52 protein-coding genes and 1 pseudogene (2 of these 53 running past the window's edge) are annotated in these 56,174 nt (G+C 69.3%); 29 read left to right on the plus strand and 24 right to left on the minus strand.

Features of this window, described 5'->3' with window-relative positions; translation table 11 throughout:
* From AB0L53_RS28925 to AB0L53_RS28935, 3 genes are all read right to left on the minus strand, one after another.
* Positions 1-39: the 5' portion of a S1 family peptidase gene (locus tag AB0L53_RS28925; RefSeq protein ID WP_364000114.1), read on the minus strand. The gene continues 1,119 nt to the left of window position 1, outside the view; the window shows 39 of its 1,158 coding nt (coding positions 1-39); it begins with the start codon at positions 37-39; the stop codon falls past the left edge of the window.
* A gap of 234 nt (positions 40-273) precedes the next feature.
* Positions 274-510, minus strand: a complete 237-nt coding sequence (locus AB0L53_RS28930) for a hypothetical protein (RefSeq protein ID WP_364000117.1) — start codon at positions 508-510, stop codon at positions 274-276.
* Positions 511-548: 38 nt separating this feature from the next.
* Positions 549-1,568 (minus strand): LacI family DNA-binding transcriptional regulator, encoded by a 1,020-nt coding sequence (locus tag AB0L53_RS28935; RefSeq protein WP_364000120.1) that lies wholly within the window; start codon positions 1,566-1,568, stop codon positions 549-551.
* Positions 1,569-1,702: 134 nt separating this feature from the next.
* Between AB0L53_RS28935 and AB0L53_RS28940 the strand changes: the two genes are divergently transcribed.
* Genes AB0L53_RS28940 through AB0L53_RS28960 form a run of 5 tightly spaced genes read left to right on the plus strand, consistent with a single transcriptional unit; the run spans position 1,703 to position 8,366 of the window.
* On the plus strand, positions 1,703-3,034 hold the full coding sequence (locus AB0L53_RS28940) for an ABC transporter substrate-binding protein (RefSeq protein ID WP_364000122.1): 1,332 nt from the start codon (positions 1,703-1,705) through the stop codon (positions 3,032-3,034).
* Positions 3,034-3,945 carry a sugar ABC transporter permease gene (locus tag AB0L53_RS28945; protein ID WP_364000124.1) on the plus strand — a complete coding sequence of 304 codons (912 nt, stop codon included), beginning with the start codon at positions 3,034-3,036 and terminating at the stop codon, positions 3,943-3,945. Before AB0L53_RS28940 ends, AB0L53_RS28945 begins: the two co-directional genes overlap by 1 nt.
* Positions 3,942-4,751, plus strand: a complete 810-nt coding sequence (locus AB0L53_RS28950; protein WP_364000127.1) for a carbohydrate ABC transporter permease — start codon at positions 3,942-3,944, stop codon at positions 4,749-4,751. Before AB0L53_RS28945 ends, AB0L53_RS28950 begins: the two co-directional genes overlap by 4 nt.
* 3 nt (positions 4,752-4,754) lie before the next feature.
* Entirely contained in the window at positions 4,755-6,881 is a 2,127-nt protein-coding gene (locus tag AB0L53_RS28955) for a family 43 glycosylhydrolase (RefSeq protein ID WP_364000130.1), read from the plus strand.
* Between the two features lie 3 nt (positions 6,882-6,884).
* On the plus strand, positions 6,885-8,366 hold the full coding sequence (locus AB0L53_RS28960) for an alpha-N-arabinofuranosidase (RefSeq protein ID WP_364000133.1): 1,482 nt from the start codon (positions 6,885-6,887) through the stop codon (positions 8,364-8,366).
* A 24-nt stretch (positions 8,367-8,390) separates the two neighbouring features.
* Here the strand turns inward: AB0L53_RS28960 and vanY-N are convergent, their stop codons facing one another.
* A complete protein-coding gene (gene vanY-N, locus AB0L53_RS28965) occupies positions 8,391-8,963 on the minus strand; it encodes a D,D-peptidase/D,D-carboxypeptidase VanY-N (RefSeq protein WP_364000136.1) in 573 nt (190 codons plus the stop codon).
* Positions 8,964-9,199: 236 nt separating this feature from the next.
* Here vanY-N and AB0L53_RS28970 point away from each other — a divergent pair, with 236 nt between their 5' ends.
* Genes AB0L53_RS28970 through AB0L53_RS28980 form a run of 3 tightly spaced genes read left to right on the plus strand, consistent with a single transcriptional unit; the run spans position 9,200 to position 11,845 of the window.
* Positions 9,200-9,874 carry a response regulator transcription factor gene (locus AB0L53_RS28970; protein WP_364000139.1) on the plus strand — a complete coding sequence of 225 codons (675 nt, stop codon included), beginning with the start codon at positions 9,200-9,202 and terminating at the stop codon, positions 9,872-9,874.
* 7 nt (positions 9,875-9,881) lie between these two features.
* Positions 9,882-11,357: a HAMP domain-containing sensor histidine kinase gene (locus tag AB0L53_RS28975; protein WP_364000142.1), complete on the plus strand. Its 1,476-nt coding sequence runs from the start codon at positions 9,882-9,884 to the stop codon at positions 11,355-11,357.
* A complete protein-coding gene (locus tag AB0L53_RS28980) occupies positions 11,354-11,845 on the plus strand; it encodes a hypothetical protein (protein ID WP_364000145.1) in 492 nt (163 codons plus the stop codon). Before AB0L53_RS28975 ends, AB0L53_RS28980 begins: the two co-directional genes overlap by 4 nt.
* Positions 11,846-11,875: 30 nt before the next feature.
* Here AB0L53_RS28980 and AB0L53_RS28985 read toward each other — a convergent pair.
* From AB0L53_RS28985 to AB0L53_RS28995, 3 genes and pseudogenes are all read right to left on the minus strand, one after another.
* Positions 11,876-12,343 (minus strand): annotated as a pseudogene (locus AB0L53_RS28985) (phosphotransferase); the annotation flags it as partial.
* Between the two features lie 48 nt (positions 12,344-12,391).
* The gene (locus AB0L53_RS28990; RefSeq protein WP_364000148.1) at positions 12,392-13,183 is read right to left on the minus strand and encodes a phosphotransferase; all 792 of its coding nucleotides are present in this window, start codon (positions 13,181-13,183) and stop codon (positions 12,392-12,394) included.
* 32 nt (positions 13,184-13,215) lie between these two features.
* The gene (locus tag AB0L53_RS28995; RefSeq protein ID WP_364000151.1) at positions 13,216-14,235 is read right to left on the minus strand and encodes a winged helix-turn-helix domain-containing protein; all 1,020 of its coding nucleotides are present in this window, start codon (positions 14,233-14,235) and stop codon (positions 13,216-13,218) included.
* A 59-nt stretch (positions 14,236-14,294) separates the two neighbouring features.
* On the opposite strand from AB0L53_RS28995, the gene AB0L53_RS29000 reads away from it, so the two are divergent.
* Positions 14,295-15,506, plus strand: coding sequence for an MFS transporter (locus AB0L53_RS29000; protein WP_364000154.1), 1,212 nt, complete (start codon positions 14,295-14,297; stop codon positions 15,504-15,506).
* Positions 15,507-15,516: 10 nt separating this feature from the next.
* Here the strand turns inward: AB0L53_RS29000 and AB0L53_RS29005 are convergent, their stop codons facing one another.
* Together AB0L53_RS29005 and AB0L53_RS29010 are read right to left on the minus strand one after the other, a co-directional pair.
* Positions 15,517-16,038 (minus strand): NUDIX domain-containing protein, encoded by a 522-nt coding sequence (locus AB0L53_RS29005; RefSeq protein ID WP_364000157.1) that lies wholly within the window; start codon positions 16,036-16,038, stop codon positions 15,517-15,519.
* Between the two features lie 71 nt (positions 16,039-16,109).
* Complete coding sequence (locus tag AB0L53_RS29010) at positions 16,110-16,565, minus strand: MarR family winged helix-turn-helix transcriptional regulator (protein WP_364000160.1); 456 nt, start codon at positions 16,563-16,565, stop codon at positions 16,110-16,112.
* Between the two features lie 100 nt (positions 16,566-16,665).
* On the opposite strand from AB0L53_RS29010, the gene AB0L53_RS29015 reads away from it, so the two are divergent.
* Both AB0L53_RS29015 and AB0L53_RS29020 read left to right on the plus strand, forming a co-directional pair.
* A complete protein-coding gene (locus AB0L53_RS29015; protein WP_364000163.1) occupies positions 16,666-17,520 on the plus strand; it encodes an NAD(P)H-binding protein in 855 nt (284 codons plus the stop codon).
* Positions 17,521-17,635: 115 nt separating this feature from the next.
* The gene (locus tag AB0L53_RS29020) at positions 17,636-19,234 is read left to right on the plus strand and encodes an AAA family ATPase (protein ID WP_364000166.1); all 1,599 of its coding nucleotides are present in this window, start codon (positions 17,636-17,638) and stop codon (positions 19,232-19,234) included.
* A 43-nt stretch (positions 19,235-19,277) separates the two neighbouring features.
* Here AB0L53_RS29020 and AB0L53_RS29025 read toward each other — a convergent pair whose 3' ends face one another.
* From AB0L53_RS29025 to AB0L53_RS29045, 5 genes are read right to left on the minus strand one after another with little or no spacing between them, the layout of a single operon-like run.
* Positions 19,278-19,991, minus strand: a complete 714-nt coding sequence (locus AB0L53_RS29025) for an alpha/beta hydrolase (RefSeq protein WP_364000169.1) — start codon at positions 19,989-19,991, stop codon at positions 19,278-19,280.
* 18 nt (positions 19,992-20,009) lie between these two features.
* Positions 20,010-21,488, minus strand: coding sequence for a glycoside hydrolase family 43 protein (locus AB0L53_RS29030; protein WP_364000172.1), 1,479 nt, complete (start codon positions 21,486-21,488; stop codon positions 20,010-20,012).
* Positions 21,489-21,528: 40 nt separating this feature from the next.
* A complete protein-coding gene (locus AB0L53_RS29035; RefSeq protein WP_364000175.1) occupies positions 21,529-23,088 on the minus strand; it encodes a DUF3502 domain-containing protein in 1,560 nt (519 codons plus the stop codon).
* 23 nt (positions 23,089-23,111) lie between these two features.
* Positions 23,112-23,975, minus strand: coding sequence for a carbohydrate ABC transporter permease (locus AB0L53_RS29040; RefSeq protein ID WP_364000178.1), 864 nt, complete (start codon positions 23,973-23,975; stop codon positions 23,112-23,114).
* Positions 23,972-24,964, minus strand: a complete 993-nt coding sequence (locus AB0L53_RS29045; protein ID WP_364000181.1) for an ABC transporter permease subunit — start codon at positions 24,962-24,964, stop codon at positions 23,972-23,974. Before AB0L53_RS29045 ends, AB0L53_RS29040 begins: the two co-directional genes overlap by 4 nt.
* Before the next feature lie 214 nt (positions 24,965-25,178).
* Between AB0L53_RS29045 and AB0L53_RS29050 the strand changes: the two genes are divergently transcribed.
* On the plus strand, positions 25,179-26,165 hold the full coding sequence (locus tag AB0L53_RS29050; RefSeq protein ID WP_364000184.1) for a hydroxyacid dehydrogenase: 987 nt from the start codon (positions 25,179-25,181) through the stop codon (positions 26,163-26,165).
* On the plus strand, positions 26,165-27,208 hold the full coding sequence (locus tag AB0L53_RS29055; RefSeq protein ID WP_364000187.1) for a LacI family DNA-binding transcriptional regulator: 1,044 nt from the start codon (positions 26,165-26,167) through the stop codon (positions 27,206-27,208). Before AB0L53_RS29050 ends, AB0L53_RS29055 begins: the two co-directional genes overlap by 1 nt.
* Before the next feature lie 17 nt (positions 27,209-27,225).
* On the opposite strand, the gene AB0L53_RS29060 is transcribed toward AB0L53_RS29055, so the two are convergent.
* Complete coding sequence (locus tag AB0L53_RS29060) at positions 27,226-27,795, minus strand: helix-turn-helix domain-containing protein (protein ID WP_358552507.1); 570 nt, start codon at positions 27,793-27,795, stop codon at positions 27,226-27,228.
* Positions 27,796-27,930: 135 nt separating this feature from the next.
* On the opposite strand from AB0L53_RS29060, the gene AB0L53_RS29065 reads away from it, so the two are divergent.
* Entirely contained in the window at positions 27,931-30,213 is a 2,283-nt protein-coding gene (locus AB0L53_RS29065; RefSeq protein WP_364000190.1) for a M20/M25/M40 family metallo-hydrolase, read from the plus strand.
* On the opposite strand, the gene AB0L53_RS29070 is transcribed toward AB0L53_RS29065, so the two are convergent.
* Positions 30,201-30,608, minus strand: coding sequence for a VOC family protein (locus tag AB0L53_RS29070; protein ID WP_364000193.1), 408 nt, complete (start codon positions 30,606-30,608; stop codon positions 30,201-30,203). The genes AB0L53_RS29065 and AB0L53_RS29070 overlap by 13 nt on opposite strands.
* 94 nt (positions 30,609-30,702) lie before the next feature.
* On the opposite strand from AB0L53_RS29070, the gene AB0L53_RS29075 reads away from it, so the two are divergent.
* Complete coding sequence (locus tag AB0L53_RS29075; protein WP_364000196.1) at positions 30,703-31,683, plus strand: YafY family protein; 981 nt, start codon at positions 30,703-30,705, stop codon at positions 31,681-31,683.
* Between the two features lie 38 nt (positions 31,684-31,721).
* Here AB0L53_RS29075 and AB0L53_RS29080 read toward each other — a convergent pair whose 3' ends face one another.
* The gene (locus AB0L53_RS29080) at positions 31,722-32,351 is read right to left on the minus strand and encodes a methyltransferase domain-containing protein (RefSeq protein WP_364000199.1); all 630 of its coding nucleotides are present in this window, start codon (positions 32,349-32,351) and stop codon (positions 31,722-31,724) included.
* Positions 32,348-33,091: a TIGR04282 family arsenosugar biosynthesis glycosyltransferase gene (locus AB0L53_RS29085; protein WP_364000201.1), complete on the minus strand. Its 744-nt coding sequence runs from the start codon at positions 33,089-33,091 to the stop codon at positions 32,348-32,350. Before AB0L53_RS29085 ends, AB0L53_RS29080 begins: the two co-directional genes overlap by 4 nt.
* Positions 33,092-33,232: 141 nt before the next feature.
* Between AB0L53_RS29085 and AB0L53_RS29090 the strand changes: the two genes are divergently transcribed.
* Complete coding sequence (locus AB0L53_RS29090; protein WP_364000204.1) at positions 33,233-34,612, plus strand: glycosyltransferase 87 family protein; 1,380 nt, start codon at positions 33,233-33,235, stop codon at positions 34,610-34,612.
* On the opposite strand, the gene AB0L53_RS29095 is transcribed toward AB0L53_RS29090, so the two are convergent.
* The gene (locus AB0L53_RS29095) at positions 34,516-35,175 is read right to left on the minus strand and encodes a glycosyltransferase family 2 protein (RefSeq protein ID WP_364000207.1); all 660 of its coding nucleotides are present in this window, start codon (positions 35,173-35,175) and stop codon (positions 34,516-34,518) included. The two genes, AB0L53_RS29090 and AB0L53_RS29095, sit on opposite strands and share 97 nt — an antisense overlap.
* A complete protein-coding gene (locus AB0L53_RS29100) occupies positions 35,172-36,158 on the minus strand; it encodes an NAD-dependent epimerase/dehydratase family protein (protein ID WP_364000464.1) in 987 nt (328 codons plus the stop codon). Before AB0L53_RS29100 ends, AB0L53_RS29095 begins: the two co-directional genes overlap by 4 nt.
* A gap of 626 nt (positions 36,159-36,784) precedes the next feature.
* On the opposite strand from AB0L53_RS29100, the gene AB0L53_RS29105 reads away from it, so the two are divergent.
* From AB0L53_RS29105 to AB0L53_RS29120, 4 genes are all read left to right on the plus strand, one after another.
* Positions 36,785-37,693, plus strand: a complete 909-nt coding sequence (locus tag AB0L53_RS29105) for an AraC family transcriptional regulator (protein ID WP_364000210.1) — start codon at positions 36,785-36,787, stop codon at positions 37,691-37,693.
* Between the two features lie 243 nt (positions 37,694-37,936).
* Positions 37,937-41,086 carry a BTAD domain-containing putative transcriptional regulator gene (locus AB0L53_RS29110; RefSeq protein ID WP_364000213.1) on the plus strand — a complete coding sequence of 1,050 codons (3,150 nt, stop codon included), beginning with the start codon at positions 37,937-37,939 and terminating at the stop codon, positions 41,084-41,086.
* Positions 41,087-41,227: 141 nt separating this feature from the next.
* Complete coding sequence (locus AB0L53_RS29115) at positions 41,228-41,917, plus strand: type 1 glutamine amidotransferase domain-containing protein (protein ID WP_364000216.1); 690 nt, start codon at positions 41,228-41,230, stop codon at positions 41,915-41,917.
* Positions 41,918-41,950: 33 nt separating this feature from the next.
* The gene (locus AB0L53_RS29120) at positions 41,951-42,385 is read left to right on the plus strand and encodes a VOC family protein (RefSeq protein ID WP_364000219.1); all 435 of its coding nucleotides are present in this window, start codon (positions 41,951-41,953) and stop codon (positions 42,383-42,385) included.
* Between the two features lie 36 nt (positions 42,386-42,421).
* Here AB0L53_RS29120 and AB0L53_RS29125 read toward each other — a convergent pair whose 3' ends face one another.
* Positions 42,422-43,390, minus strand: a complete 969-nt coding sequence (locus AB0L53_RS29125; RefSeq protein WP_364000222.1) for a LacI family DNA-binding transcriptional regulator — start codon at positions 43,388-43,390, stop codon at positions 42,422-42,424.
* A gap of 165 nt (positions 43,391-43,555) precedes the next feature.
* Here AB0L53_RS29125 and AB0L53_RS29130 point away from each other — a divergent pair, with 165 nt between their 5' ends.
* The 6 genes from AB0L53_RS29130 (at position 43,556) to AB0L53_RS29155 (ending at position 50,784) form a co-directional block, all read left to right on the plus strand.
* On the plus strand, positions 43,556-44,347 hold the full coding sequence (locus AB0L53_RS29130; protein ID WP_357640695.1) for an ABC transporter permease: 792 nt from the start codon (positions 43,556-43,558) through the stop codon (positions 44,345-44,347).
* A complete protein-coding gene (locus AB0L53_RS29135) occupies positions 44,344-45,135 on the plus strand; it encodes an ABC transporter permease (protein ID WP_364000225.1) in 792 nt (263 codons plus the stop codon). Before AB0L53_RS29130 ends, AB0L53_RS29135 begins: the two co-directional genes overlap by 4 nt.
* On the plus strand, positions 45,132-46,109 hold the full coding sequence (locus tag AB0L53_RS29140; protein WP_364000228.1) for an ABC transporter ATP-binding protein: 978 nt from the start codon (positions 45,132-45,134) through the stop codon (positions 46,107-46,109). The genes AB0L53_RS29135 and AB0L53_RS29140 overlap by 4 nt, the downstream gene beginning before the upstream one ends.
* Positions 46,110-46,122: 13 nt before the next feature.
* Positions 46,123-47,172 carry a polyamine ABC transporter substrate-binding protein gene (locus AB0L53_RS29145; RefSeq protein ID WP_364000231.1) on the plus strand — a complete coding sequence of 350 codons (1,050 nt, stop codon included), beginning with the start codon at positions 46,123-46,125 and terminating at the stop codon, positions 47,170-47,172.
* Positions 47,169-48,242 carry a hypothetical protein gene (locus AB0L53_RS29150; RefSeq protein ID WP_364000234.1) on the plus strand — a complete coding sequence of 358 codons (1,074 nt, stop codon included), beginning with the start codon at positions 47,169-47,171 and terminating at the stop codon, positions 48,240-48,242. The genes AB0L53_RS29145 and AB0L53_RS29150 overlap by 4 nt, the downstream gene beginning before the upstream one ends.
* A gap of 628 nt (positions 48,243-48,870) precedes the next feature.
* On the plus strand, positions 48,871-50,784 hold the full coding sequence (locus tag AB0L53_RS29155; RefSeq protein WP_364000237.1) for a PIG-L family deacetylase: 1,914 nt from the start codon (positions 48,871-48,873) through the stop codon (positions 50,782-50,784).
* A 104-nt stretch (positions 50,785-50,888) separates the two neighbouring features.
* Here the strand turns inward: AB0L53_RS29155 and AB0L53_RS29160 are convergent, their stop codons facing one another.
* Entirely contained in the window at positions 50,889-52,439 is a 1,551-nt protein-coding gene (locus AB0L53_RS29160) for a carbohydrate-binding protein (RefSeq protein ID WP_364000240.1), read from the minus strand.
* Between the two features lie 317 nt (positions 52,440-52,756).
* On the opposite strand from AB0L53_RS29160, the gene AB0L53_RS29165 reads away from it, so the two are divergent.
* Both AB0L53_RS29165 and AB0L53_RS29170 read left to right on the plus strand, forming a co-directional pair.
* Complete coding sequence (locus tag AB0L53_RS29165; protein ID WP_364000243.1) at positions 52,757-53,230, plus strand: hypothetical protein; 474 nt, start codon at positions 52,757-52,759, stop codon at positions 53,228-53,230.
* Positions 53,231-53,499: 269 nt separating this feature from the next.
* Positions 53,500-54,183: a hypothetical protein gene (locus AB0L53_RS29170; protein ID WP_364000246.1), complete on the plus strand. Its 684-nt coding sequence runs from the start codon at positions 53,500-53,502 to the stop codon at positions 54,181-54,183.
* Positions 54,184-54,248: 65 nt separating this feature from the next.
* Here AB0L53_RS29170 and AB0L53_RS29175 read toward each other — a convergent pair whose 3' ends face one another.
* Positions 54,249-54,935 (minus strand): SDR family oxidoreductase, encoded by a 687-nt coding sequence (locus AB0L53_RS29175; RefSeq protein WP_364000249.1) that lies wholly within the window; start codon positions 54,933-54,935, stop codon positions 54,249-54,251.
* Positions 54,936-55,034: 99 nt separating this feature from the next.
* On the opposite strand from AB0L53_RS29175, the gene AB0L53_RS29180 reads away from it, so the two are divergent.
* Positions 55,035-55,604 carry a TetR/AcrR family transcriptional regulator gene (locus AB0L53_RS29180; RefSeq protein WP_364000252.1) on the plus strand — a complete coding sequence of 190 codons (570 nt, stop codon included), beginning with the start codon at positions 55,035-55,037 and terminating at the stop codon, positions 55,602-55,604.
* Positions 55,605-55,636: 32 nt separating this feature from the next.
* On the opposite strand, the gene AB0L53_RS29185 is transcribed toward AB0L53_RS29180, so the two are convergent.
* Positions 55,637-56,174, minus strand: partial view of an FAD-dependent oxidoreductase gene (locus AB0L53_RS29185; RefSeq protein ID WP_364000255.1) — the 3' end only. It continues 779 nt past the right edge of the window; 538 of the gene's 1,317 nt are visible here — the last part of the coding sequence; its start codon lies off the right edge, out of view; the stop codon is at positions 55,637-55,639.

The following is a 56,174-nucleotide window of genomic DNA, read 5'->3' on the forward strand; positions in this document are numbered from 1 at the left end:
CTTCGTCAGGTAGTCGACGGAACCGGGAACGTCCGCCACCCGTAACTTCGCGGGGGCGGACAGCCGGATAACGGGAGCGGCCAGCGCCGTATCAGGAACGGCGACCAGGCCGGCAACGACGACCAGGCTGAATGCCGTGGCCAGTCTCCAGCTCGCTCTTCTTCGCACGCGGGTCGTGCCTTTCTCTGTTCTGGACGCTCAGATCTTTCACGTTGACTTTGACAGGCGGCTGTGGATTCGAAGTGGATGGATTCTTCACGGGTGCTGTATCCGTCACCCCGCCCAGCCACCACTGAGGAAGAGGGCGGTGTGGAGCAGTACGAGCAGCCAGACCAGCACGCAGACGGCCACCACCGCCCCGACGATCTCCATCCTGAACCCCACCCTGAAGTCGCCGGTCCCCAGGGCCGCGCGCCAGAACGTCTCCCATGCCTCCCACGGCCCGGCCAGCATGGCGGCCTCTGGCCAGCGGCCTTTCCTGGCGGCCGGCCAGGCGGGTATGGCGATCAACCCGAAAGTTCGATTTGCGGCTCGATATTCCGTCGAGGCTACTTCCCCGGCAAATCCGTACTCTCCCGAAATGCCAGTCGATGCGGCACGCACACCTCGTGTGCCTTCTCCGTCCCGCCGCCCAGTCGCTCGGCCAGCAGGTCCACCGCCGCCTGCGCGATCAGCGCCTTGTCGGGCGCCACGGTCGACAGTGTGGGCGTGGCGAACCGGCCGTCCTGGATGTCGTCGAACCCCATCACCATCACGCCGCCCGGCACCTCGTACCCCCGCTTGAGCAGCGTTCGCAGGGCGCCCAGCGCGAGCGTGTCGTTGAAGCAGAAGACCGCGTCCGGCGCGCCGGAGTCGAGCAGGCGGCTCATGGCCTCGGCGCCGTCGGCGCGCCCCCAGCGTGCGACCGGCGCGACCAGTGACGGGTCGGCCGCGACGCCGGCCTCGGCGAGCGCCTGCTGGTAGCCCTTCAGCCGCAGGCGGCCCGTCGCGGCGACGGCCGTGCGCTGCACGCCGATGGCGGCGATCCTGCGCGCGCCGCGCTCGGCCAGGTGCAGGGTGGCCGCCCGCGCGGCGGCCACGTTGTCGATGCCGACGTGATCGTACGGCGAGCGGCCCATCCCGATGCGCTCCCCGAGCAGCACCATCGGCGTACGCTCGTCGCGCCCGGCCAGGTCCTTGCCCGTGAGCGCGAGCGGGCTGAACAGCAGCCCGTCGATGAGGTGGTCGCGGATCCCGGAGATCACCACGCGTTCCTTGGCCCGGTCGCCCTGGGTCTGGTCGATGAGCACGGTCCAGCCGCGCCGGTCGGCCGCCTCGATGACGTTCGTGGCCAGTTCGGCGAAGTAGGGGTTGTCCAGGTCGGGCACCGCCAGCGCGACCACGCCGGAGCGGCCCTGGCGCAGGCTGCGCGCCGACAGGTTCGGCCGGTAGGAGAGCTCGGCTATCGCCGCCTCCACCCGGGCCCGTGTCTCGCCGCTGACATGGGGATAGTCGTTGACCACGTTGGACACGGTCTTGATCGACACCCCGGCCAGTTCGGCGACGTCCTTCAGCCTCGGCCGCACCATGCCCCCTTCGCCCCCTTCGCCGTCGCGAACCCTACCTGGTTTACAACGATGTAACGAACTGGCGCCAGGTAATTTACAACGTTGGAACCAACGTTGTAGAACGTCCGTAACCTCACGGGCAGGAGTGATCTGGCATGTCCCTCGACAACCTCTCCAGGCGGCACGCATTGGGACTGGGCCTCGGTGCGCTGGTCATCGGCGCCACGGGCTGCGGCGGAGGCGGCGGCGGCCCCAAGCAGGCGCAGGCGCCGGCGACCACGGCGGCACCCACCGAATACACCGGTGCCTCAGTCTCGCTGAAGTTCTGGAACGGCTTCACCGGCGGCGACGGCCCGGTCATGAAGAAGCTGGTGGACCAGTTCAACGCCGAGCACCAGAACATCAAGGTGTCGATGAACGTCTACAAGTGGGAGGACTACTACGCGAAGGTCCCCGCGGCCGTCTCCGCAGGTCAAGGCCCTGACATCGGCATCATGCACGTCGACAGCGTCGCCACCAACGCGGCACGGCAGGTGGTCCTGCCCCTCGACGACGTGGCCAACGCGCTCAGCCTCACCGAGGCGGACTTCTCCCCGCCGGTCTGGAAGGCCGGCGTCTACAAGGGCGCGCGCTACTCGATCCCGCTCGACGTGCATCCGCTCGGCTTCTTCTACAACAAGGCGGTCATGAAGCAGGCCGGGCTCGACCCGGAGCAGCCGCCCAAGACCGGCGAGGAGTACATGACGGCGCTGGAGGCGCTGAAGAAGGCGGGCATCCAGGGGCACTGGGCCACGCCGTTCCCGTTCACCGGAAGCATGCAGTTCGGGTCGCTGCTCTACCAGAACGGCGGCCAGCACTTCGCCGACGACGCCGGCGTCTCGCGCTTCGCCGAGGACCCCGGCGTGCAGGCCCTGACCTGGCTCGTCGACCTCGTCAACAAGGGCTACAGCCCCAAGAACGTCGGCCAGGACGCCGACTTCATCGCCCTGCAGAACGGCAAGGCCGCCTTCAACTGGAACGGCATCTGGTCCATCAACACGCTCAAGGAGATCAAGAACCTGGAGTGGGGCGTCGCGCCACTCCCGCAGATCGGGACGAAGCCGGCGGCGTGGGCGGGCTCGCACCAGTTCGTGGTGTTCAAGCAGCGTACGCCCGACCAGAACAAGCTGACCGCGGCCAAGGTGTTCATCAACTGGATCAGCGGTCACTCGCTGGAGTGGGCCAAGGGCGGCCAGGTGCCGGCCCGCAAGTCGATCCGCGACGGCGCGGAGTTCGCGGCGCTGAAGGAGCAGGCCACGATCGGCACCCAGATCGACTACCTGTACTTCCCGCCGTCGGTGGCGGGCATCGGGGACGCCTTCGCGGCCGTCGACCAGGCGATCAACGCGGCGATCCTGCTCAAGAAGAGCCCCAAGGACGCGCTCACGGAGGCCGCCGCCAAGGCCGACAAGATCCTTGAGGCCAACCGGAAGAAGTACGGCGCCTGATGGTCGCGATCTCGGCGGAAGAGACGCTGGAGCAGGAAGTGCGCGTTCCCCGATCGGGCAAGGCGACGCCGTACCTGTTCCTGGCGCCGTACCTGATCCTGTTCTCGGTGTTCGTGCTGGCCCCGGCCCTGTTCGGGATCTGGGTGAGCCTGCACGACTGGGACTACATGCTCGAAGGCAAGCCGTTCGTCGGCCTGGACAACTACACGGCGCTGTTCGATGCCCAGTCGCCCGTCTACGGCGACTTCTGGATGTCGATGCGGGCGACCGGGATCTTCACCGTGTTCAGCGTGCCGTTCCTGGTGGTGCTGCCGCTCGGGGTGGCGTTGCTGCTCAACCGGCCCTTCCGGGGCAGGACGTTCTTCCGGGGGCTGTTCTTCGCGCCGTTCGTGCTGGGCGTGGCGGTGGTGTGCCTGATGTGGCGGCTGCTGCTCGACCCGAACCTCGGCCTGGTCGCCTGGATACTCGGCACGCCGATCCCCTGGACCACCGCGACGCCGTGGGCCTGGATCGCGCTGGTCGGGGTGACGGTCTGGTGGACGCTCGGGTTCAACGCGGTGATCTACCTGGCCGGGATGCAGGACATCCCGCGTGAGCTTTACGACGCGGCGAAGGTGGACGGCGCGGGGCGGTGGGGCGAGTTCGTCCACGTCACGCTGCCGGGGCTGCGGCCCGTCGCGCTGTTCGTGGTGACGACGACGATCCTGGCCTCGGCGAACATGTTCGGGCAGTCGTACCTGCTGACCCAGGGGGCGCCGGGCGGGGAGACGCGGACCGCGATCATGTACATGCTCCAGCAGGGGCTCAGGGAGTACAAGATGGGCAGCGCCTCGGCCATGAGCTACCTGCTCACGCTGTTGCTGATCTTGATCAGCGTGGTCAACTTCCGGCTGTTCAGGACCCGGTCATGAAGCGGTACACGGGCCTGCTGGCCCTCGCCGTAGTGTTCGTGGGGCCGCTGGTGTGGGCCTTGGGCGTGTCGTTCAAGACGCAGACCGAAGCCACCCGGGTGCCGCCCACGCTGCTGCCCGCCGAGCCGACGACGTCCGCGTACGGGACGGTCTTCCAGGGCACCACGGACACGCCGGTGCTGCGCTGGTTCGCCAACAGTGTCATCGCCGCCACCGGGCACATGCTGCTGGTGCTCGCGGTGTCGTCGCTGGCCGCGTACGCGCTGGCCAGGCTGGAGTTCCGCGGCAAGAAGCTGATGTTCGGGATGATCGTCGGCACGCTGCTGGTGCCGGGGTTCGTCTTCCTCATCCCGCAGTTCCTGATCGTCGACCAACTCGGCTGGCTGGACAGCCTGACGGCGCTCATCGTGCCGGGGTCGGCGGGCGCGTTCGGGGTGTTCTTCCTGCGGCAGTTCTTCGTCGGGCTGCCGCGTGAGCTGGACGAGGCCGCGCTGATGGAGGGCGCCAACCACTGGCACATCTTCTGGCGGATCACACTGCCGCTGTCGCGGCCCGCGCTGGCCACGCTGGCCGTGCTGAGCTTCCTGTCCAACTGGAACGACTTCATCTGGCCGATCTACGTGATCTTCAGCCCGGAGTACTTCACGCTGCCGCCGGGCCTGTCGATCCTGCAGGGCGCGTACACGATCCACTATCCGGTGATCATGGCGGGCGCGGTACTGGCCAGCATCCCCGTCCTGATCCTCTTCAGTCTGACCCAGCGGTACGTCATCGAAGGCATCTCTCGTAGTGGCCTGAAGGGCTGACACATGCACCACTTGGCTGTCATCGCCACACTGATCCTCTCCCTCTTCACCAATCCGGTGTCCGGCTCCTTCTCCGACACGTTCGCCGACCCGTCGGTGATCCGCGGGCAGGACGGCTACTGGTACTCCTACGGCACCTCGGACCCGCTGCGCGAGGGCGAGAAGGTCCTGCACAGGCTGCCGATCTCCCGCTCCAGCGACCTGGTCAACTGGACCTACGTGGGCGACGCGTTCGGGCCGGACAACCTGCCGTCGTACGCGGCGCCGGGCAGCCTGTTCTGGGCCCCGGACATCCGTTACCTCGACGGCCGGTACGTCATGTACTTCACCGTCACCGACACCGCTACCACGCCCGCCAACTGGGACTACTCGATCGGCGCCGCCACGGCACCCACGCCGACCGGGCCGTGGACGCACATCGACGCCCCGGTCGTCGCCCCGCGGCCCTCGGGCAACTCATACTGGAACACGATCGACCCCTCGCAGTTCACCGACGTGGACGGGCGCAAGTACCTGTACTTCGGCGGGTTCTTCGGCGGCCTGTGGGTGACCGAGCTGTCCGCCGACGGGCTGCGCGCCACCGGGCAGCCACAACAGGTCGCGATCGACAACAAGTTCGAGGGCGCGTACGTGGTGCGCCACGACGGCTACTACTACCTGCTCGGCTCCTCGGCGAACTGCTGCGCCGGGCCGACCACCGGCTACTCGGTGCTGGCCGGGCGCTCGACCAGCCCGCGCGGGCCGTTCGTCGATCGCGAGGGCGTGCCGCTGCTGGCCTCGCGCGCCGGTGGCACCCCGGTCCTGGACCAGAACGGCAACCGCTTCATCGGCACCGGCCATCACGCCCAGCTCACCGACCTTTCCGGTCAGGACTGGATGCTCTACCACGCCATCGATCGAAGCGACCCGTTCCTGGACGAGCCGTACGGGATCAACGAGCGGCCCATGCTGCTGGACCGGCTGGACTGGATCGACGGCTGGCCGGCCGTGCGCGCGGGGGCCGGGCCTTCCGAGCAGTCGCGGGAGACGCCGGTGACCCGCGGGGTCGTGGACGATCGGTTCGCGGGCGATCTGTCGGGCTGGCGGAACACGGCCGGCTGGACCGTACAGGATGGGTATGTCCGTGGCCAGGGCACGCTCATCAGCCGCAAGTCGCTCGGCGGGGACATGCGCGTCGAGACCGACCTCAAGACGGACAAGTCCGCTGGGATTCGCATAGGTGGCACGACCGCGGTCGTCTCGCGCGACGGGTTGACGCTCACCTCGGGCGGCGCGTCCCGTACGGTGGCGCTGCCCGGAGGGGCCGCGACCTGGCACAACCTAGCCGTCACCGTCAAGGGACGGACGATCACCGCCGAGGTGACCGAGGACCGGCTCCGTGACCCGCAGGCGAGCGTCACCGTCACCGGCCGCGCGAACGGCCCGATCGGGCTGGTCGCCGACGGGGGCGCCGACTTCGACAACGTCTCCGCCACCCCGCTGTTCAAAGCCGTCACCAAGGCGGCGCCGACGCCGCGTTCGGGCAGGCTGCTGGACGCCGACGAGTTCAACGGGCCGCTCGACTCCCGCTGGACCTGGGTGCGGCAAGATACCGCGGCCAAGACCGAGGAGGGCGTGCTGCGCTGGCCCGTCCAGGGCACCGACCTGGTCGGGGCCGGCAACAAGGCGTCGGCGCTGCTGCGCGAGGCTCCCAAGGGCGACTACGTCGTGGAGACCAAGGTCACGCTCGACCTGGGCGAGGACGCCGTACGCAACTACCAGCAGGCCGGGCTGATCGCCTACGCCTCCGACGACGACTTCGCCCGCCTGTCCCAGGTCGCCATCTGGAACACCCGCCAGGTCGAGTACGGTCGCGAGCTGACCTTCGCCGGCCGCCTGTCCTACGGCGGCAACATCGTCGGCCCGCCCGCCAAGACCACCTGGCTGCGGCTGGCGCACCACGTGGACCCGGCCAACGGGGAGCACGAGTTCCGCGCCGGATCCAGCCGCGACGGCAAGACCTGGACCTGGGGCGGCGTGTGGACCTTCCCCAAGGACACGGACGTGCGCGTCGGCCTGGTCGCCCACGGAGGGGCCCAGCCGGCCGTCAACGCCGACTTCGACTACGTACGCGTCTACCGAGGAGCCTGACCTGTGCCGCAAGCACACCTGACCCTTGACCCCTCTTTCCGCATCGCCCCCGTCGACCGGCGCCTGTTCGGCTCGTTCGTCGAGCACATGGGCCGGTGCGTCTACACCGGCATCTACGAACCGGGCCACCCGGCCGCGGACGACAACGGCTTCCGCACCGACGTGCTGGAGCTGACCCGCGAGATGGGTGTGAGCGTGGTCCGCTACCCGGGAGGCAATTTCGTCTCCGGCTACCGCTGGGAGGACGGCGTCGGCCCCGACCGGCCCTCCCGGCTGGACCTGGCCTGGCGGCAGATCGAGACGAACGCGTTCGGGCTCAACGAGTTCATGACCTGGACCCGGGCCGCCGGGGTGGAGCCGATGATGGCCGTCAACCTCGGCACCCGGGGCATCCAGGAGGCCTGTGACCTGCTGGAATACGCCAACCACCCCTCGGGTACGCAGTGGTCGGACCTGCGGGTCAAACACGGAGTGACCGACCCGTACGGGATCAAGCTCTGGTGTCTCGGCAACGAGATGGACGGACCCTGGCAGATCGGCCACAAGACCGCGCACGAGTACGGACGGCTCGCGAACGAGACCGCCAAGGCCATGCGGCTCGTCGACCCCGGCATCGAGCTGGTACTGTCCGGCAGCTCCAACAGCGGGATGCCGACGTTCGGCGCGTGGGAGGCCACCGTGCTCGAACACGCCTACGACGCGGTCGACTACCTGTCGCTGCACAACTACTACGAGGAGAACGGCGACCTGCCCGGCTTCCTCTGCAGCGCCGTGGACATGGACCGCTACATCTCGGCCATCGTGGCCACGGCCGACCACATCGGGGCGAAGCTCCGGCGCAAGAAGAAGATCAACCTGTCCTTCGACGAGTGGAACGTCTGGAACCAGAGCCGGTTCACCGGGCGCGAGCGCTCGCCGTTCCAGGAGGCGCCGGAGCTGATCGAGGACACCTTCACCGCCGCTGACGCCGTGGTGGTGGGGGACTTCCTGATCACGCTGCTGCGGCACGCCGACCGAGTGAGCATCGCCTGCCAGGCGCAGCTGGCCAACATCATCGCGCCGATCAGGACCGAGCCCGGCGGCCCGGCCTGGCGTCAGACGATCTTCCACCCCTTCGCGCTGACGGCCCGGCACGCGCGCGGCACCGTGCTGCGGGTGGAGCCGTCCGGGCCACTCCTGGAGACCGAACGGTACGGCGAGGCGCCCGCGCTGTCGGCGGTGGCCACCGTCGACGGGCCCCAGGTGGCGCTGTTCGCCGTCAACCGGTCGCCCGACCAGGACCTCGACCTCTCCGTCCGGCTCCCGGCGGCGGTCAGGCCGGTGTCGGCCTCGGTGATCGCCGCCGGGGACGACCCGCACCGGGTGGAGGCCCTTCCGCGGCCGCTGGCCGTACAGGCTGACGGTGACCGGCTGACGGCGCGGTTGCCCGCCGCCTCGTGGACGATGATCCTTGCGGAGTACGAAAGTCTGCGCGATCAGCGATAACTACTCTGCCCTGTAGCGCATGGGCTACGTCTGACCCCCGTTCTCGATGACGTAGCCCACGCCGGGGTGAGGTCGTCGGCGTGGGGGCGTGCCGCACCTGTCCGGGCGGTGCTCGAAGTGCCACCACTCGTTGTCGTACATGCGGTAGAGGTCGTAGCGGGCGCCGTGTTCCTGGAGCCAGCGCGCGCCTTCGTGCGGGCGCACGTCCAGCGCGATGCCCTTGACGTGGCTGGACTCCGCCGGTGGTAACACGAGCATGCGGGCCGAGGCCGGGGAGCCGGAGCGGCGCACCTCCTCGTCGAACATCCGCTGCTGGACGACGGGATCGCGGTATCCCGAGGTGAGGCCGATGAGCTGGCCGTGACGCCACAGCGCCTCGGTACGCGCCGCGGTGAACGCCGCCATGGCGCCGTCGGTGAGCCCGGTGAGGTCCTCGGCGGGGAATCGCATCCACAGCGCCCAGCGGCAGGCCAGTTCGCGGGCGCGGCCGGGACGGCGGACGAACGCCGCGGGCAGCAGGAGCACGGCGAGCACCAGTGTGACCGCGGCGTACAGCCGATCTCGGGGCCGAGGTGGGATCGTGCGTGGCTCGTTCATGGCGACTAGGCTTGACGCCGAATGTGCGTGCGTTGTCAGCCGTATGTCACCGTTTCTCGACGGCGGCCACCGTCGGCGCGACCAGGCGGGACCGTAGGCGCGATCGTAGGCGCGATCGTAGGCGCGATCGTGACACAACCATGACACGGCGCGGACGGGGCGGGGACACGACCGGCCGACAGTGGATGGGGTTGACCGACAGGCAAGATACGGAGCGTGCTGTGATACTCGGCGGCGTGTCGCGAGTGTTGTTGATCGAGGATGACCCGGCCGTACGAGAGGGCCTTGAGCTGGCCCTGACCCGGCATGGGCATCGGGTGCGCGCGGTGGAGTCCGGCGAGGAGGGGCTGGAGCGGCTGCGTGCGGATCTTCCCGACGTCGTCGTGCTCGATCTGATGTTGCCTGGCATGGACGGGTTCGAGGTCTGCCGCCGCATTCGGGCCGCCCGTGAGGTGCCGATCATCATGCTGACCGCGCGCGGCGACGACATGGACGTGGTGGCCGGGTTGGAGGCGGGCGCCGACGACTACGTGGTCAAGCCGGTGCAACCCAGGGTGCTCGAGGCACGCATTCGCGCGATACTCCGGCGCATCGGCCGGGACCAGGCGGAGCTGGAGCGGCACGGGGACCTGACCATCGATCGGGCCGGGCTGGTGGTCGTCAACCGCGGCGTGCCGGTCAGCCTCGCCCCGACCGAGCTGCGCCTGCTGCTCGAGCTCTCCGGCACGCCGGGCCGGGTGCACAGCCGCCAGCAGTTACTGGAGTCGGTGTGGGAGCAGGGGTATTTCGGCGACTCGCGGCTCGTGGACGCGTGCGTGCAGCGGTTGCGCGCCAAGATCGAGGACGACTCGGCGGCGCCCGTCTACGTGCAGACGGTGCGTGGGTTCGGGTACCGGTTCGGGCCGGTATAGGCCGCCCGTGACATTTCAGCCGAACCTGGGGCTGCGTACCCGGCTGTTGTTCGCGTTCGCCCTGCTGTGTGTGGTCACCACGGCGGCGGTGGCCGGTGGGCTCTACATCCAGGCCCGCAACGACATCCTGCAGCGCGCCCAGGATGCCACGGTGCAGACGATGAGAAGCCGCCTGGCGGCGCTCTACCCGTTGCGGAGTCCGGTGCCGGGCCCGGACGAGCTCGACGACATCGCCGCCGCCGTGCCCGACCAGGACAGCGTGGAGTACGCGGTCGCCATGTACCGCGAGACGCACTCGCCGGTCGCCCCGCCGGGGGGCTTGAGGCCGGGCAGAAGGGTGCTGGCCTTGGATCTCGGGGTGATTTCCCCACAGTTGCGGCAGGCGGTGGCCGACGGCCAGATCGCGTGGCAACGCGTGGTGCGGCAGGACACGCCCTGGCTGATCATCGGCGCGCCATTGCTGATCACCGAGCCGGACCGGACCACGCGGGTGTCCGGCATCGAGGTGTACGCCGCGCGCAGCCTGCTTGCCGAACAACGCAGCATCGACGAGCTCACCGCGTCCGCCTGGCTCATCGGCGGGGCGGCTCTGGCGTTCGCGGTCGTCCTGGCGTTGCTGGCCACCCGTGGCGTGCTGCGCCCGGTGCGCGAGCTCGGCCGGGCGGCACGCCTGCTGGGCGAAGGCGACCTGCGGACCAGGATCGCGGTCCGAGGCTCCGATGAGCTGGCCGACGTGGCACGCACGTTCAACAACACCGCCGCGGAGCTGGAACGGCACGTCAAGCAGCTGCGCGAGATGGAGGCCGACGCCCGCCGGTTCGTGGCCGACGTGTCCCACGAGCTGCGCACCCCGCTGGCCGCGCTCACCGCGGTCGCCGACGTCCTCGACGAGGAGGCGGCCGGACTGCCCGAGCCCGCCGGCCGGGCCGCCAGGCTGGTCAGCCAGGAGACGCTCAACCTCACCGGGCTGGTGAACGACCTCATCGAGATCAGCAGGTTCGACTCCGGCGTCGCGGCCCTCGCGCTGAACGAGATCGACGTGGCCGAGCTGGTGCGCGCGACCCTGCGTACCCGCGGCTGGACGGAACATGTGCACACCGAGCTTCCACCCGAGGTGACGGCACGGCTGGACCCACGCCGAGTGGACGTCATCCTCGCGAACCTGGTCGGCAACGCCCTACGGCACGGCGAGCCACCGGTGTCGGTACGGCTTTCCGCCGAACCGCACTGGCTCGCTCTCGAGGTCCGCGACCACGGACCGGGGCTGAAGGAAGCGGTGCTGCCGCACGTGTTCGACCGGTTCTACAAGGCCAGCGCCGCCAGGGCCAGGTCCGAGGGCAGCGGTCTCGGCCTCGCCATCGCGCGGGAGAACGCGCGCCTGCACCAAGGCGACCTCACTGTCACCAACGCCCCGGACGGCGGCGCCATCTTCACGCTGCGCCTGCCACGCCGGGCGCACGATCAGAACGGAGGCCCCGAGTGAGGACCGGGCTCGCCCGCCGCATGCTCGCCGCGGGCCTCGTATCGCTCGTCGCCGTGGCCGGCTGCGGCGTGCGACCCTCCGACGTCATCCCTGCCGGCGACCCGCCGCGCGGGCCCGTCGCACGAACCCCGACGACCACCCTCTACCTGGTGAAGAACGGCCGGCTCAGCGCGGTGACGCGGCCCGGTCCGCCACTGTCCCAAGCGGACACGCTCGCGCTGCTGGCAGCCGGACCCACCGCGAGCGAACAGGCGCAAGGACTCACCACCGACGTGCCGCCCGAAGCCGCCCCGTTCTCGGTGACCGCCGCGCCAGGCCGTCAGCCCGGCCGCTGGGCGGTGAACCCGTCCACTCCGGCCGACAAACTGTCCACATTGGCCGTGGAGCAGATCGTGTGCACGGCCGCCGCCACGACACCGGAAAGCCCTGTCCAGGTCACCGTCGTCGGTGCTGGGCAGGACGTCGGCCGCCGGAACTGCCCGGGGTAACGGTACGCCCGCGTGGTATCGATCAGATCGTCAGTCCATGATCACAGCGGCACGCAGGGCGGCGCGGATGCTGGTGGCCGGGTCGTCGAGGTGGTAGATCCGCTCCGACGGTTCGATGCCGTCCAGGAACTCCTGGTAGCGGACGGCGTAGTGAAGATGGGACAGCGGTTCGGCGATCGCGAGTGCGCGCGCCGCGTCGCAACCGGGCACGTGGGCGGTCCAGGCCGCGATCCAGGCCTCGGCGGCGGCGGGTCGGCCGGCGGGAGGAAGCCAGTCACGAGCCCGTATTCCGTCCAGCACCGGGTTGCCGAGGTGCGCGTCGGCGAAGTCCACCACGGTCGGCGGGCCGCCGTCGCTGCGCCAGTTTCCCGGGTGGAAGTCGCCGTGCACGATCGTGTCGGGCAGGCCGCACTCGGCCAGCATGGGCCACCGTTCGACCAGCTCGTACGCCTCCGCCAGCTCCTCGGCGGTCAGCTCGCGGCCCACGTCACCGGCGAGCCACGTGAGCCTGGCGACGGCACTCGTGACCGTCGGGCTTGTGCGGCCTCACATCCGGGATCTCAGCACGTCGACCTCGCAGCCTGGCAAGAACGGGTCGAAGCCGTGCTCGACCAGCCAGCGGATTGCCAGCAGGCTGCGCAACGACCACCACGCGCGGATCATGTCGAGGTCGACGTCGGTGCCGTAGCCGGCGACGACGTCATCAAGACGCTCCTCGTGTCCGAACGTCAAGATGGCCAGGTCATGCAGGGCGTCGCCCTGGGCCGCCTCGGACCAGTCGATCACGCCGGTGATCTCGTCACCGTCGACGAACACGTGGGTCACCTGCAGGTCGCCGTGCGTGAACACCGGCGTCCACGGCCGGAGCGCGTCCTCGGCGATCCGGCGGTTGCGCGTGACCAGGTCGGCGGGAAGGACGCCATTCGTGACGAGCCGCTCGCATTCGCCGTCGAGGCGCGCCGCGATCTCGTCGATGCTCCGGCCGGGCCATGGTGGCAACGGCGCGTCGTGCAGCATCCGTACGGCGGCACCCGCCGCGGCCCACGCCGCCGACGACGCGGCCGACGGCTCACCGAGGCGGCCGAGCGCCGTCCCTGGGAGGGCGGCGAGCGCGATTACGGGCGGCTTGCGCCACAGGACCTCCGGAGTCGGGATCGGCGCCATGGCCATCGCCTCGACCTCGACGTCGGTGCGCGTCTGATCGGCGTCGATCTTCAGGAACACGTCGCCGACGCGCAGGGTCGCGCGCTCGTTATGGGCGACGACAACCTGGACCTCCTCCATGTCGTCCTCCTCCATGTCGTCCTCCTCAACGTCGACCTCCTCAACGTCGGCCATTGTCGCGGGATGACCACCGACGTCGCCACGAGTTAATCGCGGGCGACTGCTTGATCGCGGGCCGCCAGGGCCGCGCCCAGCGGCGTGTGCTCGTAGCGGACGGCCCGGCCGGCGCGGGTGCGGGTGACCAGACCGGCATCGCGCAGCACCGCCAGATGGCTGCCGACGGTGCCCAGGCTCAGGCCGAGCTGGGCGACCAGCTGCGTCGTCGTCGCGGGCACGTCCAGCGCGCGCAGCACGTCCGCGCGGCGCGGGCCGACCAGCCGGCTCAGGGCCTCACCGCCCGGAGCACGCTCCGCAGGACCGAGCAGGTCCGCGATGCCCCGGGCGGGATAGACCAGGGCGTAGGGCCATGGCGGCTCGACATAGCTGATCAGCGTGCCGAACACCGTCGGCATCAGCAGCAGGCCCTTGCCGGCCAGCCGGTGCCGGTCGCACTCGGTACGCGAGCCCGTACGCACCTCGATGGTCCCGGCCTGCCCCTCGGAGCGCCAGCTCACCCGCGGGTCGAGATCGGACAGCGCCGCCGCCCAGCCGTACATCGCCAGGTGCCCAGCGCGGCGGACCAGGTCGCGCTCCAGCACCGTCCGCAGCCGCGGCCAGTCCGGCTCGACCAGCGCCTGCCAGCTCGCCTCGAGCGCGTCGGCGAGCCGGGTGACCACGTCCGGCGCGTCGAGGACGCGCTGCACATAGCGTGGCGGCGTCCGCAGTCCCACCAGGTTGCGAGCCAGTTCCAGGCGTGCGCGGCGCAGCGGCGTGGCGCGTACGGCGGCCAGCTCAGCGGCGAAGTCGCCGCCGGAGCCCGACGGCGGCGGATGGATGAAGTCGGCGTTGTAGCCACCGCGGCGGAACAGCGCCGTCAGCGCCCCGACTGCGGGCACCTGCCGGCGCAGCTCCGCGTACCGGGGCGCGATGCGCTCGGCCCACGGCCGGAGCGGGCCGGCGGCCTGCACGCCGGCCGCGACGCGCAACGCCTGCATCGCCTCGCCCAGCGGCGAGATCGCGTAGCGGGTACGCGCCACGTCGACGGGCCCCACCTCGATGGCCAGCATGTTTAGCCTCCACGCGAAAGCATAGCCAGCATGGCCGGGCCGCCGTGATGCTGTCGGCCATGACCACCCCGTCTGTCGCGCCCCGCCCGGCCACCTACCGCGAGGTGTTCGCCGTGGGCCAGTTCCGCGTGCTGTTCGGCAGTTACACGCTCTTCCTGATCGGCGAGACGGTGCGGATGCTCGCACTGTCCGTGACCGTCTACGCGGCGACCGGGTCGCCGCTGATGTCGGCGCTGGCGTACGCGGCGGGCTTCCTGCCCTATGCCCTGGGCGGCACGCTGCTGCTGGCCTTCGCCGACCGCTGGCCGCCGCGCACCGTCATGATCGGCTACGAGTTGCTGCGCGCCGCGGTCAGTGCCGTGCTCGCCGCCGGTCTACTGCCGGTGCCGGCCATGCTGGCGCTGGTGTTCATCACGGGTTTACCCAGCGCCGTCGCCGCCGCTTCGCGCACCGCCCTTCTGCCCGACCTGCTGGACGGCGACCGCTACGTGCTCGGCCGTGCCGTGTTCTCCATGGCGGCCGGCGGCACGCAGGTGCTCGGCTTCGCCGCCGGCGGCATGCTGATCGCCGCTGTCGGCGCGCCAGGCGCGCTCTGGATCACCGCCGCGACCTGCCTGGCCTCGGCAGGGCTGCTGCGACTGCGTCTGGCCGACCACCCACGCCGCCGCACCGGCGGTTCGGCCGGCATCAGCGAGACCTGGCAGGTGAACCGGGCGCTGCTGAGCCGATCTGCGGTCCGGGAATTGCTGCTGGCTCAATGGCTGGCACCGGCGCTGATGGTCGGCGCCGAGGGCGTGCTGGTCCCGTACGCCGCGCAGGCTGGCGCGCCTGACGCGGCCGGTCTGCTGTTCGCGGCGGTCGCCGCCGGGATGTTCGCCGGCAACCTGATCGTCGGCCGCCTGGTGCGCCCCGCGGGCCGGGAGCGGCTGGCAGGCCCCCTCGCGCTCGCGCTCGGATTGCCGCTGCTGGGGTTCGCGCTGCGCCCCGCACCGGGATACGCCGCCATCCTGATGACAGTGTCCGGTTTCGGCGTCGCCTACCAGCTCGGGCTGGCCCGCAGGTTTCTCGACGCGGTGCCCGAGACGCACCGCGGTCAGGCTTTCGGCCTGCTGCTGACCGGCACGATGACGCTGCAGGGCCTGGCCGCCGCGGCCGGCGGCGCGCTGGGCGAAGTCGCGGCCCCGGGGCTGGTCGTCACACTGGCCGGCGCGGCCTCGGCCATCGCCGCCCTGATGTCCTGGCGAACGCTGTCGCCCACACGGCGCCCCTGACCGCCGCCGATCACCCGGCTCCCACCTCGCCCGCACCGCTGCCGAATCCGGACTGCAGATATCGGCGCAGGGCTTCCCGCCCTCCCGGGACGAAGCACCATTGATCAACGACCTCACGCAGGTCGCTCACTGTCAGCCAGTCCCACCACTCGATCTCACCCGAGTCCGGGACCAGGACCTCCGGCACGACGGCCTCATGCACCCCAAACCAGATGGGGCCGATCCCTTCTCGACAAAGGAACTTGAACAGGAAGCGCACCGGCACACGAACGCCCAGCTCTTCAGCCAACTCGCGGACCGCCGCCTCCTCATACGACTCGCCCACGTCCACGGCACCGCCGACCAACACGTCGTAGTGGCCCGGGAATCGGGACAACGTCCGGGCCCGTCGCAGCGCCAAGATCCGCCCCTCACGATCACGGCAGATCGTCACCGCGATGCGGTGCGGCCAGTTCTCGCGTTCTGCCTCCTCACGCTCGACGACTCCCAGCACGCGGTCATGCTCATCGACATGCTCAACCAGTTCGCTCACAGAGGCACGATCTCAGCCCCCACTGACAACACGGCCTCACGAGCGACGAAGGAGGGTGATATGTCGCAGCGTCAGGTGGTGGTCGAGTCGCGATCATCGATGGGGGCGTCCAGCAGGGCGGCCGCCGCGCTGTGGATCTTCGTCAGTGCGTTGAGCAGATGTTCGCGCTCGGCCTCGGTGAGGCCGGCGATGACCTGCTCTTCGAGCAGCCGGCGTTCTCTCTCGATGGGAGCTTGCAGGGCACGCCCGGCGTCGGTGAGCCACAGCCGGACCAGCCGGTTGTCGCGGTCGTCGCGGCGCCGGGTGAGCAGGCCGGCCGTGGTCATCCGGGTGGCCGCCTTGACCACGTTGGGTGTGGTGACGTTCAGCGCGGCGGCGACCTCGCCCGGGGTACGGCCGTCCTGCCGCCACAGCACCGCAAGCAGGTGATCTTGCCCCAGGTGCAGTCCGTGGCGCCGCACGGCCGTCTCGGCCGCTGCCCGCAGCGCCTTCGACATCTTGCTGTGCAGGTCCAGGAACTCGGGCACGTCGAGGCCTCCGGTGATGTCGCGGCGCGATTGACAGCCTGATCATGTACCGGTTAACGTTCTGTCGAGTCATTAACCGGTACACGATCTAGGAGCCCTCATGATACTGGTCACCGGCGCGACCGGGAACATCGGCCGCGAGCTCGTCCGCCAACTGGACGAACTCGGCGTGCCGTTCCGCATCCTGGTCCGCGACCCGGCCCGCGCCGCCACGCTGCCCGAGCGGACCGAACGGGTCGTGGCCGACCTGAGCGACCCTGCGACGCTGCCGCCCGCCTTCGCCGGAGTCGACCGGCTGTTCCTGCTCACCCCCGGCATCGGCCTCGACCACACCAGGCACGCCGTCGCCGCCGCCCAGGCCGTGGGAGTGCGCCATATCGTGCATCTGTCCTCGTTCAACGTGCTCGGCGACCCGATGCCCGCGATGGGCCGCTGGCACCACGAACGCGAGCAGGCCATCCGGGCCTCCGGCATCCCGGCCACCTTCCTGCGGCCCGGCGGCTTCATGACCAATGCTTTCGACTGGCTGCCCACCATCCACCAGGCGGGCTACGTCCTCGATCCGGTCGGCCCCGGCCGATACGCGCCGATCGACCCCGCCGACATCGCCGCCGTAGCCGCCCTGGCCCTGACCGGCGACGGCCACCAAGGCCAGGAATATGTCATCACCGGCGAGGAACTGTTCACCATCACCGAACAGGTCAAGATCCTGGCCGCGGCGGCCGGCCGGGACATCGCGATCCAGCCGGTGACCACCGCGGAGGAAGCCGTAGCCTCCCGATTCCCCAACGGGGCGCCTCCGGCGCTGGCCGAGGCCATCATCGAGGGGTTCCACCTCATGCGCGCCGACACCGCCGGATTCCGCACCGACACCGTGGAACGCCTGCTCGGGCGCAAGCCCCGTACCTTCGCCGACTGGTGCGCACGCAATGCCGACACCTTCCGGACCACCTGATCAGTAGTCCGGAGAGACACCATCGCCGTGACGGCGCCTCCCCAACTCGGCGCCGGCGCATCGCATGGGTCCGACTGGCCGGACGTGAGCGACAAGGTGATGGCAGAATGTGACCATGCGGCCACCCCGAGCGAGATACTTCAACACCACCGGTCCCTGCGACCCGCAGCACCACCACATGCTGCCCCCCGCGGAGCGGCTCCCGCAGGCGCGCGATCTCGTCGAGATGGACCGTTACTTCGTGCTGCACGCACCCCGGCAGACCGGCAAGACGACCGCGCTGCGCACCCTGGCGGCCGAACTGACCGCCGAAGGCGACATCGCCGCCCTGATGCTCTCCTGCGAGCGCGCCAAGGCGGCCGACGACGACATAGCCTGGGCGGAGACGATCCTGCTGAAGTCCCTCCGTGAAGCCGCCGCGCGCTCGGGATGGCCAGAGCAGTTGCTGCCGCCGGATCACTTGCCGCAGGACCCGGCGGGCACCCGGTTCGGTTCGGCGCTGAGCGAGTGGTGCCGCCGCTGCCCCCGCCGGGTGGTGCTGTTCCTCGACGAGATCGACGCCTTGCAGGGCAACAGTCTGGTCAGCATCCTCAGCCAACTGCGCGACGGTCATAACGCGCGGCCGGAGGGTCATCCGTTCCCCGCGTCCGTCGTGCTGTGCGGGTTGCGCGACGTGCGTGACTACAAGGTCGCCTCAGGCGGCGAACCCGGCCGGTCCAACCCGGCCAGCCCGTTCAACATCGTCGCCGAGTCGCTGCGCCTGGGCGACTTCACCGCCGACGAGATCGCCGAGTTGTACGGCCAGCACACAGAGGCGACCGGCCAGGAGTTCACCAAGGACGCGGTGGACCGGGTCTTCGAGCTGACCCAGGGCCAACCGTGGCTGGTCAACGCCCTCGCCAACGAAGTCATCTTCAAGATGAAGGTGACCGGCACCATCACCGCCGCACAGGTGGAAGACGCCAAGGAGCGGCTGATCCGAGCGCGCGCCACCCATCTGAACGCCCTCGTGGCGCGGCTGCACGAACCCCGGGTGGAACGGGTGATCGAACCGATCGTGGCGGGAACGTGGCCAAGCACGGACGCTTCTTTCGACGATGACGTCTCCTACGTCCATGACCTGGGAATTATCCGAGGGACCAGGGAACTGGAGATCGCCAACCCGATTTATCGAGAAGTTCTGCTACGGGTCCTGGGCGATCGCACGGAGCGGTTCATGAAGGCCAATCCGCACAGCTTCGTGCTGCCGGACGGCCGCTTCGACCTGCCACTGCTGCTGGAGGAGTTCGTCGTGTTCTGGCGCGAGCACGGCGAAGTCCTCATCCAGCAGGAGGGCTACCACGAAGCCGCCTGCCAGATCATCCTCATGGCCTTCCTGCACCGGCTGGTCAACGGCGGAGGCCAGCTCGACCGGGAGTACGCCGCGGGCACCAAGCGCCTGGACGTACTGGTCCGCTGGCCCTACACCGGCCCCGAAGGCGAACGGCTGGTGCAACGGGAGGCCATGGAGCTGAAGGTCTGGCGCGCGAACGGAGACGACCCTAAGCCCGACGGCCTCGCCCAACTAGACCGATACCTGGACCGGCTCACCCTCAACACCGGCGTGCTGGTGATCTTCGACCGGCGCCCCGAAGCCCCACCCTGGAAAGAACGAGGCGCTTTCGAGCAGGCGACCACAGCGTCCGGCCGCCAGATCACCCTTCTGCGTGTGTGACGGCCGCCCGAACGACTCACCCGCCGACCGGATATCGATCCTGTCAGCGGCCCCACTCGGACAGCACGACCTCGACGAACCTCTCCGGCTGCTCCAGGTGCAGGAAATGCCCTGCCTCCGGCCACACCATGGTCGCTGAGCGGGAGTGTACGGGCAGGCTCGCCTCCCACCGCGCGGCCTCCGGCACGTTGTGGACGGCGAGCACCGGGCAGTCGCGCCTGGCCAGGTAGCGCTCCGACTCCCGGCGCACCCCGAACGCGCCGGGCGCCGTGTACATCCCGGCGTAGCACTCGGCCAGCACATGGCCGGGTGTGGCGGCCAGTTGCTCGGCGATCGGCCCGGGCAGCGGCCCGAGCTGCCGCGACGCCGCGTCCGCGCCCTCGGCGCGCAACGCCGCCAACCGCTGCGGGATGAGCCGCTCCTCCGCCTCGTCCGCGCCATAGGCGGGAGCGACGACCACGAGCGCGCTGACCAACTCCGGATGCTCGACCGCCAGAGCGGTGACCACCTGGGCGCCCATGGAGTGCCCGATGGCCACCACTGGCCCATCCAGCAGCGGCACGAGGTCGCGGGCCAGGTCGACGGGCCGGTATCCGCGGGCGGGAGCCGGGGACCTGCCGTGGCCACGCAGGTCGGGGGCGATCACCCGGCGCTCGCCGAAGTCCAGAGCGCGCCACGTCCGGTGGTCTCCGCCCCAGCCGTGCACCAGAAGCAGCGCAGGCCCGTCGTGACCCCGGGTCTCAACGTACAGCTTCATACCGAAGTACCCTGGGTCTCAACGTACGGCTTCATACCGAATCCGCTCGAAGCGCGCCGTGCAGCCCTCGCCCGCCAGGTCCTGCACCCAGAACCCGGCGAACGCGCCGGTGAAGCCGAAAGCGCGCATCTGGCCGTCGATGCGCTCGTCGGCATGCTCGTCCGACAGGATCGTCGCGTCCAGCTCAGGACCATGGTTGAAGCGGACGACCGGCCCGTCGAACTCCACGCGCAGCCTGACCTCGCCGGCCGCGGGGCCGAGCAGGTGTTCGGTGCGGGCGCCCCGGTCGCTGCTGGTCAGTACGAGCCCCTCGGTGGTCACCGCGAGATAGAACCAGTTACGCGAGTTGTAGTACGCGGTGATGCCGGCGGACTGATGGACGGTGCCGGGCTCGAACCGCATGACCGCCTCCAGCGAGCACTTCTGAGCGGTGACTCGGTGGGCGACCAGGCTCGGGCTGCGCAATCCGTACGGCGACTGACCGCCGTGCACGGTGAGGCCGTCGTGGTCGGCGGTCAGCCAGTCCGGCGAGGGGGGCCGCCGCAGTGTGCTCCAGTCCTGCTCCAGCCCGTTCCAGCCGTCAGCTGCCGGCCACGGGTGGGCGGGCAGCGCGGGCGCGGCCACCTCCACGGCGGGCACGCCGCCCGCCACGCGCGGCCAGCCGTCCACCCACTCCACCCGTTGCAGCGCGCTCTCGCGGCCGAGCACGCAGGTGCGGTTGTGGTAGGGCCGGGCCACGAGGTGGGCGACGTACCACTCCCCCGCCGGCGTCTCGACGAGGCAGCCGTGGCCCGCCTTCTGCAGCTCCAGGCTCGGGTCGTGGCGCGAGGTGAGCATCGGCCCGGCCGGATCCTCCTCGTACGGCCCCGCCATCGAACGGGAACGCAGCACCGTGACCCCGTGCTCGTACCCCGTGCCGCCCTCGGCCACCATCAGGTAGTACCAGCCGTCGATCTTGTACAGGTGCGGCCCTTCGGTGATGTTGCGGTTGGGCAGGATCAGCTCGGGTTTGCCGCCTTCGAGGGGCTGCAACTCGATCCCGGCGAACCCCCGTCCGGGGCGGGAGTCGAAGACCATGTTGAGCAGCCAGCTCTGCCCGTCCTCGTGGTAGAGGGAGGCGTCGAAGCCGCGGCCGGGCAGCCGGACCGGGTCGGACCACGGCCCCTCGATCGAGGACGCGGTGACCAGGTAGTTGGCGATGTCCTTGTAGCCGAGGGCGTAGTTGTCCATCACGCCGTAGACCAGGTGGAACAGCCCGTCGTGGTAGGTCAGGTCGGGCGCCCAGACGCCGCCGGAGTCCGGCACGCCGGACAGGTCGAGCCGCCCGCGCTCGGTCAGGATGCCGCCGAGCGGGCGCCAGTTCACCAGGTCGCGGGAGTGGTGGACGCGTACGCCGGGATACCACTCGAAGGTCGAGGTGGCCAGGTAGTAATCCTCCCCCACCCGCACGATCGACGGGTCGGGGTGGAAGCCGGGTAGGACGGGATTGCGGATCAAGCTCATTCCTCCGAGAAAAGCATGAGTGCTACCTCGCTGTTCACTGACCCTTGAGATACGCGTCGGCCTGCTTGGCCATCTCCGCCTGGAGCTTGGCCAGGCCCGCCCGGTCCAGCGCCTTCTTCAGCTTGTCCAGGCCCTGGTCGACGTCCACCGCGCCGATGAACAGCGGGTTGGCGAACTGCGTCATGGCGGCGGTGACCTGCGCGTTCTCCCGCTTCACCGGCTCAGGGTCAGGGACGAAGCTGGCGTACGGGTCGATGGTGAAGTTGTTGATGTCCTGCGCCCAATCGAACCACTTCGCCTCGGATTCAGTCATCTCCTTGATCCGGCGCTCCAGCTTGGCCCGCCAGGCAAGGGCGAAGCCGGGGAAGGTGTAGGTGGACACCTTCTCGTACTTGTCGTCGCCGACGGGCTTCCAGTCCTTGCCGGGGATGCCGTAGTTGAGCAGGTCGTGGTTCTCCTTGATCGACGCCCAGTCTTGCAGTTGCATGGCCTTCTCGTTGCTCTGGCCCTTGGCGTTGAGCACGACGAAGTTGTCGCTCTGGAAGGTCTGGTACGGCTTGGCGCTCTCACCGCCCTTGAGCGGCATCACGTTCGCGATCATCGCGCCGGGGACGTTCTTAGTCAGCTCGGGCAGGGCCGCGGAGGACAGGCCGTCGGTCATGGCCCAGGCGGTGGCGACGCGGCCGGCCTTGAACTGGGAGTCCAACGCCTTTGAGTCGAGGGTGAGCGCGTTCTTGTTGAACAGACCGTCCTGGTAGTACTTCCGGACCAGGCGCAGCGCGTCCATCATGCCCGGCGCCTCCCAGAACGGGATCGGGTGGGACGAGCCGGTCTGCTTGCCGTCGGCGGCCAGCACGAAGTTGAGCGACTCGCCGGTGAAGGAGGCGAGGCTCATGTTGGGGTTCTCCCACATGTACGGGTTGAGCCAGCCGACCGGGTTCCACGCCACCAGCAGCTTGGGCAGCCGGGAGTTCAGCCCGATCGGGGTGATGTCCTTGTTCTTCTGCTTGACGTCGTACCAGAACTTCTCCAGCCCCGCGAAATCCGTGATGTCGCTCATGCCGTACTTGTCGGCCAGGTCCTGGCGGATGCTGAAGTGGTGGAAACGAGCGACCGAGTTGATCTGGGGCAGGCCGTAGAGTTTGCCGCTCCACCGGTTCAACTCGATGATCTTGGGGTCGATCGTGGCGGTCAGGTTGGGGTACTTGCCGCCGGCCAGCAGACTGCTCAGTTCGACGATCGAGCCGCTCGCCGCCAGCTGGGTCATGTTGAGCCAGCGCGCCTGCAGCGCGGTGTCGAACTTCTCCCCCGCGGTGAACTTCAGCAGCGCCTGCTGTCCGTAGCTGGTCCACGGGATGAACTGCGGTTTGATGGTGAAGCCCAGGTCGGCCTGGAGCTTCTTGTTGACCTCGGCCAGTACGGCGTCCCAGCCGGCCGGCACGTCGCCGGGCAGCAGGAGGCTCAACGCGAGCGCGCCAGCGGCCTGATTGTCGGCGGCCTTCGGCTGGGAGGAGCAGGCGGCGAGGAAGGCGGCTACGGACAGGCCGCCGCCGGCGGCCAGCAGGCCGCGCCGGGACATGGTGGGGTTGGACACGGTAACTCCAGAAGGTGGGGGGATCAGCCTTTGGTGGCGCCGAGGGTGATGCCCTTGACGAAGTAGCGCTGGGCGAAGGGGTAGGCGAGCAGGATCGGCCCGATGGCGACGGTGGTCAGGGCCAGGCGGAGCTGGTAGACGGGAGTGGCCGTCTCGGCCAGCTGCGGCAGCATCTGCGTGAAGGAGATGTTGGAGATGAGGTTCTGCAGCACCAGCGGGAGCGGGAACTTGTGCACGTCGTCGATGAACAGCAGCGCCATGAACCAGTCGTTCCAGTAGTGCACGGCGTAGAACAGGCCCACGACGGCCAGGATCGGCTTGGACAGCGGCAACGCGATCGTGAAGAACATGCGCAGCTCGCCCGCGCCGTCGATCTTGGCCGATTCGAAGATCGACTCCGGCAGCTGACGGAAGGCGCTGACCTGGACGAAGACCAGGAAGGGCATGACCAGCAGCGGCAGGATGACCGAGAAGTAGCTGTTCTGCAGGTGCAGATACTGCGTGACCAGTAGGTACAAGGGGACGAGACCGCCGGAGAACAGCATCGGCAGGTAGGAGAAGACGGTCAGCGGCCGGCTGATGCCGGGCACCCGGCGGGCGATCACCCAGCTCAGGCCCGAGGTCACCGCCAGGGACAGCGCCGTGCCCACAACGGTGATGAAGACACTGGCGAGGTAGGCGTCCAGCACCGCGGGACCCGTGAAGATCATTTTGTAGGCGGTGAGATCGAAATCCGGGAAAAGGCTGTATCCGGTCGTGGCCAGCACGGACTCGCTGGTGAACGAGCCCGAGATGATCATCCAGAAGGGGACGGCGCAGGCCAGCACGGCCAGGCCGACGCCGATGATGCTGGAGACGGTGAACGGTTCCAGCTTTCTGCCGCTCATAGGATGCTGGTCTCCTTGGAGTACTTGCGCTGGATCAGCACCGCGATCACCACGAGGATGAAGCCGACGACCGACTGGAACAGGCCGATCGCGCCGGTGGTGCCGAAGTCGCCGAGCTGGCGCAGGGCGCGGAAGACGTAGGTGTCGATGACGTCGGTGTTCTCGAACAGGGTGCCGTTGTCGCCGATGATCGCGTAGATGGTGCCGAAGTCGCCGTAGAAGATCCGGCCGACTCCCAGGACCAGCAGCACCGCGGCGGTGGGCTTGAGCAGCGGCAGGGTGATGCGCCAGGCCATCTGGGCGCGCGAGGCTCCGTCGATCATCCCGGCCTCGTAGACCTCCTCGGGGATGCCGGTGATCGCGGCCAGGAAGATGACGCTGAGGTAGCCGCCGAGCTGCCAGACCTTCACCACGGTGAGGATCCACGGCCACGGCCCCGGCTCGTTGTACCAGTCCACCGTGGGCAGTCCGAGACCGGTCATGGCGTCGTTGACCGCTCCTCCCCCGCCGGAGGCCCCGGCGAGCAGGACCTGCAGGATGATGCTGATCACGACCGGGGAGACGAAGTAGGGGAAGAAGACCACGGACTGGGAGGCCCGCTTGAAGAAGGTGCCGCGGATCTCGTTCAGCATGATCGCCAGAAGAATCCCGGCAGCCAGCGTCGCGCCCAGGAACAGCACGTTGAGGAAGAGCGTGTTGAACAGGATCCGCGCCGCGTCCCCGGACTCCAGGAAGTAGGCGAAGTTCGCCAGCCCGTTCCACGGACTGCCGAAGATCCCCAGGTTGACGTCGAACTCCTTGAACGCCACCACCAGCCCGGCCATCGGCAGGTAGTTGAAGACCAGGAAGAAAGCGACCGCCGGCAGCGCGAGCAGCCCGACCGACCAACCCGTACGGGCCGCCGCCTTGCCACGTGTACGGCGTCCGCGTGCGGGCGGTCCGGAAGGCGGACTCGTCTGAGACTCATGCCTCGTCTGTAGCGTGCTCATCACCTAAGTCCCGTCTGAGGGGCAGCAGCTGACTCTCGAAGTTCGATAGAAACCGGTCGCTGCGAACGCTACGACTGAGTGACGTCTGCCTACAAGGTCGCGTTACAGATACGTTACATATGGGTGTATGTCCTGCTGCGACGTCATCCGTTGACCGGAAGTGGCCGCGCCTCTAGCGTAGAAACCGATGTCTATCGAATGGAGGGCTACCCCCGTGTCCCCACGCCCGAAGGCGCTGTTCGCCATGCGCGAGGAACACCTCGCACTGCTCTTCCCCGCGCCCTTGCTGCGGCGGCTGGACACGCTGGCCGACATCGACGTGACACTGGTCGCCGAGCGCTTCGACGATCCGCGGCTGGACCTGGCCGACACCGAGATCCTCATCACCGGCTGGGGCTGCCCGCCTGTGGACGAGGCGGTGCTGGCCGCCGCCCCCCGCCTGCGGGCCGTGCTGCACGCCGCCGGCTCGGTGAAGGGCCTGGTCACCCCCGCTTGCTGGGAACGCGGCCTGCTGGTCTCCTCGGCGGCCGCGGCCAACGCCGTCCCGGTGGCGGAGTACACCGTCGGCACCATCCTGCTGGCCGGCAAGGGGGTCTTCGCCCTGAGCGAGCGCTACCGGCGCGAACGCGGCTTCACTCTGGCCAAGATCGAGCCCCTGGTCGGCAACAACGGCCGCAGGGTCGGCATCGTGGGCGCCTCGCAAATCGGACGCCGGGTGATCGAACTGCTGGCGCCGTACGATCTAGACATGTGCCTGTACGACCCGTACACGCGGGTTCCCGGAGTGCGGCGAGCCTCCCTCGAGGAGCTGCTGCGTAGCAGCGACATCGTCAGCCTGCACGCGCCCGCCATCCCGGAGACCCGGCACATGCTGGATCGCACCCGGCTGGCGCTGATGCCGGACGGCGCGGTGCTGATCAACACCGCCCGTGGATCGCTGGTCGACACCGACGCGCTGGTCGCCGAGCTGAAGTCCGGACGGCTGTCGGCGATCCTCGATGTCACCGAACCCGAGCCACTGCCGCCCGGCTCACCGCTGTTCGACCTGCCCAACGCCTTTCTCACTCCACACATCGCCGGCTCGCACGGCAACGAGGTGGCCCGGATGGGGACCTTGGTCCTGGACGAGTTGGAACGCCTGACCGCTGGGCAGCCGCTGGCGCACCGGGTGACCGATGACGACCTGGACCGGGTGGCTTGATGAACGTCGATCGTGCCACCGTCCGCGACGTGGCCGCCCGGGCCGGAGTCTCCCCCTCCACGGTGTCCCGGGTGATCAAGGGGGACTACCCGGTCGCCCAGTCCACCAAGACACGGGTGCTGCGGGCCATGCGAGAGCTGGACTACGTGCTCAACGTGCACGCCCGCGCCCTGTCCGGGGCCAGCACCAAGACGGTGGCGTTCGTGCTGGACGACGTCACCGGTCCGTCCTTCGCCTACGTCGCCAAGGGCGTGGAGCAGCAGGCCACCGCCGAGGGACGCCTGTGCATGGTGTGCGCCACGAACGGCGACCCCGCCCGGGAACTGGCCGTGGTCGAGGCCATGCGCGAGCAGCGCGCCGACGCGGTCATCCTGGTCGGCGGCGGCGCGCTGGACGACGCCTACCGCGAACGCATGTCCCACTTCGCCCACGCCCTGGACAAGGCCGGCTCCCGGCTCGTGCTGTGCGGCCGTCCGCCGCTGGGCGACGACGTGCCGACCACCGTGGTCGAGTACGACAACGAGGGCGGCGCCTACGCCATGACCAGCCACCTGCTCTCCCAAGGACACCGGCACATCGCCCTGATCGGCGCCGACCACCCCGGCCAGGCGAGCACGACCAAGCTCGACCGGGTGCGCGGGTTCGTCCGGGCCCACGAGTCGTTCGGGGTGCCCTACGACCCGGATCTGATCGTCCCGGCGGGCTTCGACCGTGCCGACGGACAGACCGCCGCCCGCCGGCTGATCACCCTCGGCGCCCGGTTCACCGCCGTCTTCGCCGCCACCGACATGGTCGCCATCGGCGTGCTCGCCGCACTGCGCGAGGCCGGACTACGCGTGCCCGAAGACGTGTCGCTGGCCGGCTACGACGACATCCCGTTCGCCGCCGACCTCTCCCCCGGCCTCACCACCGTACGCATCCCCACCGAAGAGCTGGGCAGGACCGCGGTCAGGCTCGCGCTCGACCGCCGGCAACCCCAGCACGTCGTCCTGGGCACCCACATCGTGGTCCGAGGCTCGGTCGGTCCCGCCACCCCGCGCTGACCGTACGAGGCACGTCGTCAGGACGGCGGGTCCTCGGAGGCGGGCATCGTGAAGAATCTCAGGAACACCGGCCGCGCTCCCGGTGACGCGTCCTCCTGCGCGCGGCCGAATCTGGACAGCAGTTCCATGTACGCCTCGAAGAACTCGTCGAGTTCTTCCCGGGTCAGGTGAGTGAGCCCGCGGGACGCCTTCGCCCACTCGCCGTATCGCCGATGGTCTCGGAAGAAGCGCCGGGCGAGTTCCAGCTCCTGCTCGACCTTGAACTCGGTGATCTCGTCGAGGAGCTTCTGCGACTCCTCGTCCATCTCACCCGGCGGGGGCCACCTCAGGTCGGCGCTGATCTGGCGCCACCAGCGCTCCTTTCCGGTCGACCGCTCGGGGATCTCCTCGATGAACCCGTTGCGTTCCAGCTGACGCAGGTGATAGCTGAGCGTCCCGGTGTTCTCGCCGAGCGCCCGGCCGAGCGTGGTGGATGTGGCCGGGCCGTTGATGCCGAGATGCCGCAAGATCCGCTGTCGTAGCGGATGGCCGAGCGCCTTGTGCGCACCTGGATCACTGAGCTGCCGGATCGACGGTCTGTTCGCCACGCTGTGAGCCTACCGCGCCCCCCTTCACATTGCAGAATTTTCGCTGCAGCATTTCTTCTGCAATACTCCGTCGCCGTGACCCCCGATGCCGCGACAAGGGGACGCACAGGACACGAGCCCGAGGAGTGACCGAGGATGACATCAGACGAGCACGTATCGAGCCGGCGCTCACTCACCGCCGGGCTTCTGGCCCTGGGTGTGCTCCTGCTGATCGCCGTCGGCGCGATCAGGGACACCACCCCCACCGCGGTGAGCCCGGCCACCGCCCCCGACCGGGAATTCAGCGCGCAGCGGGCCTTTACCCAGGTTGAGCGCTTCGCCGTCAAACCCCACCCCGTCGGCACGGCCGAACACACCCGGGTCCGCGACTACCTGGTCGGCGAGTTGCGGCGATTGGGCCTGCGGCCCGAGGTGCAGGAGGCGGTGGGCGTCTCACCCATCGACGAGCGGGGCGACCCCGTCACCGCCGGGCGCGTCTTCAACATCGTCACCGTGATACCCGGGACGGCTCCCACGGGCCGGGTCTTCGTCACCGCTCACTACGACTCGGTCCCCGAGGGTCCGGGTGCCAACGACGACGGGGCCGGTACGGCGAGCGCGATCGAGACGGCCAGAGCGCTGGTCGCGGACGGTAAACGGCTGCGCAACGACGTCGTGTTCCTCATCACCGACGCCGAGGAGGCCGGGCTCCTGGGTTCGGAGGCGTTCGTCAAAGACCACCCGCTCGCACGGGGGCCGAGCGTGGTGCTCAACAACGAGGCGCGCGGGGCCAAGGGGCCGGTGCTGATGTTCCGGAGCACGGAGTCGAACTCCGGCCTGATCTCCATGTTCGGATCGGCGGCGCCGATGCCCGTGGCCGACTCCGTGTACGCCGAGCTCATGAAACTGCTCAACAACGACACCGACTTCACCGCCTTCAAACCCGGCGGGATGGCCGTGCTGGACTCCGCCTACGCCAACGCGGGCACCCTGTACCACAGCGTTCTCGACGACCCCGCGCACGTCGATCTGGCGGCACTGCAGCAGATGGGCGACAACACGCTGGCGCTCGTGCGCGCGTTCGGCGGCACCGACCTGGCGCGGCTGACCACCGGGAACGACCTGGTCTACTTCAACCTCCCGCCCGGCCTGCTGGTCCGCTATCCGACCTGGGCGGCCACCCTGCTGGGCGCCGTCGCCCCGATGGCGGCACTGGCGCTGATCCTCCTGGCCCGCCGCCGGGGCGGGGTCACCCTGCGGCGTACGCTCCTCGGCACCGCACTCGCCCTGATCCCGATCGGGCTCGGGGTGGCTGTCGGGATCTACTTCTGGGACCTGCTCAAGGCGATCCGGCCCGAACTCAGCGGAACCGCCACCACGACGCCGTATCGGCCGGAGCTGTTGTGGCTCGCCGTACTGATGCTCGCGGGCACGATCCTCATCGCCTGGTACGCGCTGCTGCGCCGTCGCGTCGGCCCCGCCGAACTGGCGCTGGGCATGCTGACCTGCGCGGCCCTGATCGGTCTCGGGCTCGGCCTCGTGTCGCCCGGAGCGTCGCACCTCGCCGCCTGGCCCGCCTTGGGGGCGGCACTGGGCGGGCTGGCCGCACTCCGCTGCCCGCCGCGGTGGCGCGTCCTCATCCTCGCCGCCGGTCTCGTACCGGGCGCCCTGATCCTGCTGCCCAGCGCGTGGAACAGCCTGCCGACGGGCCTGCAGTACGCGGGCTACGCCCCCATGCCGCTGATGATCCTGTTCGGCGGCCTCCTGCTGCCGCTGATCGAGGTGATCTGGCCGCGCAGGCGTTCCCCGCTGATCCCGCTGACCGCGCTGGTCGTCTCCATCGCCCTGGTGGCGGCGGGCCTGCTGGTCGAGCCGATCGACAAGGAGCACCCGCGGCGAACCAGCCTGGCGTACGGCCTCGACGCGGACACCGGCAAGGCCGTGTGGCTGACCTCGAAGGCGCCCGACCAGTGGGCCCGCCGCTATGGCGGCGCCAACGCGACCGGCCAGCTGTCGGAGCTGTGGGGCGGCGGGTCCAAGCTCCTCAGCCCGGCGAAGGCCGCCGCGCTGCCGGCGCCCTCGCTGCGGGTGCTCGCGGACACGACCCAGCAGGGTGTGCGAACCCTGCGCGTCCGGATCCGCTCCGAGCGCGGAGCGGACATGGTCGGCCTGCGGGTGTACGGGGACACCGCGACGCTGACCGTCGAGGGCCGCTCCATCACGCCCGATCCGGCGGGCTTCGTCTTCCACGCCCCGGAACCGGCGGGGGTCGAGGCGTCGCTGACCATAAAGGCTCCCGGCGACAAGGTCCGGCTGCGGGTCACCGATACGAGCCGGAATCCCAGTGAGATGTCCGCGCTTCCAGGCTTCATCGCCCCGCCGGACTGGCTGTTCCTCGGCGACACCAGGATCACCGTCACCAAGGCCTACACCATGTGACGACCCGACCTGGCGATGGCGGCGGCGGTGACCGGGGTGAAGAAGTTGACGAGGTTGCCGTCGGGGTCGCGGAACAGCAGCGACCGGTTGCCCCAGGGCATCGTGGTGGGCTCGGTGACGACGTCGGTGACGAACCCGGTCAGGTTCTGGTGCACGCGGTCCACGTCGTCAACGAGGAACTCGATGATCACGCTGTGGTTGTCGGCCGGGCGGGCGGACCCGGGAGCGAACAGCGGCACCGTGCGGGTACCGGCGATCGCCAGCGTGGCGCTGGAGGTCTTCAGCTCGGCGAAGTCCTCGGTGGACCAGACCGCCCTCACCCCGGTGACCTTCTCGTAGAACTCGACGAGGCGAGCGACATCACCGGTGATGATGCGGATCGAAACGAAGTCCATGGCGTTCCTCCTGAAGTCGTTGAGCCTTGGCGCTTCGCACGCTACGGCCAATACTGGACAGAATCGGTCCACTATCGGCCGTAGGCTCGCAGACATGTCCCGTCCTGCCGGCCGCATGCTCACCCTCCTGGAACTGCTGCAGTCGGGCGGCACCCGGACGATGGCCGAACTCGCCGACCGGCTCGGCGTCGACGGCCGCACCGTGCGGCGGTACGTCGACCAGCTCATCGACCTCGGCATGCCCATCGAGGCAGTGCGTGGCCGTTACGGCGGGTACCGTCTCGGCCGCGGCTACCGTCTGCCGCCACTCATGCTCAACGACGACGAGGCGCTGGCCGTGCTGCTCGGCCTGATCGCCGGTCGGCGTACGGGGTCGGCGACGGCGACCGACACCGCGAGCGAGACGGCGGCGGCCAAGATCCGGCGGGTGCTCCCCGAACGTCTCACCCGCGGGCTCGACACGGTCCTGGAATCCCTCGCCTTCACCAAGCCGTCCGGCGAGCCGGTCACGCCGGACGCCGGGACCCTGCTCACCATCGCCGACGCGGTACGCCACCACCGTCCCGTCTCGCTCAGATACACCGATCGGGACGGCCGGCGCAGCGACCGCACGCTGCACCCGTACGGGATCGTCAACCACTCGGGCCGCTGGTACGTCACGGGCGCGGACCCCTCGATCGGCGAGAACCGGACCTTCCGCCTCGACCGCGTCACAGACGCCAGAACCCTGCCCGGCTCCTTCGAGGTACCCGCCGGACCGGACCCGGCGCAGCGTGTCCTGTCCGGGTTCGCCACGGCCTCGTACCGATACGAGGTGACCTTGCGGATACACGGGACGGTCGAGCAGATCCGCGCCCGCCTTCCCGCGAGCCTGGCGGAGATCTCCCCCACCGCGGACCAGGATCCGGCGGCCGAGCGGTGGCTACGCGTCGAACTGCGGGCCGAACGGCTCGACTGGCTGCCCGCGGTGCTCGCCACGCTCGACCGGCCGTTCGTCATCGAGCGTCCTGACGAACTACGCGACCTCGTCGTCGCGCTCGCCGACCGGCTCGCCTCCCACGCCCGCCGAACCTGACTACCCTCCACGCCCCCGGCGTGGATCGGTTCAGCTGGTCACCCCAGCGGGCGTGCTGCGTGCAGGGCGGCGAACCAGCGGCCCTGCTCCTGCCAGCTCTCGGCGAGGTCGAAGCCGCTGGATTCGGCGAGCCGGCCGATGTCGTCGGCCGACACCACGGCCCAGGCGAACCAGTCGCCCGCGATGTCGGCACGGCGCAGCCGGACGCGGTCGACCCGGCTGGTCACGCCCGGGGGTTCGACCTCGGCGACAACCTCGCCGCCTGGCCGTATGAGCTCGCGTACCCGGCGCAGCAGGACACGTGGATGTCCGCCGATGCCGATGTTGCCGTCGGCGAGCAACGCGGTCTGCCAGCTTCCCGTCCGGGGGATCACGTCGAAGACGCTCCGGAGCAGCGCGTAGCCACCCGCTCGCCGGGTCAGGTGTACGGCGCGCGGCGCGATGTCGATGCCGAGAGCGTGCACGCCCCGATGGTTCAACGCGACGGTCAGCCGGCCGGGCCCCGATCCGATGTCGAGTGTGGGGCCAGCGCACCGGCTCAGCATCGCCTCGTCACCGTCGATCGGCTCGAACCAACTGGCCACGTTCAGCGGCCGACGTGTCCCGTCGGCGTGCTCGATCTCAACGGTGGCGCCGGACAGGGCCTCGGCGTAGATCTCGCCTATCATCGGCGCGCGCCCGCCTCGGTCGGCAGCGTCACCCTGGCCCGCGGTGTCAGCTGGGCCAATGGCGCCACCCCAGCCAGCGGTGTCACCTGCGCCGAAGGCGGCGCCACCTCGGCCAGTGTCGCCGCGAAGCGGGAGCCGGGAGCTTCGGTGGCGACGTGGAAGGCGTCGGCCGCGGTGTCGATGTCGGTCAGCTCGGGCAGGTGCCGAACGCTCAGGCCGGCTTCCGCGAGCCGGTCGAGCTGGGCGCGGCCGGTGTACGCCTGGGACATGGCCACCCCGAGGAGCAGGCGCGGATCGGGCCGCCGCAGGCCGAGCAGCCAGAAGCCGCCGTCGGCCGCCGGGCCGTAGACCGCGTCGTGCTCGACCAGGGCGCTGGTGGCCGCGTCCAGCAGGGCGGGGCTGACCTGCGGGGTGTCCATGCCGATGAGCACGACCGGCTCGGGGCGCAGCCGGTAGGTATCGGCGAAGGCGGCGGCCAGGCGCTCGTCCAGGCCGTTCCCGCGCTGCGGGATGACCACGAAGCCGTCGGGCAGCCACCTGCCGGGCAGTCCGTCCAGGGCCAGGACACGTTGGGTGGCGGGCGCCCGTGCCACGGTGGTCAGGCTGTCTTCCAGCGACGCCTCGGCCAGGCGGGCCGCCTGGCTCGGCGTGAACGGTGGCGTCAGGCGGGTCTTGACGCGGCCCGCGACTGGTTCCTTGGCGATGACCACGAGCTGCGCCGCCCCTGGAGTGATCTTCATGGTCCGACAGTAGGGCCGGTGACCTGGGGCGACTCTTACGGGGTTGTTACGGATGGCTGTCTCTTACGCCGTCTCTTACGGGGTTGTTACGGGTCGCCGTGGCGACGACCCCAACCGGGCAGAGGGTGACACGCTCGGTTCGTGAGCAGATACACGGTGTTCGCCGGCGCGACGCTTGTCGCCCTGGTGCTCGTCCTGATCAGGATGGCGTTGGGCGGGCCCGGCCTGCTCAACTGGTACCTGCTGGCATGGGGGCTGTTCGCGGCCGCCTTCTGGTGGGCGCGCAAGGTGCCGAAGCGGGAGCTGACCCTGCTGGTCGTGGCGGGCGGAATCGTGGTGACCGCCACTGGCCTGGTCGCGCCGCCGAGCACGAGCACCGACTCCTTCCGGTACGCGTGGGACGGCCGCGTGCAGGCGGCCGGGCACTCGCCGTACGACTACGCTCCCGCCGATCCGGCGCTCGGCCCGCTGCGCGATGACTGGCTCTTCCCCGATGACTGCACCGCGCCCGGCCTCGCCCACCTGACGGAGGGAGTCTGCACGCGCATCAACAGGCCGCTCGTGCACACCATCTACCCGCCGCTGGCCGAGGGCTATTTCCGGCTGGTGCACTGGTTGTCGCCGGATGGGGCGCGGCACAAGCCGTACCAGGTGGGTGGCGCGCTGATGGCGATCGCGGTGCTGCTGGCACTGCTGCGATGGACCGGCGTCAGACAGGCCGCGTGCTGGGCGTGGTGCCCGGCCGTGCCCGCGGAGGCGGTCAACAACGCGCACGTCGACATGCTGGGCGTCCTGCTGGTGGTGCTCGCCTTCTGCGTGGTCCGGGGCAGAGGAGCGCTGCTCGGCGCCGGGATCGCGGCCAAGCTGCTGCCGGCCGTCACGCTTCCCGGCGCGCTGTCCGGGGTGTTGCGCGACGGGGTCGCCTGGCGGCGTGTCCTGGCCGTCGTGCTGCCCGCCGGGGCCGTCGTCGTGCTGGCCTATCTGCCGTATGTGCTCGCCTCGCGGGCTTCCGTGCTGGGCTACCTGTTCGGCTACCTCCAGGAGGAGGGCTACGAGGCGCCGTCGGCGAGACAGCGGTACGGGGTGTTGCGGCTGGTCATGCCGGATTCCTGGACGCCGTTCGCCGCCGTCGCCGTCCTGGGGCTGGTGGTCTGGCTGGTGCTATGCCACGGTGACCCGAACCGCCCGTGGGCGGGGGCGCTGCTGGTCAGCGGATCGCTCCTGCTCCTGCTGACTCCGGCCTACTCCTGGTACGCGCTCCTGGTCGTCGCGCTGGCCGCCATGGACGGGCGATGGGAGTGGCTGGGCGTGGCGCTGGCCGGCGCGGTCGCCTACCTGTTCGGGCCGTCCACCCTGGCCTATGCGCTGGCCACGGTGGGGGTGGTCGCGGGCTGGGCCGTACGACAGAGGGCTCGTCGCCGCCGTCATCCGTCTCGCAGGACGGCTCGCATATCGGAGATCGCCCGAACGGTCCCGCGAACAGTCCCAGTGACCTTCGACCGCCCGCGACGGGCCAGGTAGTCGATGTCGACCTCGGCGATCCGCCACCCGGCGCCCGCCGCCCGCAGCACCATCTCCAGCGGGTAGCCGAATCTGCGGTCCCGCAGCCCGAGCGCGAGGAGTTCGGCCCGGCGGCAGGCCCGCATCGGCCCCAGGTCATGCAGGGCCGCACCGGTACGGCGGCGCAGCTTCGCGGCCAGCACCGCGTTGCCCAGCCTGGCGTGCAAGGGCCACGACGCGCCAGGCCGGCGCACCCTCCTGCCGAGCACCAGATCGCTCTCCCCGCCCAGGACCGGGGCGACGACCTCGGGCAACTGCCGTGGATCGAGGGAAGCGTCGGCGTCCATGAAGCAGACCAGCTCGGACGTGGCGGCCAGCAGCCCCGCGTGGCAGGCCGCCCCGAACCCGCGCCGCGGCTCGCTCACCACCAGCGCGCCCAGCTCTGCGGCGATCTTCGCCGAGGAGTCGGTGGAGCCGTTGTCGGCCACGATCGGGCGGTAGCCCGGCGGCATCCGTTCGAGCACCCAGGCGAGGGCAGCCTCCTCGTTCAGGCAGGGCAGCACTACATCGATGGTCGTTGTCATGGCGTCCCCAGAGCGGCGGTGGCGAACTCCTTCATGCCGGTCTCGAAGCCGATCTCGGCCTCAAAGCCGAGTTCGGCGCGAGCACGGCCGGGCGCGGCGACGATGTGCCGTACGTCGCCCAGCCGGTATTCGCCGGTGACGACGGGCTCGGGCCCACCGCGCTCCGCCGCCAGGGCGGCGGCCATCTGCCCGACGGAGTGCGGGACGCCGCTGGCGATGTTGTACGCGACCAAGCCACCCGCGACCGGCTCGGCCTCGGCCGCCGCCAAGTTCGCTCGCGCCACGTCGCGCACATGCACGAAGTCGCGCATCTGACAGCCGTCCTCGAACACCCGGGGCGCCCGTCCGGCTTCCAGCGCCGACCTGAAGATGGCGGCGACACCCGCGTAGGGCGTGTCGCGCGGCATCCGCGGCCCGTACACGTTGTGGTATCTCAGCGCCACCGCGCTCCCGCCGGTCTCCCTCGCCCAGTTCGCGGCCAGGTGTTCCTGGGCCAGCTTGGTCGTGGCGTAGGCGTTGCGCGGGTCCATCGGCGCGTCCTCTCCGATCACGGCCGAGCGCACCGCCTCGCCGCAGACAGGGCAGGACGGGTCGAACCGCCCCCGCTCCAGGTCGGCCACCGAGCGCGGGCCGGGCCTGACCCGGCCGTGTTCGGCGCAGTCGTAGGCGCCTTCGCCGTAGACCACCATCGAGGAGGCCATCACCAGCCGTCCGATGTGCTGCTTGGCCATCGCGGCCAGCAGCACGGCGGTGCCGTACACGTTGACCGAGGCGTAGTCCGGCAGGTCGGCCACATTCACGCCGAGCCCGACCTTCGCCGCCTGATGCACCACCAGATCCACCTCGGGCAGCAACCGGTCCAGGGTCTCCCGGTCGCGAAGATCGGCTCCGTCGCGCAGATCGAGTCCCGACACCTCATGCCCGGCGGCCTCGAATGACGCGACGACATGACTTCCAATGAAACCGGCCGAACCGGTGACCATCACCTTCACCTCACCGACAGTAATGATCGGACCCGGTCGGCCGAAGGAGGCGAGCACTGACGTTCGCAACCTGTAAGAACCTTGAGGAGAAAGCCGATCGTGGCGTTACCGATGAGAAGGAGCGCACGGACGGGTGCCGGCGAGGAAACCCAGGTTCCTTGGGATGTGGAAAATTACATGGTCATCCCCACCGGGACTCCGGCAAGCTCCGCGCAGGCACCGCCATCTGAGCGACGTCCTAGAACGAGGGCCCGAAATGACTATCCGAGATTCCCCCCTGGCTGTTACGGCATCCGCCGAACCAAATCGACGGCGCCGTCATGGGCGGTCCGGCCACCAAGCCGCTGCCAGAGGTACAGATCAAGGTCGACGGGGACACGATCTCACTTGCCTGAAAGCTCACTCGCCTGAAAGCTCACTCGCCTGAAGCTGGCAGACCGCCGCGTTCCATCACCGACCGGTCCCTCAGGGCACTGGACCGTACCATCTGAAAGGTTTATGCAAGTGACCGAGATGGAGTCGGGATCGGGACGCAAGATGTGCTTTCCACATTCGTGGCCGCAGGAAGGTTCACCATGACAACCTCGGAGATCGAGCACCGCGATAGTTCGGCGGATCTCATCTCGGTGCTGGACGCGCGCACGCCCAAGACCGGCGGCAACGACGGCGGCTGGCCCGGTCTGACTCTTTACCGTTTCACCGAGCCGGTGGCTCCCGCCTGGGAGGAGATCCAGTCACTGTCGCTCGGGATCGTTTCGCAGGGCAGCAAGGCAGTGATCGTGGATGGCAACCGCTACGTCTATGACCCGCTCCATTACCTTGTGCTCGGCGGTAACCTGCACTTCCAGGCCGAGATCCTGCAGGCCAGCCCCCGCGAGCCGTTCCTGTCCTTCGTGCTGGAGATCGACCCGGCGCTGGTGCGAAAGGTCTCCACCGGCATGCTCGGCCGGCGCTCCAGCGCGTTCGGCGCGGATTCGGAGCAGGGCGAGGCCGACCGGTGCGTCGTCTCCCCCCTCGATCCGGAGCTCATGGCGGCGGTCCTGCGGTTTCTGCGCTCGCTCGACAGCGGCGCCGATCGACGGGTCCTGGCACCGATGTGCGTGGAGGAGATGGTCTATCGCGTGTTACGCCGCGAGCAGTTCTCCCGGATGCTGCACCTCGCGGCCAGGCAGGCCGCGCGCACCCCGATCTCCGCCGCGCTCACGTTCGCCCGAGCGCATTACGCGGAGCCGTTGACGGTCAATGACCTGGCCAAACAGGTGGCCTTGAGCCCGTCCGCGTTCTCGGCCTTGTTCCGCGAGGCCACCGGCCGCACGCCGTATCGGTTTCTCAAGGACTACCGGCTCGACCGGGCGCGCGAGCTGCTTGTCGACCGCCGGATGACGGTCTCCGAAGTGTCCCGTCACGTGGGCTACGCGAGCGTTTCGCATTTCATCAAGGAATTCCGCAACCGCTTCGGCGATACACCGGCGGCCTACGTCGACGCGCACAACCTGGAGGCAGAGCTGCGCAGGATGCGCTCAGACGTCGAGTAGGGCCGGATCCCCGCCCACAGCAGCGCGGACCGGCCGCGCTGACCGCCTAGAGTCACGGATTTCCTATACGGGTTTAGCGTCATAAACTCATCCCGCGCAGGGTGGGTACGTGCGACCGTGGCCCGCACAGTCGGCGATCCGTCATATCAATCCAGGGGGTTGGCAGGCGTGGCTGTGCCAGTTCGTCCGGGGGGCGGCGAGGCCGGGCCGGCCTCCGGGGTACGTCTGCAGATTCTCGGTCCGTTGCGACTTTGGCGTGATGGTGTCGAGCTGGATTCCGGCCCCCGGCAGCAGGCCTACCTGCTTGCGCTGCTCCTGGCCCGTGAGGGCCGGCTGATCAGCACGAGCGAGCTGGTCGAGCTGATCTGGGACGGCGGCGATCCCGCCAGTGCCGTCAACGTCATCCACAAGTATGTCGGCGCGCTGCGGCGATTACTCGAGCCCGCGCTCCCGATCCGCGGGACCGGCTCGTACCTGCGGCGGAAGGGTAACGGGTATCTGTTCATCGCCGGGACCGGCATGCTGGATCTGGTCGTCTTCCGGCAGCGTGTCCAGGCCGCCGGCGCGGCACTCGCGGAGCAGCGGCGCGAGGCGGCGCTGGACTCTTACGTGGCGGCGTTGGAGCTCTGGCAGGGCTCCGCCGGCGAGGGGCTGGCCTACGGGCCGGCCGCGATGTCGATCTTCGCGGGGCTGGATGACGAGTTCTTCGCCGCGTGCGCGGCGGCCGCCGAACTCGCGATGTCGCTGGGCCGCCCGGAGCGCGTGCTGCCACACGTGCAACTGGCCGCCTCGATGGCGCCGCTGCACGAGCCCGTGCAGGCGAGCCTCATCTCCACCCTGGGCGCCGCCGGCCAACAGGCGCAGGCGCTGGCGGCATACCGAACGGTCCGTACCCGTCTGGTCGAGGAGCTCGGCATCGATCCCGGCCCGGCGTTGCGGGCCGCGCACCGGCGGGTGCTGAGCGAGACTTCGACGATGGCCGATGGGCAGCCGTTGACAACGGGGCAGACGGCCGCGGCATCCGAGACGCAGCCTGCTGGTGGCCTGGTCGGCCGGGCCGAGGAACTCGCGGTGCTCCGGCAGGCGGCGGAGTCGGCGATGGCCGGAGGCAGAGGGCTCGTCGTCGTCGATGGCGAGCCGGGGGTGGGCAAGACCCGCCTGCTGGAGGAGATCGCCGCCGAGGCGGATCGGCGTGGTGCGCTCGTCGTCTGGGGCCGGTGCCTGGAGGGCGAGGGAACGCCGTCGATGTGGCCGTGGGTGCAGGTGGTCGGCACGGTCCTGGAGGCGCTGCCCACGGCGGCGCGGGCGAAGTGGCTCTCCGGCGCGCTCGGCCGGCTCGTCGACCCGCGCGAGCACGGCATCGACGCGCCGACGTTGTCGGAAGGCGGCGCCCAGTTCCGCCTGTTCGAACGGGTCGTGGCCGCCATCGGCGAGCTCTCGGCGCGGCGGCCGGTGCTGCTCGTCATCGACGACCTGCAGTGGGCCGACGTCGCCTCGCTGCATCTGTTCAGCCATCTGGCGGCCCGGCTGCCGGGTGGCGCCGTGATCATCGGGGCGCTCCGCGACCGCGCGCCCGTGCCCGGCACGGAGCTGTCGCGGATGCTCGCCGCGGCGAGCCGGGTGTCCGGCCAGCGCCGCGTCCACCTCGGCCCGCTCAACCTGGCCGAGGTGACCGAGATCGTCCGTGGCGAGATCGGCCAGGTTCCCGGCCCGGACGCCGCCAGCGGCATCCACGCCCGAACCGCCGGCAACCCGTTCTTCGTCCGGGAACTGTCCCGGCTGCTCGCCGACGGCGGCGTGCTGACCGCTGACGCTGTGGCCCGGGCAGGAGTGCCGTCCACCGTGCGTGACGTCGTGCGCGACCGGATGGCCGGTCTCGACGACGGTGCCCGGGGCCTGCTCCAGGTCGCCGCGCTCATCGGCCGGGACGTCGACCTCCGCCTGCTCACCCGCACCGCCGGCCTCGACGTCCCGACCTGCCTGGACCGCCTCGAACCGTTGGAGGCGCTCGGCCTGCTCGGGCCGGCCCTCGATGACCCGTACTCGTTGCGTTTCGCGCACGACCTGGTCCGCGAGTCGGTCGCCGGGACCACGCCGCGGCGGCGCACGCCCCGGCTGCACCTGAGCGTCGCGGACGCGCTGGAGGGCATCGGCTCCGAGGGCGAGGCCGTCGCCGAGCGCCTGGCCTACCACCTGTGGGCGGCCGGCCCGCTGGCGGACCCGGCCCGGACCGCGGGGGCCCTGGTGCGCGCGGGCCGCCGCGCGGCGGCCAAGTCCGCGTTCGAGGCCGCCGAGCGGCAGCTGCGGATGGCCGCGCAGGTCGCGCGGACGGCGGGCCTGGCCGAACTGGAGTTGTCCGCGCTGTCGCAACTCACCGCGGTCGTCGGGATGCGTTCGATGTACGGGGCCGCAGCACTCGAACTGCTGGAACGCGCCGAGCACCTGGCCCGTGACCTCGGCCGGGAGCTGGAGGCCACCGACTTCCTCTTCTCCCGCTGGGTCGTGCACGCTCAGGGCATCCAGCTCGACCGCAGCGGCACGCTGGCGCGCCAGTTGCTCGATCACGGCCAGGCGTCCAGCGACCCGATCGTGTACGCGTACGGCCTGGAAGCCTGGGGCCTTCACCAGTGGGACGTGGGCAACATCGGGGAGGCTTTCCGCTTCCTGAACAAGTCCCACCAGATCATGCTGAACGGCCTCGCCAGGCGCGAGGAGAACCCGGTCCGGCACGACCTGCAGCTGCTCATGGCCGGAATGCTCGCGGAGATAACCGCGCTCCACGGTGACGTCGAAACAGGGCGGGCGCTGCTCGACACGCTGGAGACCGAGACGGGCGACGCCACTTACGCGGTGACGATCTGGTCCGCCATCGCCGTGCGGATGGCAGCGATCACCGGCGACCCGGCCGAGGCGTTCCGCGCGGCGGAGCGGGGGATCGCCGTGGACCCCGAGTTCTCCTTCGTCTTCCTCGGCACCTACCAGCGGCTGGCCCGGTGCTGGGCGCAGGCCATGACCGGCGACGACCCGGCCGGCGCCGCGGCGGAGGCCGAGCGGATCATCGTCGCGCACCTCGTCGACCCGCCGCTCTCGTGCGTCGCCACTTGGTACGGGCTGCTCGGCGAGATGCGCCTCGCCGCCGGGATGCCGGCCGAGGCCGCCGCGGCTCTGGACCGGGCCGACTATTACCTCGACGCCTACGGCCAGCGCTACTCGGAAGGGCTGATCCTGCTGCTGCGAGCGCGGCTGCTGCAGGCTCTCGGCGAGCCCGTCGCGGACGTCCGGGCCGCCGCCGAGAAGGCCCGGGCGTTGTCCGCCGAACGTGCGGCCCACCTGTTCGCCCGCCGCGCCGAAGAGTTTCTGGCGGAGCTCGGCGAGGAGTCGACCGGCCACTGATCGCGCCGTCCTGAGTCCAGTGCGTTTCACATCTCATCAACAAGGGTGTGCGCGCGGGTTTCACTTGCCGTCCAGTAGCTGTCAAGCGCGTACCTCGTATGTTTCCGACATAGGCGACGAACGACACGAGGAGCGGGAACCGTGAAGGTTTTGATCGTGCTGACCTCGCATGACCAGCTGGGTGACACCGGGCGCAAGACCGGGTTCTGGCTGGAGGAGCTTGCCGCGCCGTACTACCACTTCAAGGACGCCGGGTGGGAGATCACGCTGGCCTCACCGAAGGGCGGGCGGGCGCCTTTGGACCCGAAGAGCAACGAGGAGCGGTTCAAGACCGACCAGACCCGCCGGTTCGAGGCCGATGCCGACGCCGAGGGTCAGCTGGACCAGACGGTACGGCTGGAGTCGGTGTCGGCCGACGACTTCGACACGGTCTTCTACCCGGGCGGGCATGGCCCGCTATGGGACCTGGCCGAGGACGAGGCGTCGATCAGGCTGATCGAACGGATCGTCGACACGGGCAAGCCTCTCGCGATGGTGTGCCACGCGCCGGGCGCGCTGCGTCACGCCAAGAAGCCGGACGGCACCCCGCTGGTGGCCGGCCGCGAACTGACCGGCTTCACCGACAGCGAGGAAGAGGCCATGGGCCTGACCAAGGTCGTGCCCTTCCTGGTGGAAGACGAGCTCATCGCCAAGGGCGCCGACTTCTCCAAGGCCGGCGACTTCGAGTCGTACGTGGTGACCGACGGACTACTCATCACCGGACAGAACCCCGCCTCCTCCGGACCCGCCGCACTCGAGCTGATCGCACTGGTCGGCAAGAGCGCGGCCTAGCCCTCCTTTCAACTCACGGATGAGGAACCACAGATGAGCGACGGCACCGCACCCTCCTTCGCCGGCCTGGCCCATTTCGCCTTCACCGTCAGGGATCTCGAGGCCAGCGTGGCGTGGTACCAGAAGGTCTTCCAGGCCGAACTCGTGAACGGCAAGCTTCCCCACTACGGCCGCGAGTGGACCGGATACGCGGAGCTCGTCATCGAGCCCCGCACCGGCCTGGCCATCGGCCTGCACCACAACGTGGCCAACCAGGGCGAGGAGTTCGACGAGGTCCGCACCGGCCTCGACCACATCTCCCTGAAAGTGGACGGCCGCGAAGGACTGCTCGCCTGGTCGGAATGGCTCGACAGGCTCAGCGTCGCGCACTCCGGCATCCAGAGCGTGAAGGAGCCCTTCGTCTACTCGGTAGTCATCTTCCGGGACATCGACAACATTCAGCTTGAGGTCATGGCCGTCGGCGTCTGACGCGGTCCTCCCCCAGGCGGCTCGGCTGAGACCCGGTCAGCCGCCTGCGGGCGGAGCGGTGCTCTGGCTGATCGGGACCGTGAGGCGGCGTCTGGTGGGCGGTGGCTCCTTGCGCTCGCCGAGGAGGGTCATGAGCTGGTCCATGGCCACCTCACCGAGCTTCTCGCCATCCACGTCGATCGCGGGGACGTCGTCCAGGCCGAGGCTCTCGACGATCATGCGCTCCGAGCTGACCACGACATCACGGATTCCTCGGCTGAGCAGGGCGAACATCAGGCCGAGGCCGATCGAGGTCGCGTAGGGGACCACGGCGGTGGCGCGGGCGGCCACCACGGCCTCCGCCGTCCCCACTCCGGCGGCGAACGTCGAGGGGTATGGGCCGAGCATGGTCAGCGTCGCGCCGCTCGACTCGGTCGCGGCGCGGACGGCGGCCTGGCGCTGGCGATCCTGCCAGGAGCCCGCCGGGCCGCCGATGTAGACGATGCGCTCGTGTCCCTTCTCGACGAACCAGGAGACGAGCGCGCCGAAGGCGCTGGCCGTGTCGGCGACCGCCGAGGTCATGCCCTCGATCTCGCGGTCGATGAGCACGGTCGGCTTGAACGACGCGGCGGCGCGGACGATCTCGTCCGAACCTCGGGGCGCGGTGAGCAGGAAGCCGTCGACCTGGTGCGCGAGCTGCTCGATCGCGGCGATCTGGGCCTTGTGCTCCAGAGAGTGCACGGAGATGGTCAGCTGCATCCCCGAGTCGGCCGCGCGCGCCTGGGCCCCGCCGATGATCGGGGTGAAGAAGGTATTGTCGAGCGTGGGCACCACGACGGCGACCACCCCGGTCCGCCCGCGGGCCAGCTGGGTGGCCGCCCGGTTGGGGACGAAGCCGAGCTCCTCGGCGGCCGCGCGGACGCGGGCCACCGTCTCCGGGGCGGCCTGGTCCGGCCGGCCCAGCGCGCGGGAGGCCGTCGCCTTCGAAACCCCGGCCAGCGCGGCGACGTCCGCGAGTGTCGGCACTCATCCTCCTTGTTTCGTTACCTGAATTTCACACGGGGGTTTGTGCGCGAGGCCGCTCATAACTTATGGTCAGGGCTCGTGGAACCGGTTCCGCAACCGGTTCCAGGCAAGCGTACGCCACTGAGAAAGGACGCCGACATCTCCCGCACATCGGCCTTTCTATTGGTGCCTGGTCTCGTCCTTCTCGTCGCAGGCTTCCTCATCCCCTCCGCCGCGATGCTCTTCGCGCCGCCGGACGTGGCGACCAGCGAGATCTTCGCGCGCCTGGGCGAGATGCTCACGGATCCCTACGACCTTGAGGTGATCGGGCGCACGGTCGGGTTGGCGCTGGCTGTCACGATCATCTGCGTCGTCCTCGGCTTCCCCATCGCTTACTGGCTCGCCCGCTCGCCGTCCCGGTGGAGCGGAGTCTTCCTGGCTGTGGCGATCTTCCCATTGATGCTGAGCAATGTGGTGCGGACCTTCGGCTGGCTGGTGATCCTCGGCTCCAAAGGGGCACTCGGCCAGCTGCTCGTCCAGCTCGGCATCGTCGAGGTGGCGCCGCAGCTGCTCTACACCAAGCTGGCGATCATCCTCGGCCTCACCCAGCTGTTCCTGCCGCTGGCGATCATCTCCTGCTACTCGGCGGTCGCCCAGGTCGATCCCGGCCTGGACGACGCCTCGCGCGGGCTCGGCGGGAGCAGGATCCGTACGATGTGGAGCGTCGTCATCCCGCTGACCATGCCGGGCATCGTGGTGGCCGCCACCCTGGTCTTCGCGGGGTCCGTCACCGCCTACACCACGCCCTATCTGCTCGGCGGGTCCAGCCAGCGGATGCTGTCCACGCAGCTGTTCAACTACGCGAGCACCACGGTCGACTGGGCCTCCGCCTCGGCGACGGCGCTCATCATGACGGTGCTGGTCTTCCTGGTCTCCGGGCTGTCCTCGCTGATCGGGCGGAAGGGGGCCACCTCATGAAGCGGCCCATCACCGCGGCGCTCGCGGTCATCGGCTACGTCATCATGATCGTGCCGATCATCTTCGTGGTCGCCACCGCCTTCACGGCGGGCAGCACCCTGAGGTTCCCGCCCGACGGGATCTCGCTGCGCTGGTTCGACGAGGCACTCGGCTACGAGCCGTTCATCGGGGCCGCGCTCTCCAGCCTGGAGCTCGCCGTACTCGCCACCGCGCTCGCGCTGCTGGTCGGCGTGCCTGTCACGCTCGCCGTCCACCGGGGAAAGCTCCCTGGCAAGGGCCTGGTCGAGGGGTTGTTCCTGTCGCCGCTCATCGTCCCCGAACTGGTCGTCGGGCTCGCGCTGTTCCAGCAGCTGATGGTCGGCCTGGACCTGGACAACTTCAGCACCCTGCTGGTCGGGCACACGGCGCTGATGCTGCCTTATGCCGTACGCGTGACCGGCGCCTCGCTCGCGCTGGCCGACCCCGGGCTGGAGGAGGCCGCCCGCGGGCTCGGCGCCTCGCCGCTGCGCGCGTTCTTCAACGTGACGCTGCCCATCCTGCGGCCGGGAATCTTCTCCGCCGGGTTGCTCAGCGTGGTCACGTCCTTCAACAACGTGCCGCTGTCGCTCCTGCTGCAGGGACGCGACTTCCGTACGTTGCCGGTGACGATGCTCGACTACGTACAGCAGTCCTACGACCCGATGGTCGCCGCCGCGTCCACCCTCATCCTGGCCGCCACCGTGGTCATCGCGGTGATCGCCGAGCGCACGGTCGGATTCGCCAAGATCTTCGGAGGGATCAGCCAATGACCGCCGCCGCCGAGTTGATCGGAGTCACCCAGAGGTTCGGCTCCTTCACCGCCGTCGATGAGATCGACCTCACCGTGCCGTCAGGGCAGCTGACGACGCTGCTGGGCCCGAGCGGCTGCGGCAAGACCACCACGCTGAGGATGATCGCGGGCTACTCGGCGCCGACGTCGGGGACGATCCGCATCGACGGGGTCGACAGCACGCGGACACCGCCGGAGAAGCGGAATCTGGGGATGGTCTTCCAGTCGTACGCGCTGTTCCCGCACATGACGGTGGCCGACAACGTCGGTTACGGGCTCAAGCTGCGCAAGGTGCCATCCGCGGAACGACGGTCGCGGGTCATGGAGACGCTCGAGCTCGTCGGGCTCGCGCACCTGGCCGACCGCAAGCCGAAGAAGCTCTCCGGCGGTCAGCAGCAGCGCGTGGCACTGGCCAGGGCGATCGCGATCAGGCCCAAGCTCCTGCTGCTCGACGAGCCGCTGTCCAACCTCGACGCCCGCCTGCGCGTCCAGATGCGGGCCGAGATCCGGCGCATCCAGGCGGAGACCAAGCTGACCGTCATCCTCGTCACCCATGACCAGGACGAGGCGCTGGAGATGTCCGACGAGATGGTCATCATGAACGAGGGCCGGATCGTGCAGCAAGGCTCTCCGCAACAGATCTTCCCCCGTCCGGCCGACCGCTTCGTCGCCGAGTTCCTCGGCTACGAGAACTTCCTCACCGCCGCCGACGGCACCCCGCTGACCATCCGGCCCGAGCATCTGCGCCTCGCCGAGCAAGGTCAGGGCCTTGAGGCGAAGGTGGTCGACGTGGCCTTCCGCGGCGTCGACCTGCTGGTCTCGCTCGACGTGGTCGACCCGTCGGGCGCGAGCGTCAGGCTGCTCGCCGACGTACGCAGCGGCACGCCCCTGACTCCCGGATCGAGCGTCTCGGTCATCGCGCCGGACGACCATCTGGTCTCCCTCCCCCGCTGAAAGAAGGAACTCCATGCCAACGCGCCGTGCCGTACTGGCCGCTGCCCTGACGCTGCTCGCCGCGGCCGGATGCTCCGGCTCCGGCTCCAGCTCCGCTGAGAAGCAGAACACCATCGTCGTCAGCACCTTCCCCTTCGGGGTGAAGGAGTTCGAGCAGGCGGTCGTCACTCCGTTCACCAAGCAGACGGGGATCAAGGTCGAGCTGGACACCGGGTCCAACTCCGACCGGCTGTCGAAGCTCCGGCTGGCCAAGGGCAAGCCGGAGGCGGACGTGGTGCTGATCTCCGACTACTTCGCCGCCCTCGGGCAGAAGGACGGCCTCTTCCAGAAGGTCGACGTGCCCAACATCAAGGAGCTCGCGCCGTTCGCGACCGAGGGCGCCTTCGAGGGACCGGCCTACACGCACCAGCTCAACGGGATCATCTACAACACCGGCAAGCTGAGCCAGAAGCAGGCCGCCGACTGGGCGCTGTTCGCGGACGCGGCCAACAAGGGCAAGGTCGCTCTTCCCGATATTTCGGTGACCGCCGGACAACTCATGATTTCGGGGGTGGGTGAGTCGTACGGCAAGGGCCCGTACGACATCGACACCTCGTTGAAGACCCTGGCCGGCTGGGCACCGAACGTCCTGCAGTTCTACACCTCCTCGACCGAGGTCACGAACCTGCTGACCCAAGGCGAGATCGTCGCCGCCGACGCGCTGAGCGGCTTCGCCACCAAGCTGGTCACCTCGGGCGAGCCGATCGCCTGGACCGCTCCCGCCAAGGGCCGCTACATGGCCACCAACCGGGCGATGATCCCCAAGGGCGCGCAGAACCAGCAGGGGGCGGCGAAGTTCATCGACTACATGCTGTCGGCCGAGGCGCAGAGCGCCATGGCGAAGGCCGCCGGTGACCTGCCCACGAACCCGAAGGCCGAGATCCCGGCCGACGTCGCCAAGGTGACGGGCGAGGCGGCGAAGGACCCCGTGGCCGCCGGGTTCAAGACCCTCGACCCCGCCCAGCTCGTCGACACCCGCACCACCTGGGTCGACCGCTTCACCCGCGAGGTGGCCGGCAAGTGAACCTCGACCTGATGCCCAAGGTCGATCTGCACTGCCACCTCATCGGCACCGTGCGCGCCTCGACCTTCGCCGAACTGGCCAGGCGCGAGGGGCTCGACCTGCCCGACACGCCCGAGCGGATCTACGCGGACGTGAACTCGCTCCCGCCGGACCCGGCGCTCTACCTGAACACCCGGATCCCGGTTCCGCAGGGCAGGAGCGCGGACGAGCCCGCGGTCTCCTACTCGCTTTTCCAGGTGTCCTCGTGGGTTCTCCAACTCCTGCGCGACGCCGACGACCTCACCAGGATCACCTATGAGGCGTTCGAGGACGCCCACCGGAGCAGCGCGACCAGGCATCTCGAGGTCTCCTTCGACGCGCTGACCGAACATCAGGAGAAGCTCGGCTACGCCACGGTGGTCGAGGCGTACGCCGAGGGCATCAGGATGGCCGAACGCGACTTCGGCATGTCGGGCCGGCTCATCGCGGCCGTCGACCGGAGCACGTCGGGCGAGGAGGCGCTCTCCTGGATCCGTACGGTGGTGGACAATCCCCACGACTACGTGGCCGGGATCGGGCTGGACAACCTGGAGACCGCCGGGCCGCCCGAGCGGTTCGAGGCCGCCTTCCGGCTCGCCGGTGCGGCCGGGCTCCGCCGTACCGCTCACTCCTCCGAGCACGCGCCGGTCGCCGTCAACACGGTCACCTGCCTCGACGTGCTCGGGTGCGACCGGATCGACCACGGCTATTTCGTCCTCGAGGACGACGAGGTCGTCGCCAGGGTCAGGGACGAGCAGGTCCCGTTCACGGTCATCTCGACCACCTCGCGGCGCTCGTGGCGGCCGTGGCGACGGGCGTCGATCGCGGCGATGCTGGAGGCCGGGCTCAACGTCATTCCGGCTTCCGATGACCCTGGGATGTTCCCGACGTCGCTGGCTCAGGAGTATCGGATCCTTTCCGATCAGCTCGCCGTACCGGATGAGCGGTTGCGGGCGATGGCGCTGGCCGGGGTGGAGGCGTGCTGGCTGCCGGAGCCGGAGAAGGACGCGCTGCGCAGACGTTTTGAGAGCGAGCTCGCGAACCTGGAGTGATCGGTGGCGACCGCGATGCGCTTACCGTTCATTGGCGACATATGCCTTTCCTTTGGTGGAGGTCGTGGGAACGATCTCCACTCTGGCGGCACCGGCAGTCGCCCTCGTCCACATTCGTGATGATCTCTGCCTGCGACAGTAGCCGCACCGGGTAATACTCCAAGCTGACCAAGATCGGCGCCGAAGGCGGAATCCGGGAACTCGACCTGAGAACCGGCACGACCTCGCAGGACACCGCGACACCGATCCGACTCCCCCATTGAGCCCGGCAGGGCATTTCGTCGAATTCTGACCGACCGTCAAATTTAAATGAACAGCGGCAAGACTTCAAACCCTTCGCCAAATTCCTTTCCTCATGGATTTTATAATAAATTTATACCGGCGGCTCAGTCGATCGCAAAAGTGAGCACCAGGCGCGCCCATTCGTTCACATGGCAGGCAGTCGGAGCGCCGGGTCAGCAACCACCCCAGCACGTCTTCCCAGGCCAGAGCCACTTTCCCGCGAAATTCAGCGCGCGTTACGCAGTTGTTATCAAGCTTCCCCTTGCCCTCGGCTCGATAACTATTCACTATTCGACCCTGGACCCTAGAACCTTTTGTCCGGCACGGCCTGCGTGGGGGGAACAACATGCGCGGAGGCAGAACTACCTCGTTCTGGGTGCGGCTGTTAGCCGTGCTCGCGACGCTCGTCGTGTTGGTGCCGATGGGCGGGGTGGCCGTCGCCACGCCCACCATCGCACCCGGCGCGTTCATGCAGATCGTGGCGCATGAGGACGACGACATCCTGTTCATGAACCCCGACATCGACGACTCGATCCAGTCGGGGGCGGCGAACGTGACGGTCTTCATCACCGCGGGGCAGGTCACCGGAGACGGTGATACCGACGAGCAGCGGGCCCGTAATCGGCAGCGCGGCATGCTGGACGCCTACGCCCGGATGGCGGGAGCGCCGGATGTGGATCCGGCCGCCCAGGAGGAGTGGACCGGGGTGGCCTGGACGATCGCGGATCGACAGGTCGAGCGATACACGCTCACGAGTCATCCGCAGATCCAGCTGGTGTTCATGAACATGCGGGACAACGAGATCGGCTGGTTCAACGTCGTGGACGACTTCGTCGATCACACGATCATCCCTGAGAACGGCCTGGTGAGCGAGTCGTACACATACGAGCGCGCTGACGTGATCGCCGTACTCGCGGGGTTGATGAACCACTACCAGCCCAACGTGCTCCGCGCCCAGGACCCCATCGTCGACAGCCGCTACGACCCGGGCCACGGCGATCACGTGGCCGCGGGACGGTTGGCCGGGGACGCCGCCGAGGCGTCGGGCTTACCGATTCTGCTGGTGAACTACCGCGACTACAACATCGCCGACGCGCCCATGAACCTGACGACCGCGATCAGCGCCCGCAAGAGCGCGATCATCGATCACTACATCCAGTACGACCACGCGTTCGACCCGAACGTGTGGCCGACGCGGATGTACTACCGCTGGGCCAGGGGAACCCATTGGGCAGGCCGGAACGCTGACGGCAGACCCCAGATCTTCGTGGTCCGAAACGGTGTGGTGACCACCTACGGGCAGACCCCGGCCGGAGCGTGGGACGGCCCGTACACGCTGGCCGGCGCGGGCGGCGCTTTGGCACCCGCGATCAGCGTGGGCAAACAGGCCGACGGCCGCTTGGCGATTTTCGCCAGGCGCATGACCGACCACCACATCGTCACCATGTCCCAGACCGCGGCCAATGGCGCCTGGACAGGGAGCTGGACCGACCTTGGCAATCCCCACACGAACTGGGAAGTCCAGGAACAGATCGGTCTGCCCGTTGTCGCCTCCAACGCCAACGGCCGCATGCAGATGTTCGTCAAGAACGGCAATGGCGGGGTCAGCAGCCGCGTCCAGACCGCGGCCAACGGCGGCTGGGGCACGTGGCAGAACCAGGGCGGCACTGACGTGCAGGACGGCCTCAGCGCCATCACCACGCCACTGGGCCGCATCGAGCTGTTCGCCAGTTCCAGGACTCGGCTGCTGCGCTGGTATCAGTCCACCCCCAACGGCAGTTTCACCCGCGACACCACCGTCCCGTCGATGACCCCGGCCAGTCCGCCCGCGGTCGCTCTGTCCCAGGACGGGCGCCTCCACGTGGCCTACCGCCGCGCCGGCACCGCTGCGATGGTCGTCAGCTACCAACTCGTGGCCGGCCTCGCCTGGAGCACCACGCCTGCCGTGATCGGGGGACACGCGGGGGTCGGTGAGCCCGCACTCGTCACCACGCCGGCCGGTCTGGACTCGCGGATCCTGATGTTCGAGCGCAACGCCGCGACCGGGGTCAGCATGACCAAGCAGTTGATCGCGAACGGCAGCGGTTATGACGCGTGGGCCGACCTCAGCGGGACCATTGTCGATTACCCGGCGGCCACCCTTGATGCGAACGGGGCTGCCGTGATGTTCGCCGTAGGGACCGACGGCGTTGTCCATGCCCGCAGGCAATCGGCTCCGGGAGCCGACAGTCCGTTCGGGGGCTGGGAAGCTCTGCCCTGAGCGATGCCCCGAGCAGGTCCTTGGCACCGCACGATCTGCTGACGTCGCATGGGTCGCAGCCCATGGATCATGGGCTGCGACCGGGTGGGTCATGGCGTCGCAGGCTAGCCGAAGGTGACCACGAGGCGGCCGTCCGCGGCGAAGGACCAGTGCAGGGCACCCGAGTAGGAGGAGCATCGGGACCCGTTCGAACCGGACCAGAACTGGTTGGAGCTGTCGGCGTTACCCACGATCCTGTCGGTGGTCCCGCTGCCGCTGCGGCACGAGACGTTGTTGCGGAACACCGAGGTGCCGGCGTCGAAGGAGTAGTTGCGCTCCGTGTTGTCGATGCTGACGTTGTCCGAGATCGACATCGTGCCGGGGTTGCGGTTGTAGGTGAACCCGTGCTTGCCGTTGCGGTAGGCGATGCTGCGCCGGATCACGTGATTGACCGCGATGTCCTCGCCACCGAGCTTGTAGCCGTTGCGGTCACCGTTGCCGGCCTGGCTGCCGTCGCTGAGAGTGCCGTTGTTGTAGGAGAGGGAGTCCTCGATGGTGACCGGGCCGATGGCTCCGGTGTCCGTCTTGGTGTAGAGGTCCCAGCCGTCGTCGATGTTGTTGTGGGACACCGCGTAGCGGAAGACGTTGCCGGGGCCGGAGGTGAGCTTTGCGGCGAAGCCGTCGGCGTCCTCACCGTCGGAGTCGGCGTTGTCGTGCGACTCCGAGCTCAGGACGAGGTTGTTGGCCGGCCACTGACTCTGGGGGGTGTCAGAGGCGATCCGTGAGATCTGCAGCCCCGAGTCACGGTTGAAGCGCGTCACCGTGCGCTCGATGATGTTGTTGCTGCCGCCGACGAAGATCCCGTTGTCACCGGCCCGCTCGACGACGAGGCCGTAGAGGTGCCAGTACGACCCGTTCAGGGCGAGCCCGCGGTTGGCCGAGTCCTCGCTCATGGACGAGAAGTTCAGCACCGGGGTCTCTCCCGGATAGGCGGACAGTTTCTTGAGGGCGCTCGAGGTGCCGTTGTTGCCCGCCGCGATGGTCAGCGTCTGCGAGAGGCTGTACGTCCCGCCGCGCGCGTAGATCACCCCGCCCGCCGTGACGCGGGTGATCGCCGAGGCCAGCGTCGTCGGGGCCGACTCCGTTCCGGGCGCGCTCGCGCTGCCGTTCGGCGAGGCGTACAGCGTGCCGGTGGGTGGCGGCGTGCTTCCCGTCGTGACCTCGAGGTAGTCGATGTTCGCCAGGCCGGTGCTGCCCGTGGGGTTGAGCCGGATGGTGTTGCTGCCCGAGGCCAGGTTGACGGTCAGCGTCTTGGTGGTCCAGGCGTCCCATGTACCCGTGCCTTCGAACGACACCGACTGCACGGTCGTACCGTTGACCAGCAGGCTGGTGGGACGGGCACTGGTGGTGCCGTTGGCGAACCGCACCCCGAGCGTCGCCGTACCGGCCGCCGAGGCGTTCACCGTGAACTGGGCGTAGGCGTTCGCGGCGTTGGTGCCGTTGCAGAAGCCGCTGCCGGAGTAGCCCGCCCAGTTGGAGTCGATCGTCCCGGTGCAGACCGCCGGCGAGGTCTCGGCCTCATACCGGGTGGTCGCGGCATTCGCGATGGATGGTGACAGTGCGACGAGAACGCCGGCCAGCAGGCCGGTGCACGCCATGACGGCTTTTAGGCGCATCCTTCGTCTCCAGGGTTTGGTAAGCGCTTTCCGATGGATGAGCGAAGCTAAGCACGCACCGCTGAGCCTGGAAAGGTCTCACGTACGCGGACGCCCCGGCGGCCTCAACCCGGAGACGGCACGTCAACCGAGGTCACGGGCGGTGGAAAGCATGAGGAGAGCCTCATCCTCATGCTGTGCGGCGGTGAAAGTTTCAGCGACGACGACAGATCATTGGCATGGCGGAGCGACGCGCTGGGCGTGAGAGACTACGCCGACCTTGACGTCGAGTTGTGGAGTTCTGTTTCGTGCGGTCACGAGTCATTGCCTGTGTTCCGGTGCTGTTGCTCTTCCTGAGCGCCTGCGGGGAGAAATCCGAGCCGGAGGCGGCACCGTCCGCCACCTTGGCACCGTCCGCTACCCCGGCACCGTCCTCCGCCCTGGCGACGCCCACCACACCGGCACCGGAATCCCCCAAGACGAAAGCACCGGAGACGGCGCCGCCGACGGCTCGGCCCTCGCCCTCGCGGAAGCTCGCCGGGCCCGGGACCGTGTGCGGTGAGCTTCAGCCGCCCGGCGGCGGGCCCATGGCCGCGGTCGCCGTGTCCGCGGGGCGGGCCGATTGCCGTACGGCACTGAAGGTCTTCCGGACCTACTACCGGCCGGACACTCCCAAGCAGGGCAGTGCCGGGGTGGCGACCGTCGGTGGGTGGCATTGCGCCAGCAACTCGGCCGCTCAGGCGAGCATGAGCGGGCGGCTCTCCTCGTGCCAGAAGGCCGCCGCCAAGATCGTGGCGGACGTCATCCCGTAAGTCATCGGGCGCGCGCCAGGTGCAGCAAGGGCACTACCGCAATCTGATCGCAATCGGTCAATCCTAGTATTTGATCTCGTGTCGGGCACCTGGTCTCAATTAGCCAGGCGGTCCCGGGTGCGCTATCGCATTCGGGTGGCCGCCGTTCTTCTCGCGACAGCCGGAGGCGTCGTCCTGCGCGCCTCCGGAGAAGGGCGTCGTCGCCTTCCATCCGCTGGACCGGCTTCGCGGAGGGCGGTCGAAGCCTCCACCTCGCGACGGGCGAGGACATGCTGATCAAGAATGCCGACCAGGAGATCGTGGTCAGCCTCGACGGGCATCGTCTCGCCTACCTGGACTTCGCCACGAACCAGTACGTCGCCCTGGACCTGCGCGATGGCCGATCGCGTCCGCTTACCCGCCGGCTCACCGCCGCGGAGCTGGACAGGCAGAGTCCTGGCCCCACTCCCCTGGCGGTCTCCGCGGACGGCAGGCTGTTCGCGGCCGCCATCGTGGCGGAGAAACGCATGATCATCACGGACTTCGAGACGGGCGGCACCCGGACCATCCCGAGGCTGTGCGTGGTGTTCGGAGTGACCAGAGACAAGATCGTCGGCTCCCGGGAGTGCCACTGGGACGGTGCGATCATCTCCGTCGACAAGCGGGGCAAGGCCAGGACGGTTTCCGAGTACATCAACGCCAACAGCGTGAAGAGCCTCTCCCCCGACGGGAAGCTCCTGATGGGCTCCCACGGCTTGATCACCTTCTGGGACGCCACGACCGGCGCCCGGGTCAGGGATTTCCCCACCCCGGGCGGCGGTGAACTCGCTCAGTGGCTCGACGACCGGCGCGTCATCGTGGACTCCACCCGCGGCTTCCTCATCATCGACGTACGGACCGGAGCGCTCTCCAGAGCGGCTGATCTGCCGGCCTACCTCGACCACCGCATGGTCGTCGGCGTCGTGCCGGAGTAAGGGAGCGAGAGCGCCGCCGCCGGCCGGCCGTCGAGATACCCAGTCGCTCCTGGCGCAGGACCCTTTCAGGCCGGGTTCAGCGTGGTGGACAGGCTCTGCTTGATGTTCCGGGTGACCTCGTCGGCGAGGATTTCGGGCCGGCCGTTCTCGATGCCGTACAGGACCTGGGCGGCGACGTCGGCGGGGTCGGCCTTCTGGTCGGCGGGGATGGTGGCCGCCATGTCGGTGTCCATGTACCCGACGTGCAGCGCCGAGACGGTGATGCCGCGCGGCGCCAGTTCCTCGCGGACCGCGTTGGTCTGCGCCCAGGCGGCGGCCTTGGCCGCGGCGTAGGCCCCGGTGACGGCCGGGTGCCACCAGGACAGCACGGACAGGACGTTGACCACGGCGCCGCCGCCGTTGCCCTCGATGACCGGGGCGAAGGTGCGCGTCACGGCGAGGGGGCCGAAGTAGTTCGTCTCCATCTCCAGCCGCACCGCTTCGAGGTCGCTGGCGATCAGCGGGGTGCCGGTGGAGATCCCGGCGTTGTTCACCAGCAGGGTCGCGTCCGAGGCAAGGCGGGCCGCGGCCCGGATGGACTCCTCGTCGGTCACGTCCAGGCGCAGCGGGATGGCGCCGACCACGTCCACGCTCTCCGGGCGGCGCGCCGCCGCGTACACCTTCGCTCCGCGCTCCAGAAGCTGGACGGCCAGATGGCGGCCCAGTCCTCGGTTGGCGCCCGTGACCACGGCGACCGCGTTCTTCAGTTCCATGTCTGCTCCCAGCGTTGCAGATCCATTTAGATTACGTTTGTAATCTAAGATGGAGCATAGGATAGATGACAGCTGACATCCAAATGAGGGGGGTGGCCGATGGGCCGCGTGTCACAGGCGCAAGCGCAGGAGAACCGCAGGCGGATCGTGGAAACCGCCTCCCGGCTGTTCCGCGAGCAGGGCACCCACGTCAGCGTCGCCGACCTCATGAAGGCGGCCGGACTGACTCACGGCGGCTTCTACAAGCAGTTCGCCTCCAAGGAGGCGCTCATCGACGAGGCCACCAGCCATGCTTTCGCCGAACTCGCCCAACACCACACCGTCGCGCTCGAACAGCACACCGGACAATCCGACACCGCCGCCCAGCAGGCGCTGATCGACGCCTATCTCTCCATCGAGCACCGCGACAACCCCTCGGACGGTTGCCCCGTCGCCGCGCTGGCCGGCGACATGGCGCGCGAACCCGGCAACCACGAGGCCCACCGCGTCTACACCCAGGGAGTCAGCGACTTCGCCGACGCGCTCGCCACCCCCGACCAGGACGGCATCACCCGGCTGTGCACCATGTTCGGCGCACTCGTCCTGGCCCGCGCCACCAAGGACTCACCCCTGTCCGAGGAGATCCTCGCAACCGCGCGCGCCGCCCTGACAGCGACAGCGACCCCGTGATCAGGCGCCAACGGTCATTTCAGTGCGAGCGGTCAGTCCAGTGCGAGTCGTACGGGCCCGCCCGCTGGGTCGGCGCCCGTCACGAGGGTGAAAGGTACGCGGAAGACCCGGCCCGGGGCGGCGGGCCAGGGTAGGCGGGTACGGCCGAGGAGGCGCCCGTCCTGGGTCGCGGCGATTCGCGGGAACCTCCGAAAGGCGTCAGACCACAGCAGGAGCCTGCCCCGGGAGGGCGGCGGCCCGCCGGGACGTACGATCTGCGGAGCGACCCAGCGCAGCGGCGCCTCGGCCACCAGTGGCACCCCGCCGGCCGGGGCGGGGTGGCCGGCCAGATGCCGCAGGACGGCGCCCGCCACGTGGCGGCCGTCGAGCGCGGCGATGTCGGCGGTGTCGACGGGGTGCAGGAGGTTCCCCGCCGCGAACACGCCGGGCAGGCTCGTGGCCAGGGAGGTGTCCACGCGCGGCCCAAGTGTGGACTCGTCCATGTCCAGGCCGCCCGTACGGGCCAGCTCGTGGTCGGGGATCCAGTCGCCGGTGGTGATCACGGTGTCGCAGGGGACGCGGTGGCGTTCG

The sequence above is a fragment of the Nonomuraea sp. NPDC052129 genome, assembly GCF_040680095.1.
Lineage (GTDB): Bacteria > Actinomycetota > Actinomycetes > Streptosporangiales > Streptosporangiaceae > Nonomuraea.

Excerpts from the sequence above, each read along its gene's own strand:
- AB0L53_RS28935 (WP_364000120.1), bottom strand. The coding sequence starts at position 1,568 with ATGGTGCGGCCGAGGCTGAAGGACGTCGCCGAACTGGCCGGGGTGTCG.
- AB0L53_RS28940 (WP_364000122.1), top strand. The coding sequence starts at position 1,703 with ATGTCCCTCGACAACCTCTCCAGGCGGCACGCATTGGGACTGGGCCTC.
- AB0L53_RS28945 (WP_364000124.1), top strand. The coding sequence starts at position 3,034 with ATGGTCGCGATCTCGGCGGAAGAGACGCTGGAGCAGGAAGTGCGCGTT.
- AB0L53_RS28950 (WP_364000127.1), top strand. The coding sequence starts at position 3,942 with ATGAAGCGGTACACGGGCCTGCTGGCCCTCGCCGTAGTGTTCGTGGGG.
- AB0L53_RS28955 (WP_364000130.1), top strand. The coding sequence starts at position 4,755 with ATGCACCACTTGGCTGTCATCGCCACACTGATCCTCTCCCTCTTCACC.
- vanY-N (WP_364000136.1), bottom strand. The coding sequence starts at position 8,963 with ATGAACGAGCCACGCACGATCCCACCTCGGCCCCGAGATCGGCTGTAC.
- AB0L53_RS28990 (WP_364000148.1), bottom strand. The coding sequence starts at position 13,183 with ATGGCCGACGTTGAGGAGGTCGACGTTGAGGAGGACGACATGGAGGAG.
- AB0L53_RS28995 (WP_364000151.1), bottom strand. The coding sequence starts at position 14,235 with ATGCTGGCCATCGAGGTGGGGCCCGTCGACGTGGCGCGTACCCGCTAC.
- AB0L53_RS29000 (WP_364000154.1), top strand. The coding sequence starts at position 14,295 with ATGACCACCCCGTCTGTCGCGCCCCGCCCGGCCACCTACCGCGAGGTG.
- AB0L53_RS29015 (WP_364000163.1), top strand. The coding sequence starts at position 16,666 with ATGATACTGGTCACCGGCGCGACCGGGAACATCGGCCGCGAGCTCGTC.
- AB0L53_RS29020 (WP_364000166.1), top strand. The coding sequence starts at position 17,636 with ATGCGGCCACCCCGAGCGAGATACTTCAACACCACCGGTCCCTGCGAC.
- AB0L53_RS29025 (WP_364000169.1), bottom strand. The coding sequence starts at position 19,991 with ATGAAGCTGTACGTTGAGACCCGGGGTCACGACGGGCCTGCGCTGCTT.
- AB0L53_RS29040 (WP_364000178.1), bottom strand. The coding sequence starts at position 23,975 with ATGAGCGGCAGAAAGCTGGAACCGTTCACCGTCTCCAGCATCATCGGC.
- AB0L53_RS29045 (WP_364000181.1), bottom strand. The coding sequence starts at position 24,964 with ATGAGCACGCTACAGACGAGGCATGAGTCTCAGACGAGTCCGCCTTCC.
- AB0L53_RS29055 (WP_364000187.1), top strand. The coding sequence starts at position 26,165 with ATGAACGTCGATCGTGCCACCGTCCGCGACGTGGCCGCCCGGGCCGGA.
- AB0L53_RS29065 (WP_364000190.1), top strand. The coding sequence starts at position 27,931 with ATGACATCAGACGAGCACGTATCGAGCCGGCGCTCACTCACCGCCGGG.
- AB0L53_RS29070 (WP_364000193.1), bottom strand. The coding sequence starts at position 30,608 with ATGGACTTCGTTTCGATCCGCATCATCACCGGTGATGTCGCTCGCCTC.
- AB0L53_RS29075 (WP_364000196.1), top strand. The coding sequence starts at position 30,703 with ATGTCCCGTCCTGCCGGCCGCATGCTCACCCTCCTGGAACTGCTGCAG.
- AB0L53_RS29080 (WP_364000199.1), bottom strand. The coding sequence starts at position 32,351 with ATGATAGGCGAGATCTACGCCGAGGCCCTGTCCGGCGCCACCGTTGAG.
- AB0L53_RS29085 (WP_364000201.1), bottom strand. The coding sequence starts at position 33,091 with ATGAAGATCACTCCAGGGGCGGCGCAGCTCGTGGTCATCGCCAAGGAA.
- AB0L53_RS29095 (WP_364000207.1), bottom strand. The coding sequence starts at position 35,175 with ATGACAACGACCATCGATGTAGTGCTGCCCTGCCTGAACGAGGAGGCT.
- AB0L53_RS29100 (WP_364000464.1), bottom strand. The coding sequence starts at position 36,158 with ATGGTCACCGGTTCGGCCGGTTTCATTGGAAGTCATGTCGTCGCGTCA.
- AB0L53_RS29120 (WP_364000219.1), top strand. The coding sequence starts at position 41,951 with ATGAGCGACGGCACCGCACCCTCCTTCGCCGGCCTGGCCCATTTCGCC.
- AB0L53_RS29135 (WP_364000225.1), top strand. The coding sequence starts at position 44,344 with ATGAAGCGGCCCATCACCGCGGCGCTCGCGGTCATCGGCTACGTCATC.
- AB0L53_RS29140 (WP_364000228.1), top strand. The coding sequence starts at position 45,132 with ATGACCGCCGCCGCCGAGTTGATCGGAGTCACCCAGAGGTTCGGCTCC.
- AB0L53_RS29145 (WP_364000231.1), top strand. The coding sequence starts at position 46,123 with ATGCCAACGCGCCGTGCCGTACTGGCCGCTGCCCTGACGCTGCTCGCC.
- AB0L53_RS29155 (WP_364000237.1), top strand. The coding sequence starts at position 48,871 with ATGCGCGGAGGCAGAACTACCTCGTTCTGGGTGCGGCTGTTAGCCGTG.
- AB0L53_RS29160 (WP_364000240.1), bottom strand. The coding sequence starts at position 52,439 with ATGCGCCTAAAAGCCGTCATGGCGTGCACCGGCCTGCTGGCCGGCGTT.
- AB0L53_RS29170 (WP_364000246.1), top strand. The coding sequence starts at position 53,500 with ATGCTGATCAAGAATGCCGACCAGGAGATCGTGGTCAGCCTCGACGGG.
- AB0L53_RS29175 (WP_364000249.1), bottom strand. The coding sequence starts at position 54,935 with ATGGAACTGAAGAACGCGGTCGCCGTGGTCACGGGCGCCAACCGAGGA.
- AB0L53_RS29180 (WP_364000252.1), top strand. The coding sequence starts at position 55,035 with ATGGGCCGCGTGTCACAGGCGCAAGCGCAGGAGAACCGCAGGCGGATC.